The sequence below is a fragment of the Acinetobacter sp. CIP 102529 genome (genome assembly GCF_000368325.1).
GTDB lineage: Bacteria > Pseudomonadota > Gammaproteobacteria > Pseudomonadales > Moraxellaceae > Acinetobacter > Acinetobacter parvus.
The window spans coordinates 1897464-1949732 of record NZ_KB849355.1; the positions used below are offsets into that span (position 1 = coordinate 1897464).

Below are 52269 nucleotides of genomic sequence, written 5' to 3' on the forward strand. Positions count from 1 at the left end.
ACTGAGTAAAGGTCGTCAACACACTGAATTATCATTTAAAACCTTAATGATTGGTTTGGGAAGTGGATTATGCTTTGCCATCACTTCATTACTGGTCCGCGAAGCCAGTCTGGAACTGAGCATGTTGCCGTTCCTGCATCGTGCAGGATGGGTACTTTGCAGCCTGATCAGCTTTCAGTGTATTATACTTTTACTCTACCTAGGGATTTTTAGCCGAACAACACTTTATAAAATGTGGCAGCGTCTTGGCCTAACCCTGCGCGTGAGCATCTGTAGTTTTCTCGCCTCAGTCGGTTGGTTTAGTGCCATGAGTATGCAAACGGTGGCAATAGTCAAAACCCTGGGGCAGGTCGAAATATTATTTAGCCTACTGATCTCAGCATTTTTCTTTAAAGAGAAGCTCGCCAAAACCGATCATTTGGGTTTGTGGTTGGTGATTGTGGCCGCAATTATGGTGATTTGGGCTTAAATCTGTTTTTTAAGTAAAAAAATACACAGATAAAACAGGATATATCGGAAGATAATAGGTAAATCTATGCTTTATTTGGAAAATAATTCCAATTATAAAACTGGATATGCAAAATTATTTCATGGATGGCTAGAAATAGTAATTTTTAGGAAAACAATCCCACAGCAATCTGCCTAAACTATGTCTCAAGGGTTGAGGAACGATTAAAGTTCCGTAAGGGGATCGAAAAGAGTAGCATGCACCGAAGCTTATCAAGCAAGTGTGTACTTGTCCAAAAGGTCTCGATTCGGCTTAGGACGCTATAGATCAAAAGTTTATAGGCAGAGGTTATAACTTACAAAGTTATAGGTGTTGAAGTAAACAACATATTTTCCCTTGATACCCTGAAAAATTTAATGAAATAGAATATGACCAATCAGACTTAAATAATAAAAACCACATCAATAAAATCTAATATAAATGTGAAGTTCATCGATAAAGCTTTGCTATTTTGAATAGAAGTCGATATTTTTATATTAAAAAACAAAATGATATAATTGAAACAATAGGTAAAACCAAAGAATGATCACAGGAAATAGGTCAGAACAATCGTAATCATTCCCAAAAAAGATGTATTTGGACTGGTAACACGCAAAACCAAGGATATGGTTTCATTCAGGCAACTGAGTCTGGCACGGGCAAAAGACTACCTGATTGCTTTTCTTAATCGTGAAATTGCGACACTGGAAGAGATGTATAAAGAGAATTTAGCCAAGAGCAATAAAAATTCGTAATTGGTCTTAAACAATCAGCTTAAGGACTCTTGCTAAACCCCTTGGCAGAACTATAATCGTTGCCAATTTGCGTTTATCCAGGCTGTCTGTTGCCCATGCCCTTAAATAACGACTTTATCTATACGCCACCGCAGGAACCGCTTGAAATCATTTATGAAGATGAAGATCTGGTGGTGGTCAATAAGCCTGCTGGATTATTATCGGTAATGGGACGCTTGCCTGAACATCAGGACAGTGCCTATTTGCGGATTTTGGAAAAATTTCCAACAGCTAAAGTCACTCATCGGCTAGATATGGCCACCTCTGGCTTATTGATGTTTGCTAAACACCGCGATGCTGAAGTTGCGGTCAGCAAGATGTTTCAGGCACGTACAATAAAAAAATACTATATTGCGTTGATACAAGGAAAAATTCAGGCTGAGGGAAGTGTTGAAGTTCCCTTGATCACTGACTGGGAAAATCGTCCACGTCAAATGGTGCATTTTGAACTCGGCAAACAGGCCAAGACTATATTTCAGTTGATGAAATATGATGCGGAAACAGATCAAAGTCGAGTCCGTTTGGAACCTGTTACAGGACGGTCACATCAACTCCGCGTCCATATGATGCATATTGGTCATCCGATTATGGGAGATAAACTCTATCATCCTGATTCAGCCAGGTTTCATTTAAAACGCATGGCTTTACATGCGGCATATTTGGCATTCCAGCATCCCTTGAAAATGCATGATATTGAACTATATTCAGATGTTGAATTCTAAGAATATGAATATAAAAGAAATATATTCGATCCCGCAAGTAAAATGGATGGCATTAGAAAAACCACAACAAGACTAGCTAAAGTTAATTTTACTGGAGGCAGATCCAAATTGGGAACAGGTCTCTACTTAACGTGAATTCGGGATAAGGAAGTTGTAAAAGGACAGGCATTTAAATCAAAATTTAATCATGACAAAAAAACAATGATCTCAAAATGCCTATCGACACACAGCTTACAACACTTTTCTGCCTAATTGATGGTTTCTGCACTGATATTTCAGAGCAGGTTGAGCAATACATGCTCACTTGTGGCAAGATTAAACGTGTGCGTCAAAGTCAAATTTGTGCATCTGATGTGATTACATTACTCTATGCCTGAGGTCATGAGAAGAATGAAATAGAATGTTTGGAGAATAGCAGAATGTACCAAGCTAGTTTAGAGCATTGTGACCTCTTGCTGTCGTCCAATGCGTTGCCAGGGCAAACCCTGGATCACTGCCTGTAACTGTTCTGGGCTGAGAGCTACGGTTTCACCCTGGTGAACTTTAGCCCAGTGAAATTTGCCCTGTTCCAGCCGTCGGGCACATAGCCACATGCCCAGTCCATCATGTACCAGCACTTTCATGCGATGGTCACGTTTATTACAGAATAGGTAGGCACAATGCGGTTTGATGTAGCCAAAGGCTCTCAGCACCTGAGCCATGGCCGTATCCATACGTTTAAATTCAGCACAGTATGTTCTTCGTTTTTCGCAAGAGATGCGATGGATGTCTGGTTATTTGTAGTCATAAATTTAAGTCCCCACTTGTTTTTAAGTGGGGACTAAATTAAGGCTTATAGGACGAATTCATAAGGTGTGTTCAGCGGACGCTTACTGAGCATGCGCAACCTTTTGAATGTTGATTATCTCAACATCGGTTGGTTTATCCGAATAGCCGTAAAACCTCGGGGTTTAGCCCGAGGATATAAGGCTGCAATCCGCTAGTCCCCCTTGTGGGGATTAGCTAGGATTGCTAAAAACATTTGAATCTAGTAATCCATGTGCTATGATAATTACGTTGTATATTTTTAGTCAGCAGACTGATACAACACGAAAAAAACAGTTTTCCCCATTGTAATCCGTGCACTCTTTGCAATCCGAAAGGTAGGACTACATTGGAATAAGAAGCAGAGAACTATAGTATCTGTTTCGTGGCAGGACATTGCCATCTAGCAGTAGGAATCCCCGTCCTTTAGGTCGGGGAGGATGTCAAAGCGATGTGTATCTACCAAGTGAGGGGTAACAGTGCGGCAGGCACGCCCATTGATTCCATATATTGAGCGGTTGCGGCATAACCTTAACCTGTTAACTTGCCCCAACCTGTAATGACAAAAATATAGGCCATAAGGATACGGGCAATCAGCGTCACAATATTCTCAACGCATGGCTGCGTGACGATATTTTTTACAACGACATTCGGATTAAACATGATCAGCTCCACACTGTAAAGTTACCAATAATTTTGCTTTTTATACTGACTTTCCCTAAAGGCACTGCTAGGATTTAGCTCAAATTTATTGTATTTACATTTTATGGAACTCATTGATTTTATTCTGCACGTTGACGAACATCTTTTAGAGTTCATTACCAATTATGGCATATGGATTTATGCCATTCTATTTTTAATCATCTTTGTTGAAACTGGTTTGGTGGTGATGCCATTTTTACCAGGCGACAGCCTGCTGTTCGCTGCGGGTGCGCTGGCTGCGTCAACGGGTGCCATGGACCCATGGGCACTCGGTATTTTGCTGTTTATCGCAGCGGTATTGGGTGATACCGTCAATTACCATATTGGCCGCCACATTGGCCCGCGCGTATTTGAAATCAACTCACGTTTTATCAATCAGCAGCACTTGATCAACACCCAGCTGTTTTTTCAGCGTCATGGGGGAAAAACCATTATCTTTGCTCGTTTTGTGCCGTTTGCACGTACCTTTGCGCCTTTTGTTGCGGGTGCAGGCAGCATGAATTATAAGTTTTTCCTGACCTATAATGTGGTTGGCGCTTTCTGTTGGGTTGCCTCTTTTATTACCCTCGGCTATTTATTCGGAAATATGCCAATTGTGAAAGACAACTTCACCCACCTCATTTTTGGCATCATCATTATCAGTATCCTGCCAGGTGTGATTGGTTTTATTCGCCAGAAACTGGATAACCGTAAAGCACAATAATTCAATGTCTGCCTAGAAGAAACGAAAGATCATTGGCAACATACACATCAGCAGCAGCATGGCCGATCCTTTATATAAATGGTCGGCCTTGATTCCAACCAAGCTACCTGCCAGTAAGGCACGGCCAAACACCATCCAGAAGATTGAAAGAGGGATCAGTACCACACTGAATACCGCAAACACCAGAACTGTATTCTCTACCGAGTCCCATGTTTCACTGGGAAAAATTCCTGCCGCCAGCAGCAAGGTTTTAGGGTTTCGCAAGGCCGAGACAAACAACTCTGGCGTTCGGATATGTGGGTGATGCTGGTCATGTTTTTGCAGGTGTGAACTTTTCCATAAATGAAAGGCCAGCCATAACACATAAGCCACGCTGGCAACATGCAGAATGTGGGTGAGTGCTGGCCAGATGGGATGGAACAGATGGATAAAGAGTGCCCACAACCCGATGCTATAGACATAGCCCAACCATTCCATAGGAATAAACGGCAGGGTTTTCAACACACCTTGTTGATGGGTTGAACTGGCGAGCAGAGCATTGGTCGGCCCAGGAATCAATAACACCGCGATCATCGCAAAAACAAAAAACCAACTCTCAATCATAGACATACCGAATAACCCTACACGCCCGCCACCTTAAACGAATTTGGGACAAGAACACAAATTTTAGGATGTTGTCTGAGAGGAAAAATACGCAGGATCAGTGGTTTAAAATTTACAATATATTGATTCTATTAATTATTTATTGAAACATTTTGCTAAAATTTAGTTATATGTCACCGTGGCAAACCACGGTGATAGAAGATCAACACTTATGATTTTGGACGTTGCTTCACAATAATTGGACAACCCTTGAACCGTGCCGCCTGCACAATGGCATCCTGCTGTCCAAGCACATTGGCAAGCTCGGTATTCTTGGTGTTCATGGACTGCCCCATATTAACCGAGATGGATGGACCAAAACCCCATCCGCCTTTGCCCCAGCCACCACCAAGTCCAACACCCACGCCCACACCTGTACGTTTTGGTGTCTGCACGCCATTATCAATATACTGCTGGATACGGTTGTACTCTGCCTGCAACTGCTGGCAATTGAGCGACTGGTACTGAGTGGGTGACACGTAGGCTGGTTTAACCGTCGATGCACAGGCACCCAACAACATACTCGCTGCCAACACAGGCATCCAATATAAGCGTTTCATAAGATTCTCTTATTTCTTTGACTCAATCTCATTGAACAGCGTGACATAAGCGACGGTCAATTTATGTTCAGATGCCAAATGAATCAAGGGTAAATTCTTCTGATGTGATTCTTTCATCAATACTGACGGCGGCAACATGCTTTCCAGCACAGGCAAACCTTCATCTTTTAATTGCTGAACCACTTCACGGGGAAGTTTTGCCTGAGACTGGAACTGATTGACCACAATCCCTTCAATCTCCAAGCGATTATTATGATCATCTTGGGTTTCGATCACATTTTCAATCAAAGTTTGTAACGCACGCTTTGAGAACACATCGCAGTCAAATGGAATCAGCACACGGTCTGCTGAAATTAATGCTGATAAGGTAAAAAAGTTAAATGCTGGCGGTGTATCAATAAAGATACGGTCATAGCGGGCGCTGAGAGCCTGAATTGAGTCACGTAATTTATAAATCTTGTGCTTGCTCTCCAGCGCATGCTCCAAAGCACCAAGACTTGGGCTTGCAGGAATCACATCTAAGTTTTCAAAAGAGGTTCGATGAACGTAACTTTCTAAACCCTTACCACGTGGTGCTTTCAAAATTGAACCAATTGCGTTACCAATCAAGCCCTTTTGCTGCGTGCTTCCCAAAATATCTTCAAAGAAATTTTCAATGTTTGGCTCTAATGCTGCTTTATCAGCAGAATAGGTGGCATCTTCACCCAAAAGGTACTGGCTTGAATTTGCTTGTGGATCAAGATCAATCACCAAAGTTCTTAAACCTTGCTTAGCACTAATTGCAGCTAAGTTGACTGTAATACTTGATTTCCCTACACCACCTTTTTGGTTAAATACCACACGAGTTAACATGATTTCCCTCTACAAGATTTTTGTAAACTGCACGCAGTTTAACCTAGTGAAAAAACAATTACTAAAACAATGTCAAAAAATTACGCAAAAATTGGTTTAATGATGACCAGCCCCAGAATCCCCACCAGCGCCACCGTACCGATCAATAAACCAGCACGCCGCTGCACCAACAAGATACTGTCATCTTTGTTGTAGGTTTTGATCAGGGAAGACCACAACACAAAAAATAGAATGATCTTGGCATAAAACCATGGCTGTACATCAAAGTTATTCATAAACAGTAGAACCGCACCCGTCACAATAATTAGGGTGAGGGATAGATGCTGTAATGCCACAAAGCCTTTACGTGCATGGTGGTTGGGCTGCTGTTCCCTGACACCCATATATAGGGTTGCCGCACGGGTAAAAAACACCAGAATCAATAGACTTACAGCCGACATATGAACAATTTTAGTGAGTAAATGTGCGTCCATGATTGATCCTTAGTTTTTTGGTGCATGCGCACATTCAGGGCTTGCAGGTGCCTGCCCCTGCCATTCCGTCGGAATATAGGCGTGAATTGCCAGTGCGTGAATCTGCCCAGGACTCATCAACCCTGCCGCAACGGCATAGATCTTTTGATGGCGCTGTACCAGACGCAGCGCCTGAAACTCTTCACTCACCACAATCACCTTAAAGTGGGATTCCTTGCCTGGGAAATATCCCCCATGCCCTGCCGACTCATTGATCACCTCAAGATGGATGGGTGCCAAGGTTTGTAAACGTTCAATCAACTGTTGTTCTAAATTCATCGGTCACTCTGTCAGGTCAGATTGAGATAGCTGCCAAGTATACATGACTGAAAGTGGTGGGTCTGTTGAGATTTCACAGCGACTTCGATGTCTGAATTACCCAATCCTGAGTAAAAGTGCATTTTTCTTGGTTTTTAGGCTGAAAATGCTTTTATTTTATGCAATTAAGCAATTTCTTTGCATAAAGTTATTGACCGTTGTTTTGCTTAATGTATTATAGCTGGCACGCGGGAATAGCTCAGTTGGTAGAGCATAACCTTGCCAAGGTTGGGGTCGCGAGTTCGAGTCTCGTTTCCCGCTCCAGATTGGTTTTTTAAGTGTAAGTTTTAGTAAAAACTGCTCAATATGCGGGAATAGCTCAGTTGGTAGAGCATAACCTTGCCAAGGTTGGGGTCGCGAGTTCGAGTCTCGTTTCCCGCTCCAGATTGGTTTTTTAAGTGTAAGTTTTAGTAAAAACTGCTCAATATGCGGGAATAGCTCAGTTGGTAGAGCATAACCTTGCCAAGGTTGGGGTCGCGAGTTCGAGTCTCGTTTCCCGCTCCAAATTTAAAAGGCCCTAGTCGAAAGATTAGGGCTTTTTTTTGTTATTGATTTTACTATATTTTTTGAAAGCTCTTCTTCTTTCGCTATTCGATTCAATTAAAAATGGGGGTATTACCAATGGACTGGATCCGTATGTCTATTTAAGTAATGTGCTGAAAAGGTTGCCGAAGCATAAAGTGACCCAGATTGAAGAATTGCTACCACACCGCTGGAAATCCGACCAAAATTAAAAGTAGGCATGGGGTTCAGCGGGCGCTTACGATGCTCATTAACTTTTTAATCATAAAAAACAGGGAGCCAATTGCTCCCTATTTTTAATTGTACGGATTTTAGATTTACAGCATAAAGTGGATCTGCATTTCCCCAACAAGGAAACCCAGCACCGCGCCCACAATGATCAACGACCATTCATCTTCTTTAAATGCAGGGCGGAGCATCCCTTCGAATTCTTCAGGGCTTAAGCGCTGCATTCTTTCGACCAACGTATTGCGGACATTCATCGCATCTTCGGCATAAGACTCTACATAACGCATGGTTTCTGGCAGTTGCTGTAAAATACGTTCAGCCACTTCGCTCTTAAGGTTTTGATATTTTTCACCGCCAATCGCATACACCACCAGTGGACGAACAATACCTGCTTGTAGATCAATTTCTTGTTTCACATGGCGACTGACGAGTTCGATGACTTTATCTGAATTGGTTCCAGAAAAAAGCTCTTCCATCATATTACGGGATGTGAGTAATTGTTTAGAAATGAGCGCTGCATAGTCTGCCGCGACTTCATTTTGACGCTTGATGAACAAACCTTGCCATGTGTAGCCCAAAATCTTCTTTGGGTACAATGGTCTAAACATCATTTGTAAAGCCATCCAGTCACTGAAAAAGCCGACAAAGCCACCAAACATTGGCAGCATCCAAGGATATTTTCCTTGAGTGACCACCCAACACAACATTTGCACTACACCAATAGCGAAACCAAAAATAAAGCCCACATTACTAAAGAATTTAAATTCTTGTTTGCCGACTTTTTTGAAAATTTCGTTGAGAAGACGCTTATCTTTGAGGAGATTGCTAATCACCATGTGTTTGATGTCAAAGTATTTGATCACATCTTTTTGCACTTCGCCCATGATATGTTCAACAATCTCAGGGGCTTTGGCCTGAACCCGTTTAATCAATTTTTGACGGGCAAACTCTGGCATGCCTTCCCATAAACCAGGCTGATATTGCTGTGCAACTTCGCGAGTAATATCCTCAGCAGAGGCCATTAACGGCTTTTCAATTTCCTGGGCGATACGCTTGGGATCAAGTCTGGCGAAAATTTCCTGTGGTTGAATCAACTTTGAGGTCATCAACTCAACAGCAATGGTTGCCATCTTCTCAGCCTTGCGGGGAACAATCCCTTGCCATCCAATTGGAAGACCAAATAACCTTAATCCCTTAAATTCAAGTGGTGCAAACATCATTTGAATTGCAATCACTTTGGTCACATAGCCAATAAAGCCACTAATAAATGGGATCGAAATATATAACCAGAAATTCTGTTGAAAATCCGCAATCATTTCTTGAAACATTATTGTATTGGTCCTTCAAGTCCTAATTGTTGCTCATGATAGGGCAAGCCATAGATGATAGTGAAATATTTTAGAATATTGACTGAGCCAATATCTTTTAGGCTTTTAGTTACCTTTTTATTTTCCTCTTTCCAAGGATAGTGCAGTCGCACAAAAAGGAAACGATGATGCCGACTGCATACCTTTCCGTGGTAATGCATATTTTCGACTCATCATCTTAGCACCAATTTTTGCTTTTTGTTGATCGCAATCAGCAAGAATTGTTGATTTAATTCTCTTTTTCAACACGTGCTTGGGGAATTTTAGTTTAAATATCAGTCGTAATTGATCATACATGCTAAAAAATAAGATAGATGATGAATTGCGGTGCGCCAAAGTGTGAAAAATGTTAGAATATGGCGCTTAATTCATTTGCCTTTAATGTTTAGCCATGACGACCAATACTCAAATTACTGAAGATCGTATCCTTATTTTGGATTTCGGCTCTCAATATAGCCAGCTCATTGCACGTCGTGTACGTGAAGCGGGTGTCTATTCTGAAATGTATGCATTCGATATGTCTGAAGCAGACATTCGTGCGTTTAATCCGAAGGGGATTATTTTATCAGGTGGCCCTGAAAGCGTACATGAAGAAGGAAGCCCACGCGCACCACAAGTTGTATTTGAATTAGGCGTACCAGTGTTGGGTATCTGTTATGGTTTGCAAACCATGTCTGAACAACTTGGCGGTAAAGTAGAGCCAGGTACAGTACATGAGTTTGGTTATGCAGAAGTAGATATTCTAGTACGTGATCAATTGATTGGTAACTTGCAAGATCGTGAAAACCAACTTCATGTTTGGATGAGCCATGGCGATAAAGTCAGTGCCATTCCAGAAGGCTTCCAAGTGACTGCGAGTACACCAAGCTGCCCGTTCGCTGCGGTGAGTGATGAAGCACGTCGTTTCTATGGTGTTCAGTTCCATCCAGAAGTGACTCACACTGCAAAAGGTGCTGAATTACTGTCTAACTTTGTACATCAGATTTGTGGTTGCCGCGGTCTGTGGACGCCTGAACACATTATCGATTTACGTGTAGAACAGTTACGCGCACAAATTGGTGATGAAAAAGTTCTGTTAGGTCTTTCTGGTGGTGTGGATTCTTCGGTTGTTGCCGCATTGTTGCATAAGGCGATTGGTGACCAATTAACGTGTGTGTTTGTGGACAATGGCCTGCTTCGTTTAAACGAAGGTGAACAAGTAATGGACATGTTTGCGAAAAACATGGGTATCCGTGTGATTCGTGCAGATGCTGAACAGCGTTTCTTAACAGCGTTAGCGGGTGAAGTTGATCCTGAGAAAAAACGTAAAATTATTGGTCGTGAATTCATCGAAGTATTTGCTGAAGAAGCACGTAAACTTGATGGCGTGAACTTCCTTGCTCAAGGTACGATTTACCCAGACGTGATTGAATCTGCTGCCACTAAAAATGGTAAAGCACATGTGATTAAATCACATCATAACGTGGGTGGTTTACCTGATGATTTAGCTTTTGAATTGGTTGAACCAATTCGTGATTTGTTTAAAGATGAAGTCCGTCGTTTAGGTACAACTTTAGGTTTACCACATGAAATGCTTTATCGTCATCCATTCCCAGGTCCAGGTTTGGGCGTGCGTATTTTGGGTGAAGTGAAGAAAGAATACGCTGATATTCTTCGTCTTGCAGATGACATCTTTATGCAAGAACTTCGTGACAGCGGCTGGTACGATAAAACTGCTCAAGCATTTGCGGTCTTCCAACCGGTGAAATCAGTCGGTGTTGTCGGTGATGGTCGTCGTTATGCTTGGGTGATTGCACTTCGTGCGGTTGAAACTGTTGACTTTATGACAGCCCGTTTTGCGCACTTGCCATATGAACTGGTTGATAAAATCTCAACCCGTATCATGAACGAAATTAAAGATGTTTCACGTGTTGTGTACGACGTGTCATCTAAACCACCAGCAACGATTGAGTGGGAATAAGACCAAGGGCAGGATGAAAATCCTGCCTTTTTTATGCGATTAGCAAAGAGGTAAAGCATGTCCGAAACCTTGCAACTGGAACAGTTAACAGGATATTTACAGCAGCTTTTGGGTGAATCTCTCTTTGCCATTTATCTATATGGATCAGCTGTTGATGGCGGGCTAGGTCCAGAAAGTGATCTGGATATTTTGGTTGTGGTGAGTCAAGCACTGACACTTCCGCAACGACAGCAACTGGCAGAAACCTTATTACAAATTTCGCATCCGATTGGTGCTGCGCAACGTGCACTTGAAGTCACCATCGTACGCAAAGACCATATTCTTTCGGGAAGTTATCCACTCAGCTATGAACTACAGTTTGGGGAATGGTTGCGGGATGAGTTAAGCCAAGGCGATATGCTTAGCGAACATGCAGACCCAGATCTGAGTATTTTACTGAAGAAAGCACAACTACATCATCGTAGCTTGTTTGGACCAAGTTTGACGCAGTGGTCAGTTGAAATTCCGGATCAGCAACTCTGGCAGGCGATGGCAGATACCTATCCATCGATAGTGGCACATTGGGATGAAGATGCGGATGAGCGTAACCAGATTCTGGCCTTATGCCGTATTTATTTTAGTTTGGTGACGAATGAGATTGCGCCTAAAGATCAGGCTGCGCAATGGGTGATTGCTCAGTTACAACCGCAACATCAGCCTGTTTTGCAGCGAATGGTGCAAGAATATAAAGGTGAGATTGAAAAGCAAAACTGGCAACAACAGCATCATGCTTTACAGCCTGTTGTTGATTTCCTGTCTTCAAAAATTGATGAACGGTTTAAACAGAAAAAAGTTTGATCAAATAATAAGATTTGAAAAAATGAATCTTATTGGAAGTAAAGTCTATTGTTAAAGAGTGCTGATGCACTCTTTTTTATTACTTAATCTTTCTGAAGATCTATTTAAAAAAATAAATAAATTATTCAGTATCAAAAGCTTAAAAATTAAAGATATATCTTAACTTGCTATAAGACTATTTAAGATATATCTTAATATGCATAAATTGTGCAATATGAGAAAAATAAAGATGAGACATCAATCAAATCATCATGAAAGCGAACGTGATACACATCATCGAGAGCATCACCGTTCAGGTCGTCGCGGTCGCTTATTTGAATCAGGACGTATGAAGCTGTTAGTACTGCATTTAATTCAGCAAAGTCCCAAACATGGCTATGAAATTATTAAAGAAATTAGTGATTTAGTGGGTGATGGCTATATACCAAGTGCAGGAACAATTTACCCAACTCTCACCAGTTTAGAAGAAATGAACTGTATTTCTTTACTCGATGCCGAGCGTAAACAATACCAAGTCACTGAATATGGCGAAACGTACCTGAAAGATCAGCAAGAAATGTTGACAGCTTTATTGGAAAAACTACGGATTAGACGTGAAATCCACAACAACGATCAACTGATAGAGATCCATCGAGCAATGGAAAATCTAAAAACAGCATTACGATTAAAACTCAATATCGCCGATCTACAGCAAGAACAAATTTATCAAATTGCTGAAAAGATTGATCAAGCCGCCATTGCGATTGGACGTTTATAAACACCTTATCCAATATTAATTTAGAGAAAACTTATGAAACAACATCAATACCATGTCACCGTACAACATTTAAAAGATGCGAAAGGACAAGCGTCAACTTATACCGAACGTTTAGAGTTTTATACTGGAAATCATGATGATATTTTTCAGATCGTTGGGCGTTTGAAAAAAGCTGAGTTGTTCGATGATCAAACCACAAAATCTTTTGCGGTGGGGCTAAAACTTTTTAGTGAAGTGATGCTGGAAAATAAAGATCATCCACTATTCGAAGAATTCTTGCCGCAGTTCGGTCAATTTATGAAGAATCTAAAGCAACATGTAAAGAAACAGGCTGAATGAGTATGGGGACAAATGGCATGCAACAAACAAAGAAGACTTTCTTTACTAAATTACCCGCAAAATATGCTGCTTGGATTATGCCATTATTATGATCGGGGCTGATGAGCGCAACATTATCATTGATGAACTTACTAATGAATGTTGGGCTAATAGATGGATTCGCAACGAAGTGGCTGTCAACATGGCTGTTTTCATGGTTGATTGCCTATCCTGTGGTGCTTGTTTTCTTGCCATTGGTGCGACGCCTAACGAGTCTGATTGTGGAGATGCCACTTCACTGAGCGAAAGAATGCTGCTTATCAGTCCTGAGTCAGGATTGTCCCATGCATAACACTCTGCGTATTACCAAAAGACTATATTGAATACTGTTGATATTGTTAAGATCAATAAAACAACTCATTGCACTAGCATAGGTTAAAGAGAGTAATATCATGACTAATAATAACGATTACGATATTTCTGATTCAAAAGATTATAAAACTTATATCAATCAATTTATTCAAAAATTCACCATTCGCTCAGCTGAGATTGGTAAGGGTACAATCATTAAACGCGCGTTACCTACGGATGTATGCCAAGCATAAGGATATGGATTTGGGCGAGTTTAGCGTTGAGGTTGACTTCCATACCAATCGTGAACAACAGGAACGGATTGAACGTCGGGTAATATTTAAACAACCTATTTCACAATTACTTAAAAGAAAAACTTCTTAATGTGTGTAGTAAAACGCCCATCACTAAAACTTTGTTACGCAGTTTAGACATAGAGACCGTGATTATTTAAGACTAAAATGCTATTGTGCTTGGGCAAATCATAATTCTAAACGTAACTGTGAGAGGGATTCATACAGCAGTTGCGTAGACAAAGCAGGCACAAAAATGATTACCTTACATTACCTACAATGTTCACGTTCGTTCCGTATATTGTGGGCATTAGAAGAACTTGGTATGGATTATCAAGTTGAGTATTATCAAAGAACATCCAGCTATGCAGCCCCAGAAAATTTAAAGAACATCCATCCACTGGGAAAAGCACCTATTCTGGTCGATAATGAAGAGGTTATTGTAGAATCTGCTGTTATTTTGGATTATTTGCAACAGCAGTATGATGGGCAGCAAAAATTTAAACCAGAACAAGCAAAAGACCAGCGCCAGTATTCCTACTGGATGCATTATGCAGAGGGGTCACTGATGCCCTTGCTGGTTATGACACTGGTCATGAATAGTGTGAGTAAGCATGTGCCCTGGGTCATCCGTCCAATTGCACAGAAGATCACGGATGGAGTAAAGTCAGGCTTCGTGCGTCCGCGAGTGAAAGAGCATATTCTCTATCTGGAGCAGTATTTGGGAGAGCATGATTATTTTGCTGGAGCTTTTTCTTTTGCAGATATTCAAATGGCATTTCCATTGATTGCGATTCAAAATCGACTACACGGGAAATATCCCAACATTCAGGCTTTTGTACAACGCGTGCAACAACGTTCAGCATTTCAACGCGCTGAGCAAAAAAGTTTAAATTCTCAGTGTGCATAGCATGCAAGGAAATAAAAAAAGGGGAACCAATCGTTCCCTTTTTTTAGTCGATATGGTTTAGCGCTTGATGACGATTGAATCAATACCACTATGTTGTAGCGTTTGCTGAGCAGCAAGGGCAGCATCTTGACTATCATAAGGACCAGAAAACACGCGATACCATGTTTGGCCATTTTCCACTGTTTTCACGACATCAGCAGATAAACCATTCAAAATAATTTCTGCACGACGCGCATCAGCACTGTCAGGATCAGGATAGCTACGTACTTGTAAAATATAGCTTGCTTGAGCTGGCACTGCTGGCTCAGTCGAAGTAATCGCTGTTGCATCTTCTGTCGTAGTTTCAGGTTTTGGTGATTCAATAATCACGACATTACCTTGTTGTTTGGTTTCAGGTACAGCTTGTTCAGGGATTGGAGTAACTTGTTGTTGTGGCAACAAATCGTAGAAACGATAATCTTTGTTGGTATCTTCTTGATAATGATCGGATGTTACCTGATTTTTTGCTGGAACAGGTTGCCATGGTTGCCATAGCATGAGCATGACACCAACACATAGAATCGCAAGAATCGCCACAAGCATTCCCAACCACTTTGGAATAAGTGGTTTTTTTGGCTTGTTTGGTCGTTCAGATACACCACGTTGCGTTTTTCCAAACACCTGAAATTCCTCTTGATTCTATTGGATTATTTGTAACTTGAATCTGGCTAAAAACAAAGCATTATGTTTGAAAATAATGCTTTGCTTAAGATATCGCCGACCAATGATAGGCTAAGTTTAAAAGTAGATCCGTATAGTGTTGTTAACAACAATATTTCAGATTCAAACTTTTTATTGCAACTGTGTGTATTGATTACATCGCTTCAGGAGCAGATACACCAAGTAACTCTAAGCCATTACGTAAAACTTGCTGTACATTAATTGAAAGCAATAAACGCGCTTGTGATAAAGGAATATTTGTTTCATCAACAAATTTAACGCCATCTTGCGCATACCATCCATGAAATAGCGCAGCTAAGTCTTTTAGATAATTACCAATTTGATGTGGTTCGTAGACATTTGCAGCACGAATCAAAATTTCAGGATAAGCTGCTAATTTAGCGAGAATCTCTGTTTCAGTCTCTAAAACTAAGAGATTAGCAACTTGGCGAGCAGATGCGACATCAAATGTAATGCCTTTCTCTTTCGCACGATTCAAAATACTATTTACACGTGCATGAGCATACTGAATGTAGTACACCGCATTGTCTTTGCTTTGAGAAACGGCAAGGTCTAAATCAAAGTCGATATGTTGTTCAGATTTACGCATCACGTAGTAGAAGCGTGCCGCATCATTACCCACTTCTTTACGTAGATCACGTAAAGTCACGAATTGACCTGAACGAGATGACATTTGTACCATCTCGCCACCACGCCATAAACTCACGAATTGAACTAAAAGAACAGTCAGTTTCTTAGAGTCGTAACCCATTGCATCAATCGCAGCTTTTACACGTGAAATATAACCGTGGTGATCTGAACCCCAAATATCAATCAGGTCAGTATAACCACGTTGTAGTTTATTCAAATGGTAAGCAATGTCAGATGCAAAATAAGTGGTTTGACCATTACGACGTTTGACCACACGGTCTTTCTCATCGCCAAATTCAGTTGATTTAAACCAAATATTGCCATCTTTTTCATAGAGAAAGCCACGTTGATCAAGCGTCGCAAGTGCTTCATCAATTTTTTCGGTTAGCGAAGCTTCGCTAAACCATTCATCAAAAGTCACCCCAAAGTCAGCAAGGTCATCTTTGATATCATCCAAAATGGCATGTAAAGCCGCTTGGTGAAATACGCGATAACCCGCACCTAACTGTTGTTGTGAATTGGCGATTAAGCCATCAATATGTTTTTCTTTATCACCAGACAAAATAACTTTATTGCCTTCGGCATCGAGTTCTTCAGCATACTGCACATCTTCTGGTACATCTTTATAGACATCGGCCACTGGGCGAACGTGTGCATCGCCATCTTTATCAATAATGCTTTGTGCGATTTCTTTAACATAGTCGCCTTGATAGGCATTTTTAGGGAAAACAAGCGTTTGCCCAGTCAATTCTAAATAACGTAAATAAGTTGAGGTTGCCAAAATATCCATTTGGCGACCTGCATCATTGACATAGTACTCACGGTCAACTTGTGCACCTGTTGCTTCCAAAAGATTCGCAACAGTCATGCCGTAAGCTGCACCACGACCATGTCCCACATGCAGACTAGATGTTGGGTTTGCAGAAACAAATTCGACTTGGATTTTTTTAGCTGCATTGGCTTGGCTGCGGCCATATTGGTCTTTCTGTACCTGAATCTGGTCAAGCACAGCAAAGCGCTGGTCTGCGTTTAAAAAGAAGTTGATAAAACCAGGACCTGCGATTTCTGCTTTTGTAATGTCAGCGACTTCAGGCAGTGCTGATAAGATTTTTTCAGCTAGGTCACGTGGTTTCATACCAGCAGCTTTAGAGCCGATCATGGCAATATTGGAGGCGAAGTCACCGTGACTTCGGTCTTTGGTACGGGTTAAATGGCTCGTATTGGTCCAATCGGAAGGAAGTACCCCTTGTTGTTGAAGGGATTGTACCGCATGATCAAGCGCTGATTGTATTGCCGTATTCATAGTTACCGAAATAAGTGTCGCGGAAAAACGCTAAATATAGCAAATTTTGTCGCGTTAACCAAATTGGCAAGAGATTCATTCAAACTGCAATCGGTTAAATGTTATGAGGAACGTGAACTCAGTTTCTGTCCAATAAAAATAATGGCAAAACAAAGCGCCATACACAATACAATACTTAAACCTGTGGCAATGTTGAGCGCCGCACTTGACCACAGCCCAACTGTAACGCCAAATTGTGCCAGTATGAATGCCCAGATCACCATCTGTTTAGGAGAGTGTGCCAGCAAACGAGCACTAAGCGCAGGAATCACCAGTAGCGCACCCATCAGTAGTGAACCCACGGCACGTAATGCCAGTACAGTAAACAAGGCCAGCAACAGCATGAAAACCAGGCGTTGCCAGTTGGCATTGACTCCCTCGCTCATGGCAATGTCGGGATCAATGGCAATCTGGATTTGTGCCGACCATGAACGGTAAAGCACCACAAGGGCGCTGATGATCACGATTGCAAAGATAGGTAAATCGGCCCATTCAATACTGAGCAGGTCACCAAACAGATAACTTAACAGTTCTGGACGTAAGCTCGGTACTTGCTGGATTAATAACAGGCCTGAGCAAAGCAGGGTTGCTGAACACAAGGCGAGCAGGGCATCGTTCGGTAAACGTGAGTCGTGCAAAACCCATAGAATGGCAACCAGCAATGCCGCCAGACAGCCAACACCCAGCCAGAAAGGTAAATGCAGAATACCTGCAACCGCGACACCGAGCAGTGTGCCATGCGCCATGGTGTCTGCAAAAAAGGACATTCTACGCCATAGCATTAAACAACCCAGTGGCGCAGTTAAAAATACCAACAATGTGCCCATGATCCAAGCGGGTAACAGTAGTTGTAACCATTCCATCATGGCTTAGACCTTTGGTTCAGGGTGAATGTGTGGGCGTGGATCATGAGAACAGGGTTCCGCATGATCGCTATGTCCACAATGATTGTGATGGTGCTGATAGAACATCCGTTGCGTACCAAAAATCGCTTGGTATTCAGGATGCTGCTGAATGCTTTCAGGTAAACCACTACAACAAATATGTTTATTTAAACAGACCACACGGTGTGTACCCTGCATCACCCATTGTAAATCATGTGAAACCATCAATACCGCACAACCATAGCGCTCGGGCAAACTACGCACATAGTCATACAGCTCTGCCTCAGATTGAATATCCAGACCCTGCATCGGTTCGTCCAGCACCAGAATGTCTGGCTGGCGTAACAGGGCGCGTGCCAGTAATACCCGCTGCCGTTCACCGCCTGAAAGTTGTTGTACTTTTGAAGAATGTAATTTTTGAATGCCCGTATCCCGGACAATTTCTTCGCGTAAATCTGCGGCACAAATTTCTAAATCCAGTAAATCTTGAACCCGTAATGGAAGACTGGCGGATGGATTAAACTTTTGTGGGACGTAGGCCATTTTAAGCTTTTTGGAAAAATGAACCTTGCCTTTATTGGGTGGCATGATGCCAAGCAAGACCTTGATCAGGGTGGACTTGCCAGCACCATTTGGACCAATCAACGTCACAATCTCTTTTGCCTGTAAGGCAAAATCAACATTGCGTAAAATATCCCGTTCATCACGCCGAATCGAGATGTTCTCCAACTGGATCAGTGGAGGAGTTATTGGGGCAGAGTGCACTGGTGACATTTTCCAGAAATTTCAATAATGCTGTGTTGAGCAGAAAATTGGTCAGAGGTGGCAAGCTGATCCAGTTGCTGAATCAAGCCCTGTGCCGATGCCTCCTTAACCGAGTGGCATTCGGTACAAATCAGGAATGCGGCCTGATGCCCCTCACGTGGATGACAGCAGGGAATATAGGCATTAATTGAGGTTAGTCGATGGATTAAGCCTTTCTCCAGTAAGAAGTCTAAAGTTCGATAAACTGTAGGTGGGGCAGCAGGGCGGTCTGCCTGCCCCTTGATTTTTGCCAGGAGGTCATAGGCGCCCATTGGGGCAGAGGCATTTAAGATGAGTTCAAGCACTTCTTTACGCAAAGGTGTCAGGCGAGCGCCCGCGGCAGTGCATAAAATCTCTGCTTCGGCAAGTCGCGCCTTAATATCGTGATGACCGTGAACACCGTGTAAAGCATTGTCATGTTCGTGTGAACAAGAACTCATAAATTGACCTCATTGTTTTTGTAGGGCCTATTGATATTTCGACTATATATAACCTGTGTCGCAGGTGTACCAACAGACGCACTATCATATCATGCAATTCATCTATAACGATCTATATTAAATGGACTGGGTAATAGATAGTGTGATGAATCCTGAAAATAGACATAGGTATTTTTTAACTTTTGTTATATTATAACATGATTCGCTTTCTTGAGTAATCCTGTGATGTTGCGCCTTTCTCTTCTGGTCTTGTTGTCAATGTTGAGCACATGGGGCTGGACACAAAGTTTAGTGGTTTCAACACATCCCATTTACCTGATTGCAAAAGAAGTCACCGATGGTGTGGAAGAACCAGTACTGTTGCTGGGTGACCAGACAGGCCATGATGTACAGCTTACTCCAGCCCATCGCAAGGCAATACAGGATGCTTCATTGGTGTTATGGCTTGGTAAAGTGCATGAAGCACCTCTGGACAAGCTGCTCAGTCAGAACCGCAAGGCAATTGCACTGCTGGATTCGGGTATTCTGACCACATTGCCACAACGCAACTTGCGTGGGGCTGCACTGTCGAACACTGTGGACAGTCATGTATGGCTCGATCCCAACAATGCAGTGCGGATCGCTTTCTTTATTGCGACCTTGCGTTCACAGCAATATCCAGAAAACAAGGCGAAATATCTGGCCAATGCCAAGGACTTTGCCCAGCAGATGCTACAGGCATCCCAGCAATATGAAAGTTCGAGTAAATCCAAACCCTACTGGTCTTATCATGATGCCTATCAGTATCTGGAGCGGGCGCTGAACCTGAAGTTTGCAGGGGCATTAACCGATGATCCACATATTGCACCGACTGCTGCCCAGATTAAATATCTCATGGACAATCGGCCTAAAGCACAAATGTGCCTATTGGCTGAAACATCTGCCAGCAGCAGCCAGTATCGAAAATTGAACCCAGTGGTTTTCCAGCCCGTGGATGAAAGCATGCGTGGTGAGGACAATTTTGTAACAGCTTGGAAAAAATTGGCTTCAAAAACCGATAAATGCGTATTAAGTACACAAAATTGATGAAAAAAATAAAAACCAATTGACTCTATCGTCAAAAAATGGGCTAACGAAAAAAACAGACTTAAGTCGAGAAAAGATTGCATGTTCAGGGGTGTAACTCTATAATGCCTGCGATTCAAAACAATCATGATTAAAACTTGTCAAGCAGTTATGCTGTAAGTGGGTAAAAAATGAGCCGAACTAGTCGCTTGATTGACCGACGATTAGCAAAAGCTTTGGTCTTCTTACAGGCGTGCATGATTCCTGTGGCAGCGTTGCTGGCATGGTTGATAAAAGACACCACTGCGGCCCTGAGTGCTGCGCTTGGGGCACTGGTTTGTTGGTTGGCGCATTGTTATTTTGCCTGGCAGTCGTTTAGGACAGCTGGGGCACGGGCGTCAAGACAGGTCATGCTGAATATGTATCGGGGAATGCTCGGTAAGTTTGCAATTGTGATTGTGGGTTTTATTTTAATTTTGAGCAATGTCAAACCGTTGTCAGCGGTAGCATTGTTTTGTGGGTTTATCCTCGTTCAGGCTATGTCGTGGGTTGCACCATTCTGGGTGTCACGTCTTCAGCAACGAGAATGAAACACATTTTTGAGATTTTTGGAAGAGGGTACGAGATTTTTGCAGTTCGCAGGATTCGTTCCGCTTCTTTTTAATGATTGACATTGACCAGGTGTGATTTATGGCTGCTGAAGAACATGCCCTGACTTCGACCGAGTATATCAAGCATCACTTGACCAATATGACCTATGGCAAAATGCCTGATGGTACATGGAAATTGGCTGAGACTGCTGAAGAAGCTCAATCGATGGGGTTCACTGCAATTCACTTGGATTCAATGGGTTGGTCTATCGGACTTGGTGTTATTTTCTGTTTGTTGTTCTGGATAGTTGCGAAAGCTGCAAATGCTGGCGTTCCAACTAAATTCCAATCTGCAATCGAAATGATTATCGAGTTTGTGGACTCAAGTGTTCGTGATACTTTCCACGGCAAATCGCGTTTAATTGCTCCTTTATCATTGACCATCTTCGTGTGGATTTTCCTCATGAACGCAATGGACTTGATTCCTGTAGACTGGATTCCTTATCTAGCTCAACAGATTGGTGCAAGCGTGTTTGGTATGGACCCTCACCACGTGTATTTCAAGGTTGTTCCATCTACAGATCCTAACATTACCCTTGGTATGTCATTGTCTGTATTTGCACTAATCTTGTTCTATAGTATTCGTGAAAAAGGGATCGGCGGTTTCGTCGGTGAATTGGCACTTAACCCATTTAACCCAAGTAACCCAGTTGCAAAAGCGTTATTGATTCCAGTGAACTTGATTTTGGAATTAGTAACTTTTCTTGCTCGACCAGTTTCGTTGGCTCTACGACTGTTCGGTAACATGTATGCGGGTGAGTTAATCTTCATCTTAATCGCGTTATTACCGTTCTGGATTCAATGGGCGTTATCTGTGCCTTGGGCTATTTTCCACATTCTTGTAATCACGTTGCAAGCATTCATCTTTATGATGCTGACCATCGTTTACTTGAGCATGGCAAGCGAAAAGCATTAATGGTATTGCCTAATTATCAATCGATGGTTAGGCTTAAATTTTAGTTTAATTTGGTAATAACCTAACCTCTGAGGAATTTTTCATGGAACTCACTTTAGGTCTAGTTGCAATTGCATCTGCTATCTTGATCGCTTTCGGTGCTTTAGGTACTGCGATTGGTTTTGGTCTTTTAGGTGGCCGCTTCTTAGAAGCTGTTGCTCGTCAACCAGAATTGGCTCCACAACTTCAAACTCGTATGTTCTTAATTGCGGGTCTTCTTGATGCTGTGCCTATGATCGGTGTTGGTATTGGCTTGTTCTTCATCTTCGCTAATCCATTTGTAGGTTAATAGCTTAATTCCTAAATCCACATATTGAGGAATAGCGAAATGAATATCAACCTCACATTGATTGGTCAAGCGATTGCATTTGCGTTCTTTGTCGCATTCTGCATGAAGTTTGTTTGGCCACCACTAATCAATGCGATTAGTGAGCGTCAGCGTAAAATCGCTGATGGCTTAAATGCTGCTGAAAAAGCAAAAGCTGACCTTGCTGATGCGCAAGCACAAGTTAAGGCAGAATTAGACGCAGCAAAAGCACAAGCGGCTCAATTGATCGAACAAGCGAACCGTCGTGCAGCGCAATTGGTCGAAGAAGCGCGTACCCAAGCATCTGCTGAAGGTGAGCGTATTCGTCAACAGGCGAAAGAAACTGTTGATCAAGACATCAATGCTGCTCGCGAAGAATTACGTCAACAAGTTGCTGCCTTGGCAGTTGCTGGTGCAGAAAAAATTCTGAACCAACAAGTTGACGCAGAAGCTCATAATGCCATGCTGAATCAGCTGGCTGCTAAACTTTAAGCGAGGGAAATATGGCTGAACTCTTGACGTTGGCACGCCCATACGCTAAAGCAGCGTTTGCTTATGCATCTGAGCAGAATGCAACTGACACTTGGTCAAATGCATTACAATTGCTCAGTGCTGCGGTGCAAGATGAAGCATTTTCCGCTTATTTAAATCGTCCTGAATTGACTCCTGCGGAGCAAGTTGGTCTGTTTACAAAAGTTTTAGGTGAAGATCAATCAGCAGCGCTGTCTAATTTTCTGACACTGCTTGCTGAAAATGATCGTATTATCTTATTGCCTGAAATTGCAACAGAATACGAACAACTTAAATCGCAGAATAACAACTCATTGGAAGTAGAAATTGAATCTGCTTTTCCAATGGATGCGAGACAAGAGCATATTTTAGCTCATGCGCTTGAAAAACGTTTTAACAGAACTGTACATGTGACTGTTAACGTTAATCCAGCGTTAATCGCAGGGGTTGTGATTCGTGCAGGCGACCAAGTGATAGATGACTCTGCGCTTAACAAGCTTGAAAAAATGCGGACTCGTCTTCTTGCCTAACAGCAAAAAGACTGAACTTAAAAAAGATTGAGGAATAGCGCAATGCAACAACTGAATCCATCCGAGATCAGTGCGCTCATTAAACAGCGTATCGGCGATCTGGACACCAGCGCGACCGCGAAGAACGAAGGTACCATCGTCATGGTATCTGACGGTATCGTGCGTATTCACGGTCTTGCGGATGCAATGTACGGTGAAATGATCGAATTCGACGGCGGCTTATTTGGTATGGCACTGAACCTAGAACAGGATTCAGTGGGTGCCGTTGTTTTAGGTAACTACCTAAGCCTGCAAGAAGGTCAAAAAGCTCGCTGTACTGGTCGCGTATTAGAAGTTCCAGTTGGTCCTGAACTTCTTGGCCGTGTCGTAGATGCTTTAGGTAACCCAATTGATGGCAAAGGCCCAATTGATGCAAAATTAACTGATGCTGTTGAAAAAGTGGCACCAGGTGTAATTTGGCGTCAATCAGTGGACGAACCCGTTCAAACTGGTTATAAGTCAGTTGATACCATGATCCCTGTAGGTCGTGGTCAACGTGAGTTGATCATTGGTGACCGCCAAACTGGTAAAACAGCAATGGCGATCGATGCGATCATCGCTCAGAAAAACTCTGGCATTAAATGTGTATATGTTGCGATTGGTCAAAAACAATCAACAATTGCAAACGTGGTACGTAAGCTAGAAGAAACTGGTGCTATGGCGTATACAACTGTTGTCGCAGCTGCGGCAGCTGATCCTGCAGCTATGCAGTATTTAGCTCCGTACTCAGGTTGTACAATGGGTGAATACTTCCGTGACCGCGGTGAAGATGCGTTAATTATTTATGATGATTTGTCTAAGCAAGCTGTTGCTTACCGTCAAATTTCATTGTTATTACGTCGTCCACCAGGTCGTGAAGCGTATCCAGGTGACGTATTCTATCTTCACTCACGTCTTCTTGAGCGTGCTTCGCGCGTTTCAGCTGACTATGTTGAGAAGTTCACGAACGGTGCAGTAACTGGCCAAACTGGTTCTTTAACTGCGTTGCCGATCATTGAAACTCAAGCGGGTGACGTATCTGCATTCGTACCAACCAACGTAATTTCGATTACTGACGGTCAGATCTTCTTAGAAACATCATTATTCAACGCAGGTATTCGTCCTGCAGTGAACGCGGGTATCTCTGTATCGCGTGTTGGTGGTTCTGCTCAAACTAAGATCATCAAAAAATTGTCTGGTGGTATCCGTACTGCTTTAGCACAATACCGTGAATTGGCTGCGTTTGCTCAGTTTGCTTCTGATCTTGATGAAGCAACGCGTAAGCAACTTGAGCATGGTCAACGTGTAACTGAGTTAATGAAGCAAAAACAATATGCTCCATACTCAATTGCTGACCAAGCTGTTTCTGTATATGCATCTAACGAAGGCTACATGGCTGACGTAGAAGTGAAGAAAATCGTAGACTTTGATGCTGCGTTAATCTCTTACTTCCGTTCTGAACATGCTGCGTTAATGCAACAGATCGATGAAACTGGTGATTACAACAAAGACATCGAAGCAGCATTCAAAGCAGGTATTGAGAGCTTCAAAGCGACTCAAACTTACTAATTTTAGCAATAGCTAAAACTTTAGTTAAGTTTGGTTCACGGATCAACCTTCGGAAGCTCGAAAGGGCTTTCGAATACTAGGTTAAGCGTATGGCAAATTTAAAAGAAATTCGCGCCAAAGTAGCTAGTATCAAGAGCACGCAAAAGATTACTCGCGCGATGCAAATGGTAGCTGCTTCTAAAATGCGTCGTGCGCAAGAGCGCATGGCTCAAGGCCGTCCGTATGCCGATAATATGCGCCGTGTAATTGCTCACTTAGTTCAAGCAAACCCTGAATACAAACACCGTTATATGGTTGACCGCCCAGTTAAGCGTGTTGGCTATATCGTAGTGTCTTCAGATCGTGGCTTGGCGGGTGGCTTGAACATTAACTTGTTCAAGAAAGTTGTGCAGCATGTCAAAGCACAACAACAGCAGTCAATTGAAGTTGAATTTGCTTTGATTGGTCAAAAAGCGGTTTCGTTTTTTAAGAATTACGGCGGTAAAGTGCTTGGTGCAACGACCCAACTTGGCGACGCGCCGAGTTTGGAGCAGTTAACTGGCTCTGTACAAGTTATGCTTGATGCATTTGATAAAGGCGAATTAGATCGTATCTACCTCGTTTCAAATGGTTTCGTCAATGCAATGACTCAACAGCCTAAAGTAGAACAACTTGTTCCTTTAGCACCAGCGCAAGCAGGCGATGATCTCAACCGTACTTATGGTTGGGACTATATCTACGAACCAGAAGCAGAAGTATTGTTGAATGGTTTGTTGGTTCGCTATATCGAGTCTATGGTTTATCAAGGTGTGATTGAAAACGTTGCATGTGAGCAGTCAGCTCGTATGGTCGCGATGAAAGCGGCGACAGACAACGCAGGACAATTGATTAAAGACCTACAGCTCATTTACAACAAGCTGCGTCAAGCCGCGATTACTCAGGAAATTTCCGAGATCGTTGGCGGTGCCGCTGCCGTTTAACATTATTAGTTTGAATTGAGGAGACAGCAATGAGTAGCGGTCGTATCATTCAGATCATCGGCGCGGTTATCGACGTCGAGTTTGAGCGCAATAGCGTTCCTAAGATCTATGACGCTCTCCAAGTTGACGGTACTGAAACTACACTAGAAGTTCAGCAACAGCTTGGCGATGGTGTTGTTCGTACCATCGCAATGGGTTCTACAGAAGGTCTTAAACGTGGTCTTAATGTAACCAGTACAAATGCACCGATTTCTGTTCCAGTTGGACCAGCTACGCTTGGTCGTATCATGGACGTTTTAGGTCGCCCTATTGATGAAGCAGGTCCTGTAGCGACTGAAGCGCGTTTGCCAATTCACCGTCAAGCGCCTTCTTATGCTGAACAAGCAGCTTCTACTGATCTTTTAGAAACAGGTATTAAAGTCATCGACTTGCTTTGCCCGTTCGCAAAAGGTGGTAAAGTTGGTTTATTCGGTGGTGCGGGTGTTGGTAAAACCGTTAACATGATGGAGTTGATCAACAACATCGCGAAAGCACACTCAGGTTTATCTGTGTTTGCTGGTGTTGGTGAGCGTACTCGTGAAGGTAACGACTTCTATCACGAAATGAAAGATTCTAACGTTCTTGACAAAGTAGCAATGGTCTACGGTCAGATGAACGAGCCACCAGGTAACCGTTTACGCGTAGCGTTAACTGGTTTGACGATGGCTGAATACTTCCGTGATGAAAAAGACGAAAATGGTAAAGGTCGTGACGTATTATTATTCGTCGACAACATCTACCGTTATACACTTGCAGGTACTGAAGTATCAGCATTGTTAGGTCGTATGCCATCTGCGGTAGGTTACCAACCGACACTTGCAGAAGAAATGGGTGTTCTTCAAGAGCGTATTACGTCTACTAAGTCTGGTTCGATCACATCGATCCAAGCTGTATACGTACCTGCGGATGACTTGACTGACCCATCACCTGCAACAACGTTTGCTCACTTAGATGCAACAGTAGTATTGAGCCGTGATATCGCATCTTCTGGTATTTACCCAGCGATCGATCCACTTGACTCAACTTCACGTCAGTTAGACCCATTGGTTGTTGGTCAAGAGCATTATGAAATTGCACGTTCTGTACAGAACGTATTGCAACGTTATAAAGAGCTTAAAGACATCATCGCAATCTTGGGTATGGACGAGTTAGCAGAAGAAGATAAATTGGTTGTTTACCGTGCGCGTAAAATCCAACGTTTCTTCTCTCAACCATTCCACGTAGCTGAAGTGTTTACTGGTGCTCCTGGTAAATTAGTACCACTTAAAGAAACGATTCGTGGCTTTAAAGGTCTATTAGCTGGTGAATACGATCACATTCCAGAACAAGCGTTCTATATGGTTGGTGGTATTGACGAAGTGATTGCTAAAGCCGAGAAACTTTAATTAGCAACTCTAATTTAAGGAGATTCTCATGGCGATTATGCAATGCGATGTTGTAAGTGTTAAAGAGTCGATTTACTCTGGACAAGTTACGATGTTAATCGCAAAAGGTGCGGGTGGTGAGTTAGGTATTTTACCTGGACATGCACCACTTGTAACTTTACTCCAACCTGGACCGATTCGTGTTCAGTTGGAAAATGGTACGGAAGAAATTGTTTACGTATCTGGCGGTGTGTTAGAAGTTCAACCTCATGTTGTTACGGTACTTGCAGATAGTGCAATCCGTGCAGACAACTTGGATGAAGCTGCAATTATGGAAGCTCGTAAACAAGCTGAACAATTGCTAGCCAATCAAAAGAGTGATTTGGACTCGGCTGCTGCTCTTGCTGCGCTTGCAGAAACGGCGGCTCAGCTTGAAACCATCCGCAAAATCAAGAATCGCGCGCTCTAATCAGTGCTGATTTCAGATTGAGAAAGCCACCGAAAGGTGGCTTTTTTTATGCTGCATCGAAAATTAAAATAAATATAGTTTAAGCGTTTGAATCATCTTTATTGCCGAGTACTAAGGTTGCCAGTTTGACCATATCCATTTGAATGGTGTTGAACTGCTTTTCAATTTTTGCAAAATCTAGCTGGGCAATGTCCAGTTGACCATGTAGCAAGGGCATGCTCAGAAGCTGCTGGTTGGCTGTAAGTAGACTCTGGCGAATCTGGTCAACCTCATTACTTTTCAGGTTTAGTGAAAGTAAAATGTCATGTAGTCCGTGTAATTCCTGCTTAAGTTCACCTGTGATATTTTGCAGTTGCTGAACATTTTGATCCTGAATTGCCTGTTCAAGGCTGCTTTGTGACTGTTTTAACAAGGTCACATAATCATCGGTCTCAAGCTGCAACTTTGCAATATCGCGTGCGATGTTGAGCATATCGCCATGACTCAGGTTTTGGGTGTCCTGTGCCTTGATCATTTCGATGCTGTTATCCTGATTCGCTGTTGTAGCAGGCTGTTCAAATTCAGACTCTTGTTCCACCTGCTCATTGTCATGGGGAACTTGATCACAGCCTGTCAGTGTAAATGCAGCAACAAGTGTCATGGCTGAAAGGATGGCTTTGATCGACTGGTTTTCCATCATGGCTGAACTGCACCAAAATATGTGAATAACGTCACTATAATGAAAAAATATGAATAAAAAAGTGATTTTTGTAATTCATTAAGATTGCTTATGTAAAGAAGAGGGGCTACTAAGATTATAGCCCAAAATCTTTTGATGATTTAGGTAAATGATGTTGTTCAGATATTCATATCTCCAAGCCAAAGGAAGTAGCCACCATAGCTATTGAACTTGAATTCTCCTCCAATATTTTTGCCTTGCTCGGTTAATTGGTGTTTACCTTTATCATTAACTACTAAAAAACCTTTTTGGACAAATTGTTCAAGAAGCTCATTGGTTTTGAGCTTATGTTTTGCCGCAAGTTTAGAGGTGGTTAATTTGCTGAAATCCTCTTGTTCATTATTGTCTTGAACAGTCTCGAACTCTTTAACTTCATCAAGAGAAATACGAACTTCATCGCTGATCCGAATAATGCGTTGAGCTTCTTCGTAGGCGTCTTTAAATACGGTTGCATCTTGATCTTTTTCTATCAGGATACCCATTTCATTATTGTTGACTTGGCTAAATTCATAAAGATTTAGACTAGAGATAATGCAAGTTGATTCGTTTATATAACACTTGGCATGTAGATTTTTGCAGAAGCTGACTCGTACATAATCGAGTTTTTGCATCCATTTAATTTCATCAGGATGCAAATCACTTTTTCCATAAATGATACGAATATCTATTTTTAAACGATTTTTGTCTTCTAAAAGTTCTTTGATACGATCATTCAGTTTTAAGAAAGGACTAATTAAAATCAATCTTTCTTTAGCATTCTTGATCAGTTCCTCTAAATAAAAATTAGTTGCGCTGGTATTAAGAAACTTTGCCATAAAATTCCATCTTTATTTTATATATATAAATTAAAGTAAAATTATAATAGTTATTCAAAAGAAAAGAAGAGGTAAACTATTCTTTTCTTTAAATATATAAGAATTATTTGGCTAGCTCAGCTTCAATCGCACTGACAATACGTTCGTCATCGGCTGTGATGTCTGGTGCAAAACGTGCAACGATCTCGCCATTTTTATTGATGAGGAATTTTTCAAAGTTCCACAACACTTCAGGCGGATTGTTTGGGGTTAAACCATAGTCAACAAGGTCTTTCCACCAAGGACCCTCACCCGTACGTTCAGGAATCGCCTGAGTCAGTGTCTGGTAAAGTGGGTGCTTATCATCACCTGCAACAGAGATTTTGGCGAAAAGTGGGAAATGCACGTCATAGTTGAGAGAGCAGAATTGTTCAATCTCATCGTTTGTGCCTGGCTCTTGCTCTAAGAAGTTATTGGCAGGGAAACCTAAAATTTCCAGCCCCTGATCTTTTTTGGCCTGATAAAGTTTTTCCAAACCCTCATATTGTGGTGTCAAACCACATTTTGACGCAACGTTGACGATCAATAGGACTTTACCCTGATATTGATCAAGGTCAACATCCTGACCCTTAATGTCCTTAACTGGAATGTGGTAAACCGATTGGCTCATGTGATTATCCTAATCTGTTGTTGTGCAAGACCTGTTTGTTTTAACTGCTATTCAGCCAGAGTGCAATGCTGTTGAGATGAATCCATACAAATAATCCATGAAAACAGGGCGTTCTTTAAATGGAGGCGTTTTTAAGCTGGATGGGGTCTGGCCTGTATAGCGTTTAAAGAACTCTATAAAGCTGGAACTGTGGTGGTAGTCTATCTTTCCATCGTTGATCGCACCATTATTATGGATGTTGGCAGTACAGGCGATTGGCCCAAACCGTACCAGTATTTTTATCAACCTGATGCCTGTGTTTACCGCAATTATTGCCAGCCTCTGGTTGTCTGAACAATGGACGATCCACCATAGCATTGGTGGTGTGATGATTCTGGTGGGTATTGTGATGGCACAGAAGAAAACGGTGAAAGCACCAGCCACACGGGTGAAATCAGCCTAATTCAGGTTCGATAAAGGTGTGTTTGTTGAAAATAAAAACAAACACACCAAAAAATTTATCTAATGAGCATTCTTTCTATATGATTTACAAATATATTTTAAAGTGTGACTAAATTTGTCATCTAAAAAAAGCTGAATAAAAATAGAAATATAATTTTATTAAAATAATGAAAGTGACAAAAATGGTACGTTTTTCACATTTTTTGTTAGAGAAATAATATATTTGTATAAGTTGAACAATTGTTCTATAATACCGCCCGCAGCAGGCTGATTCGTTATGAGAATGAAGAAGTTGCTTACCAAATTTGTGAACCCTCTGGATGTGATTATCCACATCCTTTTTATGCTCAGTTATCCCTATATAACTGAGCTTTTTTTTGTCTGCTCTTCACCGAATTATATGATTAATGTACTAAGCACGAATCACTTCACCTGTAAGTGCATTTAAGATTCGGCTCGGTTGCTGGCTCAGTCCCAGATCACCCTTTAGGTAATGCAGCGATGAGGCAAAGTAATCCTGTGCCTGTTGCAGGCTATGTGCAGGTGTTAAACCCGCAGGATTGGCACTGGTTGAAACAATAAAGCCACCAAAGCTGTTGCACAGCCCAACACACAGGGGATGGGTGGTCACACGTACCGCGACAAGGGGATGCTGTCCCTTAATCCAGTCTGGAATGTGCTGATCGGCAGGGAGTAGCCAGGTGGTGGCACGCTCTGTCGGCAAACGGTCGGACCAGCTTGCAATGACTTGCTGGCGAATATCGGCTGTTAAGCTTTGTAGTAAGTGTTCAACCTGATCAAGGTGCCCAGCCAGTAAAATCACCCCTTTTTCCATTGGACGATGTTTCAGTTCCAAAATGTGCTGAAACGCCTGTTCATTGAATGGATCACAGCCCAACCCCCAGACGGCTTCAGTGGGATAGGCAAGCACTTCACCCTGTTTTAATAGTTGTGCCGCTTCAGAAATGGAGGATGTGATCATGCGAAAACTGAGAATCAAGGGATAGATGTTGCTAGTTTAATGCATTGGGCGGCAACGTAAATAGCGTCCACCTTGCTGGATACATAAACCGAGCAATTCCAGTTCCATTAACTGGGCGGTGAGGTCAGCAATCGATGCTGAATAGCGCTGGGCAAGTTGGTCGAGGTCTTGTCCAACCCAGTCCAGTATCTGGTAGAGTTCGATCAGGTGCGTAGGCAGGCTGGGTGGTGGAGGTACTGTTTCTTTGGGTTCTTCAACACGTTGTTGCTGGGCTTGCCATTGGGTTGGTAAAGCCAGATCTTCAATGATCTGTTCAGGATGGTCAACCAGGGTTGCACCCTCCCGAATCAGTTGATGGCAACCTTGATGATGCTCGCTGTAAATATGTCCAGGAATGGCGAAGACCATTTTGCCCTGATTTGCCGCTGCATTTGCCGTGGTGATGGAACCGCTTTTTAATGCCGCCTCCACCACCAACACGCCAAGGCTCAAGCCGCTGACAATACGGTTACGCCGTGGAAAAAACGCGGCTAAAGGCAGGGTGGCAGGCAAGAACTCAGTCACAATTGCGCCCGATTGACGAATTTCTTCGGCTAATTGTTTATGCTGGGCAGGATAAATGGTATCCAGTCCTGTGCCCATCACTGCAATGGTTCGCTGATGCGCCAGTCCACCACGATGTGCTGCCTCATCAATACCATGTGCCAGACCACTGCTGATATAAAAGCCTTTTTCACTTAAATAATAGCCAAAGTCATAGGCCATTTGCCGTCCATGAGGGCTGGGCTTGCGGCTGCCCACTACAGCGATTTGGGGTTGTAACAGTGCCGATGCCTGTCCCTGCCCAAATAAAATCGGTGGGTGGTCTGAATAGGGCAATAGCTGGGTTGGATAGCCGATATCGTCAGGCGTTAAGATGAAGTCACTGTGTTTTTGAATGAGTTGAACGGTCTGTGCAAATTGTTGCTGCCCCTGCGCAGTCTGGAATTCCTGCAAACGTTTTAAATGACTGGCATGTAGGCCAAGTTGCTGCCATTCTGCAAAGCGGTTGGGTTGAGTTGCCTGTTCACAACTGCCAAAGTGATGAAGAATTTTTGGAAAACTGGAGAGCGAATGTTGAACCAAATACCACACCAAAACAGTGGCGTAGTGCTGAGGTGATAATTGATCCAACATGGGTCTTTAGGACTTAGTCATCAAGACGAGGTGGCTTGATGTTTGAACCAATCTTTATTGGCAGTTCACTTTCCAGCACGTATGCATAGCTGATACGGTCAAAACTCTTAAAGATCATGACACTGCCCACATATTGTCCAGGAAGTTTAACGGCTTCCTTGGTTTTAGGGTCACGAACAGTTTCACCATCCTGATAGGTGCTGAAAACCTGTCCGATCTCAATACCGTCAGCCGTACCACGGTCTACGGTCACCACGCCGTTTTTCGCAGCAGTTCCAATTGAACCCATGACACGAATGATCTTGCCGCCATCTTTGACCTGACCTGCATCAGTTGGGTAGAACAGGGTAGGCAGCATGGCATCCTGTTCAGCCATGACGCGGTCGCCACGGCGGACTTCACCATTGTAGCTGTCGGTCAGTTCAACCGTAGTGATGTCATTTTCGTTGCGAATGGCAACACCCGAAGCGACTTGGGTTAACTCAATGCCAAGCACCTGTTTTTTGCCTTTCTCATCCAGCACCACATATGGTTCGCCCTCACGGAACACACCATAGCGTTGACCATTTTCAAGACCCTTACCACGGACATAAACGCTCTGGCCCTTGCCTGCAAGAACGCGGTTGTCTGCGGTGCCCAGAATATACGGTGTATTGGCAATCGCATCGGCTGGAAGTACCGAGGTGCGTTCCAGCCATTGTTGAATATGAGCTAATGGAATAACCGGGACGCTATTATTCAAAGCTTCAATGCGAACCTTTGGACGTAAAGTAGAAGTATTGCCAGAGTAACGACGAATGATACCGTCACAACCATCACCTTCATCTTTACCGATCAGTGGTTTACCGTTCAAACTACAAAGTAGTAGTTTGTCCCCTGGATAAATCCAGTGTGGGTTTTTAACATGTTTGTTGCTTGCCCAGATTTCAGGCCAGCGCCACGGCTTGCTTAAAAACTTGCCCGAAATGTCCCAGAGGGTATCGCCTTTTTTCACCACATAAACATGCGGTGCGCCTGCTTTCACTGACGGTGGGCTGACATTCGGACTGGCTGCATGGGTCAGGTTTACCGTCATGCCCAATCCAGCACAAATTGCAGCAGCAATTAGTTGTTTTTTTAACCCCAAGGCATGAAATGATTGTATGCCGTTTAAAACCTTTTTCATTATCATAATTCCTAAAAATTATCTGTGTAGTTGCGCTATAATAACGACTTTACACACAATTTTTTGATCAAGCATTCCCTTCAGTTGGTTTTTTGATCAATGGCATAAGTGAGGAACAGTATGGCCTTATTACCTATTTTAAGTTTTCCTGATCCCCGTCTTCGTACCATTGCCAAGCCAGTCGAAGAAGTCACTGATGATATTCGTCAGCTTGCAGCAGATATGTTAGAAACCATGTACGAGGCACCGGGTATAGGTTTAGCGGCAACTCAGGTTGATCATCATATTCAGCTTATTGTCATGGACCTTTCTGAAGAGAAAAATCAACCGATGGTGTTCATCAACCCCAAAGTCACTCCACTGACTCAAGAGACTCAGCCCTACGAAGAAGGCTGTCTCTCTGTGCCTCAAATATACGATAAAGTTGCGCGTCCGTCACGTGTAAAAATTGAAGCAATTAACCTTGATGGTCAAGCATTTGAATTAGAAGCTGACGAACTTCTCGCAGTTTGTATCCAACATGAAATGGATCACTTAAATGGAAAACTGTTTGTAGACTATTTATCGCCATTGAAACGTCAACGTGCACGTGAAAAAGTTGAAAAAGTTGTACGTCAACGCGATAAGGAAAAAGTTGCGGTTAAACGTTAACACATGTTTTTCGGTTATTAAAAGTGCCCTTATTGTTTCGTAGTGGTTTAATGCTTGCATTTACCGCAGTCTGTTTACAGATTGCGGTGTTTTTGCAGCCTCTACTGCCGAAGCAATATCAGATTGCACCCGTCTGTGAAACGATTACCCAAGCGTTATTGTTGCCTAAATTAAAAGCTGAACAGCAGTCTGTATCGCACAATATGCATCATCATTCACATCAGCTTGAACAACATCAAAGCTTGATGTCGAAACATGACCACCACGATCCAAACCATCAATGCCAGTACTGTACTGTCTATGCCAATCTGGTATTACCACCAGAATTCGGCGTGAAAGAAGTTTTAGTCCGAATCCAAATCCGTTTAGTCGCGTATCAACAGGCATTTAAGCATATTTATTTTGCACTGCAACGGCTATTCTTATTACCTCAAGGGCGAGCACCGCCACTCTTTGCATAAATTAAAACGTCAATTTCATTAGGGTTTTTAAAACTCTAGCCTCGTTTTACTTATGTTTTAAGAGAGACTAATCATGGCTCAACCTAAATTTTTATTACAACCGCTGACGGTTGCGATTCTTGCTGCTTCAAATTCTGCGGTGCTATGGGCAAATACTGAAACTCAGTCACAAACTCAAATGGCTCAAGTCACACTTGCACCGATTGTTGTCACTGCACAGCTCGCAAATGATGCGAATGGTTTGATTGTACACAGTGACCCTAAACAACCGATTCAACCTGTTCCTGCTTCGGATGGTGCTGCATATTTGAAAACTATTCCTGGTTTTAGCAGTATAGGCAGTGGGGGAACCAATGGTGATATCAGTTTTAGAGGAATGTTTGGTTCACGAATTAAAGTATTGAATGATGGTTCTGAGGAACTGGGTGCTTGTCCAGCACGTATGGATAATCCAACTTCATATATTTCACCTGAGAGTTTTGATCGTATTACCGTGATTAAAGGACCTCAAACCGTTCGCTATCCAACACCTGGTTCGGCAGCAACTGTTTTATTTGAAAGAGATCCAGTGAAATTCGATCAAAATCAAAACTATAAAGGTCAAGCGAGTGTGGTTGCAGGCTCATACGGTCGATTAGATCATAATGTAGATGCGGCGATTGGCAATGACACTGCTTATGCACGTATTAATGCGAACCGTTCTGTCGCCAATGACTATCAAGATGGTGATGGTAAGGACGTTCATTCAAATTGGGAGCGTTGGGGTGCTGATCTTGCCTTAGGATGGACACCAACTGAAAACACGTGGATTGAATTGCAGGGTGGAAAAGGCGATGGTGAGTCGGCTTACGCGGGACGTTCGCTTGATGGATCGCAATTTAAACGTGAAAGTCTGGGACTACATCTAGAACAACGCAATATTAGTGAGGTGATTAAAAAAATCGAAGCACAAGTTGATTATAGTTTTAATGATCACATTATGGATAATTTCAGTTTGAGAGATGTGCCAGTAGGTGGTATGCCTATGGCAATGGACGTCACTCGCCGTACGCTTAATGCAAGAGCAGCGATCACGACAGATTGGGATAAAATCAGTCTCGTTTCAGGACTTGATTCTCAGCATAATAAGCAAGCGGGTAATATGTACATGCGTGGTCAGTTGCCGCCAGCAATGGATGAGACTCTCAGCTTTCAAAGTTATGGTGCATTTACTGAAGCTACCATTCCTGTAAATGATAATAATAAAGTGATTACAGGCGCTCGTATTGACCATGTGGAAATTGAAAATCTAGCGAGCAATAAATCGCGTAAAAATACTGTACCTAGTGGTTTTATTCGCCTAGAAAATCTCATGCCGCAACATGATTTGAAAAGCTATATTGGTTTAGGTTATGTAGAACGTACGCCTGATTTCTGGGAAATTTATCGGACAGTATTACCATCGACAAACATGGGTATGGATGACATGAATGGTCATGGCGGTCATGGCGGTCATGGCGGTCATGGCAATATGCCAATGCCGAGTGCAACCAGAACGATGGATGACTTGGAATATCTAGACAATGAAAAAACGCTCCAACTTGATTTGGGTTATCAACTTGATCATGGGAAATATAATAGCTGGGCATCTGCTTATGTTGGTGTGATTAAAGACTTTATGTTGATCAGCTATGATGATCCTGATAATGAGATGCTTACCCCGAAAATTCGTAATGTAGATGCCACGATTGCAGGCGCAGAATTAGGTGTAGGCTATAAATTTACAGATCAAATCCAAACCGATTTGAGTGCAATGTATGCGTGGGGAGAAAATACCACGGACAATAAGCCATTACCGCAAATCGCACCTTTGGAAGCACGCTTGAACTTGCGTTATATCGCTGATAATTATTCTTTAGGTCTGTTATGGCGTGTTGTTGCGAAACAAGATCGTATTAGCAAGAACGAAGGAAATATAGTTGGCTATGACATGGGTGAAAGTAAGGCTTTTAACACGCTGTCTTTAAATGGTGCCTATAAACTGACTCAAAATGTTGAGTTATCGGTCGGGATTGATAATATCCTTGATGAGACATATGCCGAACACTTAAATAAAGGTGGTGCTGCAACAGGTTTTTATCCTGCTGATACGCAATATAACAATATTGGTCGAAACTATTGGACTCGAATCAGTATGAAATTCTAAGCTATAAAAAAACAAGGTGGGTTTGCCACCTTGTTTTATTTTTAAGTTAAGCCAAACAGTCTTGTTTTGGCATTAAGCTATCGCAGTACAACGGATTAAGTGCACATTGCAAATCATCAATTTGTTCTTGAGTGACATAGCCTTTGGCTGTGAGATATTCAGCCACACGATCATCGCGCAAGCTTAAAAATGCCGCATCATAAACACCTAAATCTACAAATAAAGCTGCTGTTTCAAGGCTATTAAAATGATCAAGAAAAACATCATTTTCGTGCATCAAAAAAATGTGTGTCAGTTCTGCATTGGCATCTACGTTTAAACGTTGTGCTAATTGCTCTGGGCGAGTGTTAATAAATAATAAATCTGATAGTTCATCGAACTGACTTTTATCCAGTTGATTTTCGCCATCTTTGACATGAGCTAACCATGCTTTAAAGACCAGCACGGCACCACCACGAAGTAGCATACTCCACATTTGATGACGAGTTTCATGATCCAAATGAGCGGATTCTGTTTCTAATACATCCAAGAATTTTTGTTCTTGTAACGCTAGCTTTTCAAATAGCCCTAGACCCTGTGGCTGATAAGCTGCTGGTGCAAATACATCAAAATTCAGCTCATGGAATACATTGAGGGCAAGGGGGGCGGCTGCTTGATAAAGTGTATTCAATGCTTTTAGATGAGTATCATTTAAGTTGCTCTGTACAAAAATATTCTGCCAGTTGAGCTCTGGTAATAAGGCGTTGGCACTGTATTGGCGGTAAAATTGTTGTGAGGTATGCTCAGAGGTGAGGTGACTACTATTCATGATCAATGTCCTTTGTGATAGTTTTGCTAGAAACCTAAACGCATGAAAAATGGCTTCTATCAAGTTGATCAATTTTTGCCTGTTTATGGATGCAAGTAGAATACGGCTAAAGTTGTATACGTGGTTTTTATGGGAATATTTATTAATAAAAACAATATTTTAATTAATTGTAAGTAAGTGTACAAACGTTCACTATTGTAAGTGAACGTTTTTGCCATAGCCAATAATTTTTTGAGCACTTTGGTCAATTTTTTGTCATTTTAGTACTCTTTTTTTGATAATTTTTGCCTATGTTTCAAAATATTTTGCCATTTAGCCCATCGGCATGATTTTTAAGCCTGATAACCATGCGCGTAATCCAGCAGGTTTCAGTGGTTTTCTCAGCAAAACAATATTCTGTCGCTTTAGGCACTGAGGAAGTTCTGGATCGGAATCTGCAGTAATCAGGGCAACAGGAATATGTGCAGGGCGATATTGTTCAATAAAATCTAAGCCGCGTTGATCATGATTTAAATGCTGATCTATTAACCAGACCTGAATATCTTCCTGTTCAATCAGCCTGAGCGCCTCCGCAGGTTCAGTCGCGGTAAAAATCTGGTAGCCCCACTTACTTAATAAGGTCCGCATGCCTTGCAGAATGGTTTCATCATTGTCCAGACACAGCACTTTATAAGCAGTGTGTTGCAGTGCGGTCACATGCGGTGTAGTCGCTTCAATTTTTGGTGCTTCGGCGAGCGGTACTTCGATCATAAAGCAAGAGCCTTTACCTAATTCTGAATAGACATGCACTGGGAAATCCAGCAGGCTGGTCATACGCTGCACGATTGCAAGTCCTAATCCCAGACCTTGCTCACCCCAGGGCGAGGTATGACCGCAACGCTCAAATTCCTGAAACAGTTTCACGCGTTGCTGTTCATTGATGCCAGGTCCTGTATCCCAAACACCGATTCGAATATGTTTTGGACGTTGTGCTGAACGCAGTACACCCACTACCACACGACCCTGTGCGGTATAGCGCAGAGCATTGCTGACAAAGTTCTGTATAATGCGGCGCATCCATTGCGGGTCGGTATCCACCCAGAACCTGGTGTCGTGAACAGAGAACTGGATATTGCGCTGTGCGGCAATCGACTTAAATTGTAGTTCGAGGTCATTTAACAGGTCATGCAGTGAATAGGCCTGACGTTTTGGCTGAATGGTTCCGCCCTCCAGACGTGCGATGTCCAGTAGGGCAGAGAGCATGCTTTCCGCACCATACAGGGCACGGTCCAGTTGCTGTAAGGTTTGTTGATCTTCAGTTGAGCTGACACTCTGTTCCAGCGCGGTGCTGAACAGGCGTGCTGCATGCATCGGTTGCAGCAGGTCGTGGCTGGCCGCTGCCAAAAATCGACTTTTCGACTGGTTGGCCTTGTCGGCTTGTTCCAGTGCCAATTTCTGTTCGGTCAGGGCATTGGCAAGCTGCTGGGTACGGTCATTGACCCGTTCTTCCAGCACCGCCTCATTTTCACGGAACGCGGTAATATCGGCAAAGGTAGTGACAAAGCCGCCGCCCTCAATAGGGGTGCCGCGCATCTGGATCACCAGACCATCCTTGCGAATCCGTTCAAATTCATGCGCACTGCCGACTTTCATCCAGTGAATCCGTTTATTTACATGCTCCTCAACCGAACCTGGTCCACATTCACCCTGTTCCGCGTTATAACGGATTAAATCAGCAATCGGGCATCCCACATAAACCAGATCTTTGGGATAATCAAACAGTTTCAGGTACTGGTTGTTCCATGCCACCAGACACATATTTTTATCCACCACACTGACCCCCTGTGTCATGTGGTCAATCATGGTCATCAACAGGTTTTGGTTAAAACGCTGCCACTGGGAGGCCTGATCCAGAATATTCGCTACCTGCCCCAAAGCCAGTCCGTTATTGATCATGGCAGTAGTGAGTAAGGTACGGGCAGAGGCCGCGCCAATAATTCCCGCCAGATACTGTTCAGTAAAACGCCACCACATGCCATTGGCGACATGGTTTTCATTGAGGATGGTATGGTTTTGCTCACAGAATTGCTGGAACGCCTGTATGGTTAGTCGGTCCCCTGTAATCCGTTTTGCCAAAGCCAGCAGATCACCCACTTTAAGCCGTGACCCATTTTGGTGTAGGTCGGTCAGGTCGGTATTTGACTGAGCGGATGGCAAAGGCTTGCTTTCATAGTAAAAAAAGCTTTCAGCCTGAATCTGTTCAGCAACGCTTGGGCGATACAGGCGCGAGACCCAGATATATGAAACCACGTTCAACCCCAAAGACCACAGCACCCCGTGAGTCAAAGGCGCAAAGGACTTAAAGCCGAGCAGCGCTTCTGGACGCAGGGCGTTGATGTCAAATGGGCCAAACAGCAACAAATGCTGGGCAAAAGCCTGATAATGCTCAGGCAGGCTGCGCAACACCGTTGGGAAAAGCAAGGTGTAGCTCCACATGGCAAAGCCGATCAACAGGCCTGCATACACGCCCTGACGGCTTGCGCCACGCCAGTAAAGACCACCAATCAGGGCTGGCGAGAACTGTGCGACGGCACTAAACGCCAGTAGACCAAAAACCGAGAGCTGGTTAATGTCATTGAAGAAATGGAAGAATAAAAAACCCAATGACATCACGCTGACAATACTGAAGCGCCGTGTCAGTTTCAGCACTCGGGGAAGTTGCTGGTCTTGTCGGGAAATAATCTTAAAGCGCCATAGTGCGGGCATGATCAGGTCATTGCTGAGCATGATCGAGAGGGCAACGGATGCCACCAGCAGCATACCTGTGGAGGCGGAGAAACCGCCCAGAAATGCCAGCAGGGTCAACCAGTCCTGTTGGTAGCTGAGCGGCAGGGCCAATACCGCAATATCAGGTGTACCCAGTGACTCAGGCAGCGAGTGTAGCGCCCAACTGGCAATTGGAATAATCGCAATGATGGTCAGGATCAGGTAGGCTGCAAACCAGCGCCGTGCGCCACGAATATGCTTTTCATCCCGTAACTCGACCACCGCCACATGGAACTGGCGTGGCAGGCAAATCATTGCCAGTGCGGCGAGCAGGGTTTGAATCCAGAATGTTTCAGGTACACCAAGCTGCTGGAGGTCATGAAAATGTTGACTGACATCGTTGCTGACTTGTTTAATATTTTCAGGCGATTGCAATAAGAAAAATCCTGCAACACAGAGGAGGGCGAATAATTTCACAAAGGATTCAAAGGCAACCGCCAGCATCAAACCGCCATGCTGTTCGGTATGGGCAATATGACGTGTGCCAAAGATCATCGCCAAAATCGCAAGTACGCCTGTCAGCACCAGCACACTGTTGGTGGTGGTATGGATGTGGGCATTTTGCTCAAGAATCACCGATGCACTCAGCGCAATGGCACGGAGTTGCAGGGCAAGGTAGGGCACAATGGCAATCACGGCAAGGATGGTGACCAGCGCAGCCAGACTGCCACTTTTTCCGTAGCGGGCCGCGACAAAGTCGGCAATCGAGGAAATGGCGTGGTGCTGACGAATACGGCCTAGCCGTCTCCAGATGTCATAACCGAACCAGATAAACAACAGCGGACCCAGATAGATCGGCAGGAAAATCACCCCCTCACGAACCGCAGCGCCTGTGGCACCGTAGAACGTCCATGATGAACAGTACACACCCAGGGTCAGGCTGAACAGCAACATGCGGCCGCGCGGGCTAAGGCGGCTGGCGTGTTTCTCTCCGAAAAACGCGCAGCCGAATAGCACCACAATATACAGGGCAAGTACCCCAATAATCAGCCAACTGTTCATATTGCTCACGTGATCAAGTCCCATTTTTTATCATACTGCGAAGCGCGGAACGTGCGTTAAAACAAGATTACATTTAGAGACCAAAGTCTAAGTTACGAGTCAAGTGGAATCTTGCTAATTTGAATAATGAAAAATCCCATGCGAAATGGGGTCCACGGCTGGACACAAAAATAAGGAGTTAATTATGGATGACTCACAGGTAGAACGTATTCTACAAAATCCAAAGTTTCAAGAAATGGTTAGCAGAAAACGCACTTTAAGTTGGACATTAACAGCAATCATGCTGTTTATCTACGTTGGTTTTATGCTTTTGGTTGGCTATAACAAAGAGTTTCTAGCAAGTTCATTTAGTGGTGGCATTACAACCTGGGGCATGCCCCTCGGTTTAGGCATCATCGTGTTGTCATTTTTATTATGTGGTGTGTATTCATATATCGCCAATACTAAACTCGATCAACTCAATGAAGAAGCACTCAAGGAAGTTGAGGCAATCACACATGAAAAAGGGATGCACTGAGATGAAAGGGACGTCTATTAAAGCGATCATTTTCGCACTTGCAACCTTGTGTAGCTCAGGTATTGCATTTGCTGGTCCTGATTTAGGAGCAGCTGAGCAGCAAGCCACCAACTGGCATGCGATCATTATGTTTATGATCTTTGTTGGTTTCACGCTTTTCATTACCAAATGGGCAGCTAAGCAAACACAATCTACCCAAGATTTCTATACTGCGGGTGGTGGAATCAGTGGTTTCCAAAACGGTTTAGCGATTGCGGGTGACTATATGTCAGCAGCATCGTTCTTGGGTATTTCAGCATTGGTGTTTAGTTCAGGCTTCGATGGCTTGCTTTATTCACTTGGTTTTATGGTCGGTTGGCCGATTGTTCTATTCCTTGTTGCTGAGCGCTTACGTAACTTAGGAAAATATAACCTTTCTGATGTAGTGTCGTTCCGTCTTGAAGAAAAGCCAGTGCGTACTTTAGCGGCAGTGAGTTCATTGGTTGTTGTTGCTTTCTATTTGATTGCTCAAATGGTGGGTGCAGGTCAGTTAATCAAACTACTATTTGGTTTGAACTATAATATCGCGGTTGTGATTGTCGGTTTATTGATGATGGCATACGTGATGTTTGGTGGTATGTTGGCAACAACTTGGGTTCAAATCATCAAAGCGGTGATGCTACTCAGTGGTGCAACATTCATGGCATTCATGGTGATGAAAGCTGTGGGCTTTAGCTTTAGCAATATGTTTAACCAAGCGATTGGTGTATACAGCCAAGCGCATAATATGAGCTTGGATGAAGCTGCAAAAATCATGGGGCCAGGCAAGCTTGCTGCGAATCCAATTGATGCACTTTCTCTTGGTCTTGCCTTGATGTTTGGTACAGCAGGTTTGCCGCACATCTTAATGCGCTTCTTCACAGTAAAAGATGCGAAAGAAGCACGTAAATCAGTTGTTGTTGCAACAGGCTTTATTGGTTATTTCTATCTTTTAACGTTCATTATTGGTTTCGGTGCGATCTTATTCGTTGCAAACAATCCTCAGTTCCTTGATGTTGCGAAAGCGGCTATGACAGGAAAATTAGAGTTGATTGGTGGTAATAATATGGCGGCAGTTCACCTCAGTGATGCTGTTGGTGGTGACCTGTTCATGGGTTTCATTTCAGCAGTTGCATTTGCAACCATCCTTGCTGTAGTTGCTGGCTTAACACTTTCAGGTGCTTCTGCGATTTCACATGACTTATATGCAAACGTATTCAAAAAAGGTAAAACTACGCCTCAATCTGAATTACGTATGTCAAAAATTGCGACTTTAGGTTTAGCAATCTTTGCCATGGTCCTAGGGATTTTGTTCGAAAAACAAAACGTTGCTTTCATGGTTGGTTTGGCATTCTCAGTTGCATGTTGTGCAAACTTCCCAGTACTTGTATTGTCTATGTTCTGGAAAGGTTTAACGACTCGTGGTGCAGTAATTGGTGGTGTGGTTGGCTTGGTGGGTGCGGTAAGTTTAATTATCTTGTCAAAAGCAGTTTGGGTTGATACTTTGGGTATTTCTGAAACTGCGCCAAACCCATTCAATGGTCCAGCATTATTTGCAATGCCATTATCATTCCTTTGCTGTTGGTTCTTCTCTGTAACAGATAAAACTGCGCGTGCAGAGAAAGAGCGTAAAGCGTTCGATGCTCAGTTTGTTCGTTCGCAAACAGGTATTGGTATCTCTGGTGCATCAGATCACTAATTAAATTCGATATCTAAATCAAAGCCCTCATCAATTGAGGGCTTTTTTATGGTTTATTGATGCATACTGGCCAGTTGCTGTGATTGATTGCGATACAATGACAGACCAATTTTCTGTAAATGCCGTCCTTTCTGTTCAAGGAAATGATTTAATTTTGGAATATGTTTGGCGCCTGTATAGAGTGCTAGATTGCGACCAATCAAATAATAGGCAAACCATGAGGCTGACTGTGGTGCCAAACCCAATTTCTGCATTTTTTTACGACCAATAAAGAATTGGGTAATTTCGAGGTGTTGTTTGTAGGCTAGTTTTTGCTGAAAAGAGCGTAGGTAACGATATTTCCGTTCAAAGGGTTCTTTGGAAAGACTAGATCCCAGAGAAATACTGCTCTCATCAGATTGAGGATGTGCAAACTGCATCCAGTAAATCATTTTCCAGCCGTCAGCTTCATTATTCACTAACCATTTTTCTTCAATGCCCATCAACCAGCCCGCATATTTCCAAAAATGCAAAAAGCTATCAACTTCTTGTTTACTCGGAAAAATACCTAAAGCCCGAATACCCAGCAATACCACACCGCTAAAGGCAATATTGGTCATGGCCTGATCATATTGGTTGATGGGCAAACCCCAGGTCTCAGCATCCCATTTTTCAGATTTTTGCAGTTGATGACTCACCAGCGAATGAATAAAACGTACAAAAATGGTTGAGGTAAAACCTTTGCTAAAGCGTTCAAAACCACCTTGTTCAGTGATATCCACCCACCATTTGGTGGTTTCAGCCAGACGGGTGCCCGCCTGTTTCTTTAATGCGCCTGTCAATACCAATGGCTGGTTAAAGCCAGGATACAGATAACCTGTCATGAGGGAAACATCTCTCAGGATGAAGCCATTATTTACACCCAAACGATAGGTAAATTTCAGGGCTTCATCAATCTTGCCTTGATCGTACCAAACGGGTTTTTGTTCAATGAGCTGAAAAAACTCAGTGAGTTCAGGAATCTCATGCGGCAGCTTGTCCAAACCCTCATACAGCGCCGTTTCAAAATACTTACGGTGCTGTTTTGGGTTTTGCAATACCCAGCGCAACACCTGATCCATCGGCTCATCACCACTTTGCAGGGCGTTATTCAATGCCAGATAGTCCTCATAACTTGGCTGGACCTCCTGACGAGTCATATAGCTTAATATTTTGGATTTCACATTCGACTGAATCATGTCTTCAAAAGAAGCCAGACGTTTAGGTTTAACGATGCTTTGCATTGCATAAAGCCCCTGATTGTTATTTAATCAAAGCTTAATATGAATAAATATTCGTATTCAATTCGCATTTCCCTTGAGGCTGAGCATGAGAAAAAGACCCCAGCAGCAACGTGCCAAAATGATCGTGGAAAGCATTTTACAGGGTACACAAAAATGCATTTCTGAATATGGCGTGTTGCATGTCACCACACCTAAAATCTCTGAAAAATCAGGAGTAAGTGTCGGATCAATTTATCAATATTTTGAAAATAAAGAACAGATTGTGGCGGAACTGCTGCTACGTAAAAGTGAGGATCTGGGGCAGGCATTGAAACAGTTGGTGATGCTGCAACAGCAAACCAGTATTCAGGACGTCATCACATTAAGCATTGCCTTTGGCTTTGAATCGTTGAAGTCTGATCAGGGCTTTTTTATTGAAATCTTAAAGAACTGGCATGCCTACAGTGACTCAGATGCGGCACAGGTGCTGGAAAGACATTTTTTGGAAATTGGGATGTACCTGTTTGGGCGTTACTATCCACACTGGGACTTTGAAACACTCAAGCATAAATCATTCGTGATCATTAACAGCACTCTGTTTACCATGATGCGGTATGCCAGTAAAAACACCTTTTTAATTGAAGAGCAGCGTTTGCAACAAGAACTCTCTAAAATGATCATTTCCTTTCTGGATGCAGTATGATGCTATAAACATAATGAAAACCATAACAAGACTTGGGGAAACCACATGCAAACCTTGAGGGAATTTTGGAAAACGTTTCGTTTACTCCCATCCGCATGGCTGTTACTGGTGCAACTGGCCCTGTTGATTTTATATATGCTGACTTCTGGTGACAGTGAATATCGTGCCCTGACTTGGTCGCTGGGTGTATTGGCACTACTGATTATTGCCAAGGTCATTCGCCAAACTCCAGTGTTTACCTTTTGGGGACTGGTTTTTGTGAGTGGCGCTTTCCTGTTTTCCATCCTGATTTTTATTGGCTATGGCACACCAGTCGTTCAGGTCACAGCCTATAGCTTTGAGGCGCTTGCCTATTTTTATGCCGCCTATGGGCTGCTGCGTTATATGTTTGCCGACCGTTACCTCACTAAGGACGAGCTATTTGCTGCGGGTGCAGTTTTTACTCTCATCGCTTGGGCATTCGCCTTTTTATATAGTATTTGCCAGTTGCTTTTACCTAATAGTTTTCAAAACCCAAATCAGCCACAAGATTTACAAGTTTGGCTCGATTTATTATTTCTGAGTTTTAGTCTGCAATCAGCAACGGGTTTATCTGATTTGATGCCAATTAGTCCAGCAGCTAGAGTATTAACCATGCTACAAATGTTTGGTGGGGTGATGTACCTTGCGGTGGTGGTGTCACGCTTGATCGCACTGCAATATATTGCCCATTTACCCAAGCAATCCAGCCATAAGGAATAACCCTGTTACAGCATTACAACTGCGTTATTTTTCACATTATTTAATTTTAAATTATATAAATCAGTATATTAGATAAGTTAAAGTTTAAAAATACAACAACCGAATAATTAAATTTTTAAAAGTTCTTGCAAGCGCCCTGAAATGCTGTAGAATGCCCACTCATCGGCGGTGATACAGATAAAAACTTGTTGATAAACAATGGTTTGATTAAGATAGTCTAGGTTGTAGGCTGGATTGGTCAGGTCTGTTTAGGTTAAGATAAGTTTTAAAAATATCGAAATTGCCTGTTGACTTTAAAGAGATTTAGGCTAACATAGCCGACCTAGCTTGATGATGACGAATCATCGAGAAGATCATTAAGAGAATAGAAGAACAACTTGTGTGGATTTTTACTGATTGATCGATCGAAATTATTTTCATTGATTGAATGGTAGAAATTACTCGAAGTTTATTTGAGCGAATTTTTAGTCAGAAAATTGATGAGCCAGATTTGGTGCTTAGAATAAAGCACAAATGATATTAAACTGAAGAGTTTGATCATGGCTCAGATTGAACGCTGGCGGCAGGCTTAACACATGCAAGTCGAGCGGGGATTGGGTGCTTGCACCTAATCTTAGCGGCGGACGGGTGAGTAATGCTTAGGAATCTGCCATTTAGTGGGGGACAACATTCCGAAAGGGATGCTAATACCGCATACGCCCTACGGGGGAAAGCAGGGGATCATTAGACCTTGCGCTAAATGATGAGCCTAAGTCGGATTAGCTAGTTGGTGGGGTAAAGGCCTACCAAGGCGACGATCTGTAGCGGGTCTGAGAGGATGATCCGCCACACTGGGACTGAGACACGGCCCAGACTCCTACGGGAGGCAGCAGTGGGGAATATTGGACAATGGGCGAAAGCCTGATCCAGCCATGCCGCGTGTGTGAAGAAGGCCTTTTGGTTGTAAAGCACTTTAAGCGAGGAGGAGGCTACCTGGATTAATACTCTAGGATAGTGGACGTTACTCGCAGAATAAGCACCGGCTAACTCTGTGCCAGCAGCCGCGGTAATACAGAGGGTGCGAGCGTTAATCGGATTTACTGGGCGTAAAGCGTGCGTAGGCGGCTGATTAAGTCGGATGTGAAATCCCTGAGCTTAACTTAGGAATTGCATTCGATACTGGTCAGCTAGAGTATGGGAGAGGATGGTAGAATTCCAGGTGTAGCGGTGAAATGCGTAGAGATCTGGAGGAATACCGATGGCGAAGGCAGCCATCTGGCCTAATACTGACGCTGAGGTACGAAAGCATGGGGAGCAAACAGGATTAGATACCCTGGTAGTCCATGCCGTAAACGATGTCTACTAGCCGTTGGGGCCTTTGAGGCTTTAGTGGCGCAGCTAACGCGATAAGTAGACCGCCTGGGGAGTACGGTCGCAAGACTAAAACTCAAATGAATTGACGGGGGCCCGCACAAGCGGTGGAGCATGTGGTTTAATTCGATGCAACGCGAAGAACCTTACCTGGCCTTGACATAGTAGAAACTTTCCAGAGATGGATTGGTGCCTTCGGGAATCTACATACAGGTGCTGCATGGCTGTCGTCAGCTCGTGTCGTGAGATGTTGGGTTAAGTCCCGCAACGAGCGCAACCCTTTTCCTTACTTGCCAGCATTTCGGATGGGAACTTTAAGGATACTGCCAGTGACAAACTGGAGGAAGGCGGGGACGACGTCAAGTCATCATGGCCCTTACGGCCAGGGCTACACACGTGCTACAATGGTCGGTACAAAGGGTTGCTACCTAGCGATAGGATGCTAATCTCAAAAAGCCGATCGTAGTCCGGATTGGAGTCTGCAACTCGACTCCATGAAGTCGGAATCGCTAGTAATCGCGGATCAGAATGCCGCGGTGAATACGTTCCCGGGCCTTGTACACACCGCCCGTCACACCATGGGAGTTTGTTGCACCAGAAGTAGGTAGTCTAACCTTAGGGGGGACGCTTACCACGGTGTGGCCGATGACTGGGGTGAAGTCGTAACAAGGTAGCCGTAGGGGAACCTGCGGCTGGATCACCTCCTTAACGAAAGATTGACGATCGGTAAGAATCCACAACAAGTTGTTCTTCGAGATATATCGAATGAAAGATAGAAAAAGTATTGTTTCTCTTTTTTAATTTTAGAGATAAGTCGTGCACTACGCGCTGCGCTTGTCTTGCGAAATAAAAGAAGAGATCAACGATCTCTTCTTTTATTTCTCAGGGTCTGTAGCTCAGTTGGTTAGAGCACACGCTTGATAAGCGTGGGGTCACAAGTTCAAGTCTTGTCAGACCCACCACTACTGACGAAGTGATGAATAATCACAAGCTACTAGATGAGAAGATATATCGTTCATTATGATTGTAAGCTGGGGACTTAGCTTAGTTGGTAGAGCGCCTGCTTTGCACGCAGGAGGTCAGGAGTTCGACTCTCCTAGTCTCCACCAGAGCTTCGATCAGCAAAGCAACGCTTTGCCGAAGCGCAAGACAAGCAGCTATGCTGCGCGTAGTATCTGATCTAATATGGTAGTGAAAGATATTTTTAAATTATAGAACTTAATAAATAAGGTGAATCAAGAGATTGATTTAGATTTATTAACTTCTGTGATTTATCACAGTTTACTGCAAGCTGACGAGGCTGTAGTTAATCATTAACAGATTAGAATTTGAGTCTGAAATAAATTGTTCACTCATTCAATAACAAAGCAAGAAGAATTAATTCTTTAAGCTGAGTTGTTAGAAATGAGAACTAGCAAAAACACTGAATCAAGCGTTTTGGTATATGAATTTAGATTGAAGCTGTACGGTGATTAAATTCACGAAGCAACAAACTGGATGAGAGCGATGTAAGTTGAAAAACGAGCATAGCAATCTGTCCTAACCTTACTTGTAAGGGTTAGCGACTGTTTGGGGTTGTATAGTCAAGTAATTAAGTGCATGTGGTGGATGCCTTGGCAGTCAGAGGCGAAGAAAGACGTGATAGCCTGCGAAAAGCTCCGGGGAGGCGGCAAATATCCTGTGATCCGGAGATATCTGAATGGGGGAACCCACTTACCATAAGGTAGGTATTGCAACATGAATACATAGTGTTGCAAGGCGAACGAGGGGAAGTGAAACATCTCAGTACCCTTAGGAAAAGAAATCAATTGAGATTCCCTTAGTAGCGGCGAGCGAACGGGGAGTAGCCCATTAAGTTATGTGTGTTTTAGTGGAACGCTCTGGGAAGTGCGAACGTAGAGGGTGATATTCCCGTACACGAAAGGGCACACATAATGATGACGAGTAGGGCGAGGCACGTGAAACCTTGTCTGAATATGGGGGGACCATCCTCCAAGGCTAAATACTCCTGACTGACCGATAGTGAACCAGTACCGTGAGGGAAAGGCGAAAAGAACCCCTGTGAGGGGAGTGAAATAGATCCTGAAACCGCATGCATACAAGCAGTGGGAGCCGACATGTTCGGTGACTGCGTACCTTTTGTATAATGGGTCAGCGACTTATATTCAGTAGCGAGGTTAACCGAATAGGGGAGCCGTAGAGAAATCGAGTCTTAATAGGGCGTTTAGTTGCTGGGTATAGACCCGAAACCAGGCGATCTATCCATGAGCAGGTTGAAGGTTGGGTAACACTAACTGGAGGACCGAACCCACTGTCGTTGAAAAGCCAGGGGATGACTTGTGGATAGGGGTGAAAGGCTAATCAAGCCTGGTGATAGCTGGTTCTCCCCGAAAGCTATTTAGGTAGCGCCTCGGACGAATACCATTGGGGGTAGAGCACTGTTTCGGCTAGGGGGTCATCCCGACTTACCAAACCGATGCAAACTCCGAATACCAATGAGTACTATCCGGGAGACAGACTGCGGGTGCTAACGTCCGTAGTCAAGAGGAAAACAATCCAGACCGCCAGCTAAGGCCCCAAAATCATAGTTAAGTGGGAAACGATGTGGGAAGGCATAGACAGCTAGGAGGTTGGCTTAGAAGCAGCCACCCTTTAAAGAAAGCGTAATAGCTCACTAGTCGAGTCGGCCTGCGCGGAAGATGTAACGGGGCTAAAACTATGTGCCGAAGCTGCGGATGTAACTTTTAAGTTACGTGGTAGGGGAGCGTTCTGTAAGCCGAAGAAGGTGTATTGAGAAGTATGCTGGAGGTATCAGAAGTGCGAATGCTGACGTGAGTAACGACAAAACGGGTGAAAAACCCGTTCGCTGAAAGACCAAGGGTTCCAGTCCAACGTTAATCGGGGCTGGGTGAGTCGACCCCTAAGGCGAGGCCGAGAGGCGTAGTCGATGGGAAATTGGTTAATATTCCCATACTTCTGTGTAATGCGATGAGAGGACGGAGAAGGTTAAGTCAGCCTGGCGTTGGTTGTCCAGGTGGAAGACAGTAGGCATGCATCTTAGGCAAATCCGGGGTACTCTATGCTGAGAGTCGATAGCAAGCTGTACTTGTACAGTGAAGTGGCTGATACCATGCTTCCAGGAAAAGTCTCTAAGCTTCAGTTACACAGGAATCGTACCCGAAACCGACACAGGTGGTCAGGTCGAGTAGACCAAAGCGCTTGAGAGAACTCTGCTGAAGGAACTAGGCAAAATGGTACCGTAACTTCGGGAGAAGGTACGCTGCTGACGGTGATGGGACTTGCTCCCTGAGCGGTTGGCAGCCGCAGAAACCAGGCCGCTGCAACTGTTTATTAAAAACATAGCACTCTGCAAACACGAAAGTGGACGTATAGGGTGTGATGCCTGCCCGGTGCTGGAAGGTTAATTGATGGGGTTAGCGTAAGCGAAGCTCTTGATCGAAGCCCCAGTAAACGGCGGCCGTAACTATAACGGTCCTAAGGTAGCGAAATTCCTTGTCGGGTAAGTTCCGACCTGCACGAATGGCATAATGATGGCGGCGCTGTCTCCAGCAGAGGCTCAGTGAAATCGAAATCGCTGTGAAGATGCAGTGTACCCGCGGCTAGACGGAAAGACCCCGTGAACCTTTACTGCAGCTTGACATTGAACTTTGACCTTACTTGTGTAGGATAGGTGGGAGGCTTTGAAGTTGGAACGCTAGTTCCAATGGAGCCGTCCTTGAAATACCACCCTGGTAATGTTGAGGTTCTAACTCTGCCCCGTAATCCGGGGCGAGGACCATGTCTGGTGGGTAGTTTGACTGGGGCGGTCTCCTCCTAAAGAGTAACGGAGGAGTACGAAGGTGCGCTCAGCGTGGTCGGAAATCACGCGTAGAGTATAAAGGCAAAAGCGCGCTTAACTGCGAGACCCACAAGTCGAGCAGGTACGAAAGTAGGTCTTAGTGATCCGGTGGTTCTGTATGGAAGGGCCATCGCTCAACGGATAAAAGGTACTCTGGGGATAACAGGCTGATACCGCCCAAGAGTTCATATCGACGGCGGTGTTTGGCACCTCGATGTCGGCTCATCTCATCCTGGGGCTGAAGCAGGTCCCAAGGGTATGGCTGTTCGCCATTTAAAGAGGTACGCGAGCTGGGTTTAGAACGTCGTGAGACAGTTCGGTCCCTATCTACCGTGGGCGCTGGAAATTTGAGAGGATCTGCTCCTAGTACGAGAGGACCAGAGTGGACGAACCTCTGGTGTACCGGTTGT

The 52269-nt window shown here is 43.5% G+C and carries 46 protein-coding genes, 5 tRNA genes, 2 rRNA genes and 9 pseudogenes (1 of these 62 cut by a window edge); 39 read left to right on the forward strand and 23 right to left on the reverse strand.

Annotated features, from left to right (window positions below):
- The 4 genes and pseudogenes from F972_RS14455 to F972_RS15625 all read left to right on the forward strand — a co-directional run.
- Positions 1 to 469, forward strand: the 3' portion of a protein-coding gene (locus tag F972_RS14455) for a DMT family transporter (RefSeq protein ID WP_004770085.1). It extends 419 nt beyond the left edge of the window; the window shows 469 of its 888 coding nt (coding positions 420–888); its start codon lies off the left edge, out of view; the stop codon is at positions 467 to 469.
- A gap of 590 nt (positions 470 to 1059) precedes the next feature.
- Positions 1060 to 1242: pseudogene (locus tag F972_RS16380) on the forward strand (hypothetical protein); the annotation flags it as partial.
- Positions 1243 to 1337: 95 nt separating this feature from the next.
- The gene (locus F972_RS14465; RefSeq protein ID WP_004758593.1) at positions 1338 to 2003 is read left to right on the forward strand and encodes a pseudouridine synthase; all 666 of its coding nucleotides are present in this window, start codon (positions 1338 to 1340) and stop codon (positions 2001 to 2003) included.
- A gap of 212 nt (positions 2004 to 2215) precedes the next feature.
- Positions 2216 to 2371 (forward strand): annotated as a pseudogene (locus F972_RS15625) (IS982 family transposase); the annotation flags it as partial.
- Positions 2372 to 2437: 66 nt separating this feature from the next.
- On the opposite strand, the gene tnpB reads toward F972_RS15625, so the two are convergent.
- On the reverse strand, positions 2438 to 2704 hold the full coding sequence (gene tnpB / locus F972_RS14470) for an IS66 family insertion sequence element accessory protein TnpB (protein WP_004675270.1): 267 nt from the start codon (positions 2702 to 2704) through the stop codon (positions 2438 to 2440).
- A gap of 571 nt (positions 2705 to 3275) precedes the next feature.
- Positions 3276 to 3470: pseudogene (locus F972_RS16385) on the reverse strand (DoxX family protein); the annotation flags it as partial.
- Positions 3471 to 3573: 103 nt separating this feature from the next.
- Here F972_RS16385 and F972_RS14475 point away from each other — a divergent pair.
- A complete protein-coding gene (locus tag F972_RS14475; protein WP_004675267.1) occupies positions 3574 to 4212 on the forward strand; it encodes a DedA family protein in 639 nt (212 codons plus the stop codon).
- Positions 4213 to 4224: 12 nt separating this feature from the next.
- Here F972_RS14475 and F972_RS14480 read toward each other — a convergent pair whose 3' ends face one another.
- The 5 genes from F972_RS14480 to F972_RS14500 form a co-directional block, all read right to left on the reverse strand.
- Positions 4225 to 4815: a LysE family translocator gene (locus tag F972_RS14480; RefSeq protein ID WP_010589290.1), complete on the reverse strand. Its 591-nt coding sequence runs from the start codon at positions 4813 to 4815 to the stop codon at positions 4225 to 4227.
- Positions 4816 to 5024: 209 nt separating this feature from the next.
- Positions 5025 to 5414: a hypothetical protein gene (locus tag F972_RS14485; protein ID WP_004680087.1), complete on the reverse strand. Its 390-nt coding sequence runs from the start codon at positions 5412 to 5414 to the stop codon at positions 5025 to 5027.
- A gap of 9 nt (positions 5415 to 5423) precedes the next feature.
- Positions 5424 to 6266: a ParA family protein gene (locus F972_RS14490; RefSeq protein ID WP_004680085.1), complete on the reverse strand. Its 843-nt coding sequence runs from the start codon at positions 6264 to 6266 to the stop codon at positions 5424 to 5426.
- 80 nt (positions 6267 to 6346) lie between these two features.
- Positions 6347 to 6739, reverse strand: coding sequence for a SirB2 family protein (locus F972_RS14495; protein WP_004680084.1), 393 nt, complete (start codon positions 6737 to 6739; stop codon positions 6347 to 6349).
- Between the two features lie 9 nt (positions 6740 to 6748).
- Entirely contained in the window at positions 6749 to 7057 is a 309-nt protein-coding gene (locus tag F972_RS14500; RefSeq protein ID WP_004680083.1) for a BolA family protein, read from the reverse strand.
- Positions 7058 to 7284: 227 nt separating this feature from the next.
- Between F972_RS14500 and F972_RS14505 the strand changes: the two genes are divergently transcribed.
- The 4 genes and pseudogenes from F972_RS14505 to F972_RS15630 all read left to right on the forward strand — a co-directional run.
- Positions 7285 to 7360 (forward strand) — tRNA-Gly (locus F972_RS14505).
- A gap of 44 nt (positions 7361 to 7404) precedes the next feature.
- Positions 7405 to 7480: transfer RNA gene (locus tag F972_RS14510), tRNA-Gly, on the forward strand.
- Positions 7481 to 7524: 44 nt separating this feature from the next.
- Positions 7525 to 7600: transfer RNA gene (locus tag F972_RS14515), tRNA-Gly, on the forward strand.
- Positions 7601 to 7713: 113 nt separating this feature from the next.
- Positions 7714 to 7830, forward strand: a pseudogene (locus F972_RS15630) (transposase domain-containing protein); the annotation flags it as partial.
- Positions 7831 to 7935: 105 nt separating this feature from the next.
- On the opposite strand, the gene F972_RS14520 reads toward F972_RS15630, so the two are convergent.
- A complete protein-coding gene (locus tag F972_RS14520) occupies positions 7936 to 9162 on the reverse strand; it encodes a DUF445 domain-containing protein (protein WP_171055697.1) in 1227 nt (408 codons plus the stop codon).
- 442 nt (positions 9163 to 9604) lie between these two features.
- Here F972_RS14520 and guaA point away from each other — a divergent pair, with 442 nt between their 5' ends.
- The 8 genes and pseudogenes from guaA (at position 9605) to F972_RS14555 (ending at position 14639) form a co-directional block, all read left to right on the forward strand.
- The gene (gene guaA, locus F972_RS14530; RefSeq protein ID WP_004680080.1) at positions 9605 to 11173 is read left to right on the forward strand and encodes a glutamine-hydrolyzing GMP synthase; all 1569 of its coding nucleotides are present in this window, start codon (positions 9605 to 9607) and stop codon (positions 11171 to 11173) included.
- Between the two features lie 57 nt (positions 11174 to 11230).
- Complete coding sequence (locus tag F972_RS14535; RefSeq protein WP_004680079.1) at positions 11231 to 12010, forward strand: aminoglycoside nucleotidyltransferase ANT(3'')-IIc; 780 nt, start codon at positions 11231 to 11233, stop codon at positions 12008 to 12010.
- Positions 12011 to 12239: 229 nt separating this feature from the next.
- Positions 12240 to 12767, forward strand: coding sequence for a PadR family transcriptional regulator (locus F972_RS14540; protein WP_004680078.1), 528 nt, complete (start codon positions 12240 to 12242; stop codon positions 12765 to 12767).
- Between the two features lie 33 nt (positions 12768 to 12800).
- Positions 12801 to 13106, forward strand: a complete 306-nt coding sequence (locus tag F972_RS14545) for a DUF3861 domain-containing protein (RefSeq protein ID WP_004680077.1) — start codon at positions 12801 to 12803, stop codon at positions 13104 to 13106.
- Positions 13107 to 13108: 2 nt separating this feature from the next.
- Positions 13109 to 13387: pseudogene (locus F972_RS14550) on the forward strand (DUF2798 domain-containing protein).
- A 150-nt stretch (positions 13388 to 13537) separates the two neighbouring features.
- Positions 13538 to 13672, forward strand: a pseudogene (locus F972_RS16095) (hypothetical protein); the annotation flags it as partial.
- Positions 13668 to 13890: pseudogene (locus F972_RS15640) on the forward strand (OsmC family protein); the annotation flags it as partial. The pseudogenes F972_RS16095 and F972_RS15640, both read left to right, overlap by 5 nt.
- Positions 13891 to 13985: 95 nt before the next feature.
- Positions 13986 to 14639 (forward strand): glutathione S-transferase family protein, encoded by a 654-nt coding sequence (locus tag F972_RS14555; RefSeq protein WP_004680070.1) that lies wholly within the window; start codon positions 13986 to 13988, stop codon positions 14637 to 14639.
- Positions 14640 to 14696: 57 nt separating this feature from the next.
- On the opposite strand, the gene F972_RS14560 is transcribed toward F972_RS14555, so the two are convergent.
- From F972_RS14560 to F972_RS14580, 5 genes are all read right to left on the reverse strand, one after another.
- On the reverse strand, positions 14697 to 15299 hold the full coding sequence (locus F972_RS14560; RefSeq protein ID WP_004680067.1) for an SPOR domain-containing protein: 603 nt from the start codon (positions 15297 to 15299) through the stop codon (positions 14697 to 14699).
- Positions 15300 to 15492: 193 nt separating this feature from the next.
- A complete protein-coding gene (gene argS / locus F972_RS14565) occupies positions 15493 to 17292 on the reverse strand; it encodes an arginine--tRNA ligase (RefSeq protein ID WP_004680065.1) in 1800 nt (599 codons plus the stop codon).
- A gap of 101 nt (positions 17293 to 17393) precedes the next feature.
- The gene (gene znuB, locus F972_RS14570; RefSeq protein WP_004674090.1) at positions 17394 to 18197 is read right to left on the reverse strand and encodes a zinc ABC transporter permease subunit ZnuB; all 804 of its coding nucleotides are present in this window, start codon (positions 18195 to 18197) and stop codon (positions 17394 to 17396) included.
- 3 nt (positions 18198 to 18200) lie between these two features.
- Positions 18201 to 18989, reverse strand: a complete 789-nt coding sequence (gene znuC, locus F972_RS14575) for a zinc ABC transporter ATP-binding protein ZnuC (protein WP_004680063.1) — start codon at positions 18987 to 18989, stop codon at positions 18201 to 18203.
- Complete coding sequence (locus F972_RS14580) at positions 18962 to 19459, reverse strand: transcriptional repressor (protein ID WP_004680061.1); 498 nt, start codon at positions 19457 to 19459, stop codon at positions 18962 to 18964. The genes znuC and F972_RS14580 overlap by 28 nt, the downstream gene beginning before the upstream one ends.
- A 225-nt stretch (positions 19460 to 19684) precedes the next feature.
- Between F972_RS14580 and F972_RS14585 the strand changes: the two genes are divergently transcribed.
- The 10 genes from F972_RS14585 to F972_RS14630 all read left to right on the forward strand — a co-directional run bounded on the left by F972_RS14585 (position 19685) and on the right by F972_RS14630 (position 27873).
- On the forward strand, positions 19685 to 20524 hold the full coding sequence (locus F972_RS14585) for a metal ABC transporter solute-binding protein, Zn/Mn family (RefSeq protein WP_004674087.1): 840 nt from the start codon (positions 19685 to 19687) through the stop codon (positions 20522 to 20524).
- Between the two features lie 170 nt (positions 20525 to 20694).
- A complete protein-coding gene (locus F972_RS14590; protein ID WP_010589287.1) occupies positions 20695 to 21093 on the forward strand; it encodes an ATP synthase subunit I in 399 nt (132 codons plus the stop codon).
- 100 nt (positions 21094 to 21193) lie between these two features.
- Positions 21194 to 22069, forward strand: a complete 876-nt coding sequence (gene atpB / locus F972_RS14595) for a F0F1 ATP synthase subunit A (protein ID WP_004680059.1) — start codon at positions 21194 to 21196, stop codon at positions 22067 to 22069.
- An 82-nt stretch (positions 22070 to 22151) separates the two neighbouring features.
- Positions 22152 to 22397: a F0F1 ATP synthase subunit C gene (gene atpE / locus F972_RS14600; RefSeq protein WP_000424060.1), complete on the forward strand. Its 246-nt coding sequence runs from the start codon at positions 22152 to 22154 to the stop codon at positions 22395 to 22397.
- Between the two features lie 39 nt (positions 22398 to 22436).
- A complete protein-coding gene (locus F972_RS14605) occupies positions 22437 to 22907 on the forward strand; it encodes a F0F1 ATP synthase subunit B (RefSeq protein ID WP_004680057.1) in 471 nt (156 codons plus the stop codon).
- An 11-nt stretch (positions 22908 to 22918) separates the two neighbouring features.
- The gene (locus tag F972_RS14610; protein WP_004680055.1) at positions 22919 to 23455 is read left to right on the forward strand and encodes a F0F1 ATP synthase subunit delta; all 537 of its coding nucleotides are present in this window, start codon (positions 22919 to 22921) and stop codon (positions 23453 to 23455) included.
- Between the two features lie 42 nt (positions 23456 to 23497).
- Complete coding sequence (atpA, locus tag F972_RS14615) at positions 23498 to 25042, forward strand: F0F1 ATP synthase subunit alpha (protein WP_004656522.1); 1545 nt, start codon at positions 23498 to 23500, stop codon at positions 25040 to 25042.
- 89 nt (positions 25043 to 25131) lie between these two features.
- Positions 25132 to 26001: a F0F1 ATP synthase subunit gamma gene (gene atpG, locus F972_RS14620; protein WP_004674080.1), complete on the forward strand. Its 870-nt coding sequence runs from the start codon at positions 25132 to 25134 to the stop codon at positions 25999 to 26001.
- 29 nt (positions 26002 to 26030) lie between these two features.
- Positions 26031 to 27425 (forward strand): F0F1 ATP synthase subunit beta, encoded by a 1395-nt coding sequence (gene atpD / locus F972_RS14625; RefSeq protein WP_004680053.1) that lies wholly within the window; start codon positions 26031 to 26033, stop codon positions 27423 to 27425.
- Positions 27426 to 27453: 28 nt separating this feature from the next.
- A complete protein-coding gene (locus F972_RS14630; RefSeq protein WP_004680052.1) occupies positions 27454 to 27873 on the forward strand; it encodes a F0F1 ATP synthase subunit epsilon in 420 nt (139 codons plus the stop codon).
- Positions 27874 to 27952: 79 nt separating this feature from the next.
- Here the strand turns inward: F972_RS14630 and F972_RS14635 are convergent, their stop codons facing one another.
- From F972_RS14635 to F972_RS16625, 4 genes and pseudogenes are all read right to left on the reverse strand, one after another.
- The gene (locus F972_RS14635; protein ID WP_004680049.1) at positions 27953 to 28552 is read right to left on the reverse strand and encodes a hypothetical protein; all 600 of its coding nucleotides are present in this window, start codon (positions 28550 to 28552) and stop codon (positions 27953 to 27955) included.
- Between the two features lie 158 nt (positions 28553 to 28710).
- The gene (locus F972_RS14640) at positions 28711 to 29406 is read right to left on the reverse strand and encodes a phospholipase D family protein (RefSeq protein WP_004680047.1); all 696 of its coding nucleotides are present in this window, start codon (positions 29404 to 29406) and stop codon (positions 28711 to 28713) included.
- A 103-nt stretch (positions 29407 to 29509) separates the two neighbouring features.
- Complete coding sequence (locus F972_RS14645; RefSeq protein ID WP_004674074.1) at positions 29510 to 30055, reverse strand: glutathione peroxidase; 546 nt, start codon at positions 30053 to 30055, stop codon at positions 29510 to 29512.
- A 115-nt stretch (positions 30056 to 30170) separates the two neighbouring features.
- Positions 30171 to 30259: pseudogene (locus F972_RS16625) on the reverse strand (AraC family transcriptional regulator); the annotation flags it as partial.
- On the opposite strand from F972_RS16625, the pseudogene F972_RS14650 reads away from it, so the two are divergent.
- A pseudogene (locus tag F972_RS14650) lies at positions 30258 to 30497 on the forward strand (EamA family transporter); the annotation flags it as partial. The pseudogenes F972_RS16625 and F972_RS14650 sit on opposite strands and share 2 nt — an antisense overlap.
- A 411-nt stretch (positions 30498 to 30908) precedes the next feature.
- Here F972_RS14650 and F972_RS14655 read toward each other — a convergent pair.
- The 3 genes from F972_RS14655 to F972_RS14665 are packed head-to-tail and all read right to left on the reverse strand — an operon-like array spanning position 30909 to position 33819.
- Positions 30909 to 31478, reverse strand: a complete 570-nt coding sequence (locus tag F972_RS14655; protein WP_004680043.1) for an L-threonylcarbamoyladenylate synthase type 1 TsaC — start codon at positions 31476 to 31478, stop codon at positions 30909 to 30911.
- A 36-nt stretch (positions 31479 to 31514) separates the two neighbouring features.
- The gene (gene dprA, locus F972_RS14660) at positions 31515 to 32654 is read right to left on the reverse strand and encodes a DNA-processing protein DprA (RefSeq protein WP_004680041.1); all 1140 of its coding nucleotides are present in this window, start codon (positions 32652 to 32654) and stop codon (positions 31515 to 31517) included.
- 13 nt (positions 32655 to 32667) lie between these two features.
- The gene (locus F972_RS14665; RefSeq protein WP_004680040.1) at positions 32668 to 33819 is read right to left on the reverse strand and encodes a LysM peptidoglycan-binding domain-containing protein; all 1152 of its coding nucleotides are present in this window, start codon (positions 33817 to 33819) and stop codon (positions 32668 to 32670) included.
- A gap of 120 nt (positions 33820 to 33939) precedes the next feature.
- Between F972_RS14665 and def the strand changes: the two genes are divergently transcribed.
- The 3 genes from def (at position 33940) to F972_RS14680 (ending at position 37116) form a co-directional block, all read left to right on the forward strand.
- On the forward strand, positions 33940 to 34470 hold the full coding sequence (def, locus tag F972_RS14670; protein ID WP_004680037.1) for a peptide deformylase: 531 nt from the start codon (positions 33940 to 33942) through the stop codon (positions 34468 to 34470).
- Between the two features lie 50 nt (positions 34471 to 34520).
- Entirely contained in the window at positions 34521 to 34931 is a 411-nt protein-coding gene (locus F972_RS14675) for a DUF2946 family protein (RefSeq protein ID WP_004680035.1), read from the forward strand.
- 73 nt (positions 34932 to 35004) lie between these two features.
- Complete coding sequence (locus tag F972_RS14680; protein ID WP_004680034.1) at positions 35005 to 37116, forward strand: TonB-dependent receptor domain-containing protein; 2112 nt, start codon at positions 35005 to 35007, stop codon at positions 37114 to 37116.
- A gap of 46 nt (positions 37117 to 37162) precedes the next feature.
- Here F972_RS14680 and F972_RS14685 read toward each other — a convergent pair whose 3' ends face one another.
- Together F972_RS14685 and F972_RS14690 are read right to left on the reverse strand one after the other, a co-directional pair.
- Positions 37163 to 37924, reverse strand: a complete 762-nt coding sequence (locus F972_RS14685; RefSeq protein ID WP_004680033.1) for a hypothetical protein — start codon at positions 37922 to 37924, stop codon at positions 37163 to 37165.
- A gap of 312 nt (positions 37925 to 38236) precedes the next feature.
- On the reverse strand, positions 38237 to 41731 hold the full coding sequence (locus F972_RS14690) for a hybrid sensor histidine kinase/response regulator (protein ID WP_167539028.1): 3495 nt from the start codon (positions 41729 to 41731) through the stop codon (positions 38237 to 38239).
- Between the two features lie 184 nt (positions 41732 to 41915).
- Here F972_RS14690 and F972_RS14695 point away from each other — a divergent pair, with 184 nt between their 5' ends.
- Both F972_RS14695 and F972_RS14700 read left to right on the forward strand, forming a co-directional pair.
- On the forward strand, positions 41916 to 42248 hold the full coding sequence (locus F972_RS14695) for a DUF485 domain-containing protein (protein ID WP_004680029.1): 333 nt from the start codon (positions 41916 to 41918) through the stop codon (positions 42246 to 42248).
- A gap of 1 nt (position 42249) precedes the next feature.
- Positions 42250 to 43965, forward strand: coding sequence for a cation acetate symporter (locus tag F972_RS14700; RefSeq protein ID WP_010589285.1), 1716 nt, complete (start codon positions 42250 to 42252; stop codon positions 43963 to 43965).
- A 53-nt stretch (positions 43966 to 44018) separates the two neighbouring features.
- Here the strand turns inward: F972_RS14700 and F972_RS14705 are convergent, their stop codons facing one another.
- The gene (locus tag F972_RS14705; protein WP_004680025.1) at positions 44019 to 45227 is read right to left on the reverse strand and encodes an oxygenase MpaB family protein; all 1209 of its coding nucleotides are present in this window, start codon (positions 45225 to 45227) and stop codon (positions 44019 to 44021) included.
- 85 nt (positions 45228 to 45312) lie between these two features.
- On the opposite strand from F972_RS14705, the gene F972_RS14710 reads away from it, so the two are divergent.
- The 6 genes from F972_RS14710 to F972_RS14735 form a co-directional block, all read left to right on the forward strand.
- Entirely contained in the window at positions 45313 to 45909 is a 597-nt protein-coding gene (locus F972_RS14710) for a TetR/AcrR family transcriptional regulator (RefSeq protein WP_004674047.1), read from the forward strand.
- Between the two features lie 45 nt (positions 45910 to 45954).
- Entirely contained in the window at positions 45955 to 46650 is a 696-nt protein-coding gene (locus F972_RS14715; protein WP_004674044.1) for an ion channel, read from the forward strand.
- Positions 46651 to 47171: 521 nt separating this feature from the next.
- Positions 47172 to 48708, forward strand: a 16S ribosomal RNA gene (locus F972_RS14720).
- A 177-nt stretch (positions 48709 to 48885) separates the two neighbouring features.
- Positions 48886 to 48962: transfer RNA gene (locus F972_RS14725), tRNA-Ile, on the forward strand.
- Positions 48963 to 49033: 71 nt separating this feature from the next.
- Positions 49034 to 49109 (forward strand) — tRNA-Ala (locus F972_RS14730).
- Positions 49110 to 49581: 472 nt separating this feature from the next.
- A 23S ribosomal RNA gene (locus tag F972_RS14735) occupies positions 49582 to 52269 on the forward strand; the annotation flags it as partial.

Excerpts from the sequence above, each read along its gene's own strand:
- F972_RS14465 (WP_004758593.1), top strand. The coding sequence starts at position 1,338 with ATGCCCTTAAATAACGACTTTATCTATACGCCACCGCAGGAACCGCTT.
- tnpB (WP_004675270.1), bottom strand. The coding sequence starts at position 2,704 with ATGGCTCAGGTGCTGAGAGCCTTTGGCTACATCAAACCGCATTGTGCC.
- F972_RS14475 (WP_004675267.1), top strand. The coding sequence starts at position 3,574 with ATGGAACTCATTGATTTTATTCTGCACGTTGACGAACATCTTTTAGAG.
- F972_RS14480 (WP_010589290.1), bottom strand. The coding sequence starts at position 4,815 with ATGATTGAGAGTTGGTTTTTTGTTTTTGCGATGATCGCGGTGTTATTG.
- F972_RS14485 (WP_004680087.1), bottom strand. The coding sequence starts at position 5,414 with ATGAAACGCTTATATTGGATGCCTGTGTTGGCAGCGAGTATGTTGTTG.
- F972_RS14490 (WP_004680085.1), bottom strand. The coding sequence starts at position 6,266 with ATGTTAACTCGTGTGGTATTTAACCAAAAAGGTGGTGTAGGGAAATCA.
- F972_RS14495 (WP_004680084.1), bottom strand. The coding sequence starts at position 6,739 with ATGGACGCACATTTACTCACTAAAATTGTTCATATGTCGGCTGTAAGT.
- F972_RS14500 (WP_004680083.1), bottom strand. The coding sequence starts at position 7,057 with ATGAATTTAGAACAACAGTTGATTGAACGTTTACAAACCTTGGCACCC.
- F972_RS14520 (WP_171055697.1), bottom strand. The coding sequence starts at position 9,162 with ATGATTGCGGATTTTCAACAGAATTTCTGGTTATATATTTCGATCCCA.
- guaA (WP_004680080.1), top strand. The coding sequence starts at position 9,605 with ATGACGACCAATACTCAAATTACTGAAGATCGTATCCTTATTTTGGAT.
- F972_RS14535 (WP_004680079.1), top strand. The coding sequence starts at position 11,231 with ATGTCCGAAACCTTGCAACTGGAACAGTTAACAGGATATTTACAGCAG.
- F972_RS14540 (WP_004680078.1), top strand. The coding sequence starts at position 12,240 with ATGAGACATCAATCAAATCATCATGAAAGCGAACGTGATACACATCAT.
- F972_RS14545 (WP_004680077.1), top strand. The coding sequence starts at position 12,801 with ATGAAACAACATCAATACCATGTCACCGTACAACATTTAAAAGATGCG.
- F972_RS14555 (WP_004680070.1), top strand. The coding sequence starts at position 13,986 with ATGATTACCTTACATTACCTACAATGTTCACGTTCGTTCCGTATATTG.
- argS (WP_004680065.1), bottom strand. The coding sequence starts at position 17,292 with ATGAATACGGCAATACAATCAGCGCTTGATCATGCGGTACAATCCCTT.
- znuB (WP_004674090.1), bottom strand. The coding sequence starts at position 18,197 with ATGATGGAATGGTTACAACTACTGTTACCCGCTTGGATCATGGGCACA.
- znuC (WP_004680063.1), bottom strand. The coding sequence starts at position 18,989 with ATGTCACCAGTGCACTCTGCCCCAATAACTCCTCCACTGATCCAGTTG.
- F972_RS14580 (WP_004680061.1), bottom strand. The coding sequence starts at position 19,459 with ATGAGTTCTTGTTCACACGAACATGACAATGCTTTACACGGTGTTCAC.
- F972_RS14585 (WP_004674087.1), top strand. The coding sequence starts at position 19,685 with ATGTTGCGCCTTTCTCTTCTGGTCTTGTTGTCAATGTTGAGCACATGG.
- F972_RS14590 (WP_010589287.1), top strand. The coding sequence starts at position 20,695 with ATGAGCCGAACTAGTCGCTTGATTGACCGACGATTAGCAAAAGCTTTG.
- atpB (WP_004680059.1), top strand. The coding sequence starts at position 21,194 with ATGGCTGCTGAAGAACATGCCCTGACTTCGACCGAGTATATCAAGCAT.
- atpE (WP_000424060.1), top strand. The coding sequence starts at position 22,152 with ATGGAACTCACTTTAGGTCTAGTTGCAATTGCATCTGCTATCTTGATC.
- F972_RS14605 (WP_004680057.1), top strand. The coding sequence starts at position 22,437 with ATGAATATCAACCTCACATTGATTGGTCAAGCGATTGCATTTGCGTTC.
- F972_RS14610 (WP_004680055.1), top strand. The coding sequence starts at position 22,919 with ATGGCTGAACTCTTGACGTTGGCACGCCCATACGCTAAAGCAGCGTTT.
- atpA (WP_004656522.1), top strand. The coding sequence starts at position 23,498 with ATGCAACAACTGAATCCATCCGAGATCAGTGCGCTCATTAAACAGCGT.
- atpG (WP_004674080.1), top strand. The coding sequence starts at position 25,132 with ATGGCAAATTTAAAAGAAATTCGCGCCAAAGTAGCTAGTATCAAGAGC.
- atpD (WP_004680053.1), top strand. The coding sequence starts at position 26,031 with ATGAGTAGCGGTCGTATCATTCAGATCATCGGCGCGGTTATCGACGTC.
- F972_RS14630 (WP_004680052.1), top strand. The coding sequence starts at position 27,454 with ATGGCGATTATGCAATGCGATGTTGTAAGTGTTAAAGAGTCGATTTAC.
- F972_RS14635 (WP_004680049.1), bottom strand. The coding sequence starts at position 28,552 with ATGATGGAAAACCAGTCGATCAAAGCCATCCTTTCAGCCATGACACTT.
- F972_RS14640 (WP_004680047.1), bottom strand. The coding sequence starts at position 29,406 with ATGGCAAAGTTTCTTAATACCAGCGCAACTAATTTTTATTTAGAGGAA.
- F972_RS14645 (WP_004674074.1), bottom strand. The coding sequence starts at position 30,055 with ATGAGCCAATCGGTTTACCACATTCCAGTTAAGGACATTAAGGGTCAG.
- F972_RS14655 (WP_004680043.1), bottom strand. The coding sequence starts at position 31,478 with ATGATCACATCCTCCATTTCTGAAGCGGCACAACTATTAAAACAGGGT.
- dprA (WP_004680041.1), bottom strand. The coding sequence starts at position 32,654 with ATGTTGGATCAATTATCACCTCAGCACTACGCCACTGTTTTGGTGTGG.
- F972_RS14665 (WP_004680040.1), bottom strand. The coding sequence starts at position 33,819 with ATGAAAAAGGTTTTAAACGGCATACAATCATTTCATGCCTTGGGGTTA.
- def (WP_004680037.1), top strand. The coding sequence starts at position 33,940 with ATGGCCTTATTACCTATTTTAAGTTTTCCTGATCCCCGTCTTCGTACC.
- F972_RS14675 (WP_004680035.1), top strand. The coding sequence starts at position 34,521 with ATGCTTGCATTTACCGCAGTCTGTTTACAGATTGCGGTGTTTTTGCAG.
- F972_RS14680 (WP_004680034.1), top strand. The coding sequence starts at position 35,005 with ATGGCTCAACCTAAATTTTTATTACAACCGCTGACGGTTGCGATTCTT.
- F972_RS14685 (WP_004680033.1), bottom strand. The coding sequence starts at position 37,924 with ATGAATAGTAGTCACCTCACCTCTGAGCATACCTCACAACAATTTTAC.
- F972_RS14690 (WP_167539028.1), bottom strand. The coding sequence starts at position 41,731 with ATGAACAGTTGGCTGATTATTGGGGTACTTGCCCTGTATATTGTGGTG.
- F972_RS14695 (WP_004680029.1), top strand. The coding sequence starts at position 41,916 with ATGGATGACTCACAGGTAGAACGTATTCTACAAAATCCAAAGTTTCAA.
- F972_RS14700 (WP_010589285.1), top strand. The coding sequence starts at position 42,250 with ATGAAAGGGACGTCTATTAAAGCGATCATTTTCGCACTTGCAACCTTG.
- F972_RS14705 (WP_004680025.1), bottom strand. The coding sequence starts at position 45,227 with ATGCAAAGCATCGTTAAACCTAAACGTCTGGCTTCTTTTGAAGACATG.
- F972_RS14710 (WP_004674047.1), top strand. The coding sequence starts at position 45,313 with ATGAGAAAAAGACCCCAGCAGCAACGTGCCAAAATGATCGTGGAAAGC.
- F972_RS14715 (WP_004674044.1), top strand. The coding sequence starts at position 45,955 with ATGCAAACCTTGAGGGAATTTTGGAAAACGTTTCGTTTACTCCCATCC.